At 32.3% G+C, this 57,671-nt stretch carries 50 protein-coding genes, 2 pseudogenes and 1 riboswitch (1 of these 53 running past the window's edge); of the genes and pseudogenes, 7 read left to right on the top strand and 45 right to left on the bottom strand.

All coding sequences use genetic code 11. The annotated features are described in order from the left end of the window. From DW1_RS03295 to DW1_RS03225, 15 genes are all read right to left on the bottom strand, one after another. A protein-coding gene (locus DW1_RS03295) for a hypothetical protein (protein WP_074349211.1) crosses the window boundary here: on the bottom strand, window positions 1-759 show its 5' portion. 150 nt of this gene lie to the left of the window's left edge; 759 of the gene's 909 nt are visible here — the first part of the coding sequence; it begins with the start codon at window positions 757-759; its stop codon lies off the left edge, out of view. 195 nt (window positions 760-954) lie between these two features. Next, entirely contained in the window at window positions 955-2,571 is a 1,617-nt protein-coding gene (ggt, locus tag DW1_RS03290) for a gamma-glutamyltransferase (protein ID WP_074349210.1), read from the bottom strand. A gap of 11 nt (window positions 2,572-2,582) precedes the next feature. Beyond that, window positions 2,583-3,107 (bottom strand): chromate transporter, encoded by a 525-nt coding sequence (locus DW1_RS03285; protein WP_074349209.1) that lies wholly within the window; start codon window positions 3,105-3,107, stop codon window positions 2,583-2,585. Then, entirely contained in the window at window positions 3,107-3,649 is a 543-nt protein-coding gene (locus tag DW1_RS03280; RefSeq protein ID WP_074349208.1) for a chromate transporter, read from the bottom strand. The genes DW1_RS03285 and DW1_RS03280 overlap by 1 nt, the downstream gene beginning before the upstream one ends. Before the next feature lie 618 nt (window positions 3,650-4,267). After that, window positions 4,268-5,056 carry an arsenite methyltransferase gene (locus DW1_RS03275; RefSeq protein ID WP_242942426.1) on the bottom strand — a complete coding sequence of 263 codons (789 nt, stop codon included), beginning with the start codon at window positions 5,054-5,056 and terminating at the stop codon, window positions 4,268-4,270. Window positions 5,057-5,181: 125 nt separating this feature from the next. Further along, entirely contained in the window at window positions 5,182-5,583 is a 402-nt protein-coding gene (locus DW1_RS03270) for an arsenate reductase ArsC (protein ID WP_074349206.1), read from the bottom strand. Window positions 5,584-5,597: 14 nt separating this feature from the next. After that, on the bottom strand, window positions 5,598-6,656 hold the full coding sequence (arsB, locus tag DW1_RS03265) for an ACR3 family arsenite efflux transporter (RefSeq protein WP_074349205.1): 1,059 nt from the start codon (window positions 6,654-6,656) through the stop codon (window positions 5,598-5,600). Window positions 6,657-6,702: 46 nt separating this feature from the next. Further along, on the bottom strand, window positions 6,703-8,451 hold the full coding sequence (gene arsA, locus DW1_RS03260) for an arsenical pump-driving ATPase (protein WP_074349303.1): 1,749 nt from the start codon (window positions 8,449-8,451) through the stop codon (window positions 6,703-6,705). A gap of 45 nt (window positions 8,452-8,496) precedes the next feature. Further along, the gene (arsD, locus tag DW1_RS03255) at window positions 8,497-8,847 is read right to left on the bottom strand and encodes an arsenite efflux transporter metallochaperone ArsD (protein WP_074349204.1); all 351 of its coding nucleotides are present in this window, start codon (window positions 8,845-8,847) and stop codon (window positions 8,497-8,499) included. Window positions 8,848-8,863: 16 nt separating this feature from the next. Then, window positions 8,864-9,187, bottom strand: coding sequence for an ArsR/SmtB family transcription factor (locus DW1_RS03250; RefSeq protein ID WP_074349203.1), 324 nt, complete (start codon window positions 9,185-9,187; stop codon window positions 8,864-8,866). A 280-nt stretch (window positions 9,188-9,467) separates the two neighbouring features. Beyond that, complete coding sequence (locus tag DW1_RS03245; RefSeq protein WP_074349202.1) at window positions 9,468-9,935, bottom strand: hypothetical protein; 468 nt, start codon at window positions 9,933-9,935, stop codon at window positions 9,468-9,470. Between the two features lies 1 nt (window position 9,936). After that, complete coding sequence (locus DW1_RS03240; protein ID WP_347499698.1) at window positions 9,937-11,340, bottom strand: rhodanese-like domain-containing protein; 1,404 nt, start codon at window positions 11,338-11,340, stop codon at window positions 9,937-9,939. A 297-nt stretch (window positions 11,341-11,637) separates the two neighbouring features. Beyond that, entirely contained in the window at window positions 11,638-12,762 is a 1,125-nt protein-coding gene (locus tag DW1_RS03235) for a (Fe-S)-binding protein (protein WP_074349201.1), read from the bottom strand. A gap of 182 nt (window positions 12,763-12,944) precedes the next feature. Next, complete coding sequence (locus DW1_RS03230; RefSeq protein ID WP_347499700.1) at window positions 12,945-13,589, bottom strand: TVP38/TMEM64 family protein; 645 nt, start codon at window positions 13,587-13,589, stop codon at window positions 12,945-12,947. 101 nt (window positions 13,590-13,690) lie between these two features. Continuing rightward, entirely contained in the window at window positions 13,691-14,638 is a 948-nt protein-coding gene (locus DW1_RS03225; RefSeq protein WP_074349200.1) for a sulfurtransferase, read from the bottom strand. Between the two features lie 348 nt (window positions 14,639-14,986). Between DW1_RS03225 and DW1_RS03220 the strand changes: the two genes are divergently transcribed. Next, complete coding sequence (locus DW1_RS03220) at window positions 14,987-15,427, top strand: GNAT family N-acetyltransferase (protein ID WP_074349199.1); 441 nt, start codon at window positions 14,987-14,989, stop codon at window positions 15,425-15,427. A 64-nt stretch (window positions 15,428-15,491) separates the two neighbouring features. On the opposite strand, the gene DW1_RS03215 is transcribed toward DW1_RS03220, so the two are convergent. Then, window positions 15,492-16,982, bottom strand: a complete 1,491-nt coding sequence (locus DW1_RS03215) for a leucyl aminopeptidase (RefSeq protein ID WP_074349198.1) — start codon at window positions 16,980-16,982, stop codon at window positions 15,492-15,494. Window positions 16,983-17,161: 179 nt separating this feature from the next. Here DW1_RS03215 and DW1_RS03210 point away from each other — a divergent pair, with 179 nt between their 5' ends. Beyond that, complete coding sequence (locus DW1_RS03210; RefSeq protein ID WP_074349197.1) at window positions 17,162-18,112, top strand: calcium/sodium antiporter; 951 nt, start codon at window positions 17,162-17,164, stop codon at window positions 18,110-18,112. Between the two features lie 130 nt (window positions 18,113-18,242). Here the strand turns inward: DW1_RS03210 and DW1_RS03205 are convergent, their stop codons facing one another. From DW1_RS03205 to DW1_RS03165, 9 genes are all read right to left on the bottom strand, one after another. Further along, window positions 18,243-18,731 carry an ECF transporter S component gene (locus DW1_RS03205; protein WP_074349196.1) on the bottom strand — a complete coding sequence of 163 codons (489 nt, stop codon included), beginning with the start codon at window positions 18,729-18,731 and terminating at the stop codon, window positions 18,243-18,245. Window positions 18,732-18,740: 9 nt separating this feature from the next. Then, window positions 18,741-20,477, bottom strand: a complete 1,737-nt coding sequence (locus tag DW1_RS03200) for an NADH-dependent [FeFe] hydrogenase, group A6 (protein WP_074349195.1) — start codon at window positions 20,475-20,477, stop codon at window positions 18,741-18,743. 95 nt (window positions 20,478-20,572) lie between these two features. After that, window positions 20,573-20,692, bottom strand: a riboswitch (molybdenum cofactor riboswitch). Between the two features lie 130 nt (window positions 20,693-20,822). Then, window positions 20,823-22,646: a translational GTPase TypA gene (gene typA / locus DW1_RS03195; RefSeq protein WP_074349194.1), complete on the bottom strand. Its 1,824-nt coding sequence runs from the start codon at window positions 22,644-22,646 to the stop codon at window positions 20,823-20,825. Window positions 22,647-22,833: 187 nt separating this feature from the next. Beyond that, on the bottom strand, window positions 22,834-24,777 hold the full coding sequence (locus DW1_RS03190) for a YgiQ family radical SAM protein (RefSeq protein ID WP_074349193.1): 1,944 nt from the start codon (window positions 24,775-24,777) through the stop codon (window positions 22,834-22,836). 24 nt (window positions 24,778-24,801) lie between these two features. Further along, window positions 24,802-25,251, bottom strand: coding sequence for an NUDIX hydrolase (locus DW1_RS03185; protein WP_074349192.1), 450 nt, complete (start codon window positions 25,249-25,251; stop codon window positions 24,802-24,804). A 159-nt stretch (window positions 25,252-25,410) separates the two neighbouring features. Beyond that, on the bottom strand, window positions 25,411-26,055 hold the full coding sequence (locus DW1_RS03180) for a hypothetical protein (RefSeq protein WP_074349191.1): 645 nt from the start codon (window positions 26,053-26,055) through the stop codon (window positions 25,411-25,413). A gap of 122 nt (window positions 26,056-26,177) precedes the next feature. Continuing rightward, window positions 26,178-26,687, bottom strand: coding sequence for a flavin reductase family protein (locus DW1_RS03175; RefSeq protein WP_074349190.1), 510 nt, complete (start codon window positions 26,685-26,687; stop codon window positions 26,178-26,180). A 16-nt stretch (window positions 26,688-26,703) separates the two neighbouring features. Beyond that, entirely contained in the window at window positions 26,704-28,986 is a 2,283-nt protein-coding gene (locus DW1_RS03170) for a DUF3160 domain-containing protein (RefSeq protein ID WP_074349189.1), read from the bottom strand. Window positions 28,987-29,003: 17 nt separating this feature from the next. Further along, window positions 29,004-29,723: a hypothetical protein gene (locus DW1_RS03165; protein WP_143474346.1), complete on the bottom strand. Its 720-nt coding sequence runs from the start codon at window positions 29,721-29,723 to the stop codon at window positions 29,004-29,006. Window positions 29,724-29,986: 263 nt separating this feature from the next. Here DW1_RS03165 and DW1_RS03160 point away from each other — a divergent pair, with 263 nt between their 5' ends. Genes DW1_RS03160 through DW1_RS03145 form a run of 4 tightly spaced genes read left to right on the top strand, consistent with a single transcriptional unit; the run spans window position 29,987 to window position 33,984 of the window. Then, complete coding sequence (locus DW1_RS03160; RefSeq protein ID WP_074349187.1) at window positions 29,987-31,255, top strand: ABC transporter substrate-binding protein; 1,269 nt, start codon at window positions 29,987-29,989, stop codon at window positions 31,253-31,255. A 38-nt stretch (window positions 31,256-31,293) separates the two neighbouring features. Beyond that, a complete protein-coding gene (locus DW1_RS03155) occupies window positions 31,294-32,166 on the top strand; it encodes an ABC transporter permease (protein ID WP_074349186.1) in 873 nt (290 codons plus the stop codon). Next, the gene (locus DW1_RS03150; protein WP_074349185.1) at window positions 32,153-32,950 is read left to right on the top strand and encodes an ABC transporter permease; all 798 of its coding nucleotides are present in this window, start codon (window positions 32,153-32,155) and stop codon (window positions 32,948-32,950) included. Before DW1_RS03155 ends, DW1_RS03150 begins: the two co-directional genes overlap by 14 nt. A 14-nt stretch (window positions 32,951-32,964) precedes the next feature. Then, the gene (locus DW1_RS03145) at window positions 32,965-33,984 is read left to right on the top strand and encodes an ABC transporter ATP-binding protein (RefSeq protein ID WP_074349184.1); all 1,020 of its coding nucleotides are present in this window, start codon (window positions 32,965-32,967) and stop codon (window positions 33,982-33,984) included. Here the strand turns inward: DW1_RS03145 and DW1_RS03140 are convergent. The 14 genes and pseudogenes from DW1_RS03140 to DW1_RS03075 all read right to left on the bottom strand — a co-directional run bounded on the left by DW1_RS03140 (window position 33,968) and on the right by DW1_RS03075 (window position 49,292). Beyond that, window positions 33,968-34,855 (bottom strand): nucleoside hydrolase, encoded by an 888-nt coding sequence (locus DW1_RS03140; RefSeq protein WP_083605507.1) that lies wholly within the window; start codon window positions 34,853-34,855, stop codon window positions 33,968-33,970. The two genes, DW1_RS03145 and DW1_RS03140, sit on opposite strands and share 17 nt — an antisense overlap. A 331-nt stretch (window positions 34,856-35,186) precedes the next feature. Beyond that, on the bottom strand, window positions 35,187-35,876 hold the full coding sequence (locus DW1_RS03135) for a TIGR04283 family arsenosugar biosynthesis glycosyltransferase (RefSeq protein WP_074349183.1): 690 nt from the start codon (window positions 35,874-35,876) through the stop codon (window positions 35,187-35,189). After that, on the bottom strand, window positions 35,866-36,864 hold the full coding sequence (locus DW1_RS03130; protein ID WP_074349182.1) for an aminoglycoside phosphotransferase family protein: 999 nt from the start codon (window positions 36,862-36,864) through the stop codon (window positions 35,866-35,868). Before DW1_RS03130 ends, DW1_RS03135 begins: the two co-directional genes overlap by 11 nt. After that, window positions 36,851-37,531, bottom strand: a complete 681-nt coding sequence (locus DW1_RS03125) for a TIGR04282 family arsenosugar biosynthesis glycosyltransferase (RefSeq protein ID WP_074349181.1) — start codon at window positions 37,529-37,531, stop codon at window positions 36,851-36,853. Before DW1_RS03125 ends, DW1_RS03130 begins: the two co-directional genes overlap by 14 nt. Beyond that, window positions 37,521-38,213 (bottom strand): TVP38/TMEM64 family protein, encoded by a 693-nt coding sequence (locus tag DW1_RS03120; protein WP_074349180.1) that lies wholly within the window; start codon window positions 38,211-38,213, stop codon window positions 37,521-37,523. The genes DW1_RS03125 and DW1_RS03120 overlap by 11 nt, the downstream gene beginning before the upstream one ends. Beyond that, window positions 38,200-38,925 (bottom strand): TVP38/TMEM64 family protein, encoded by a 726-nt coding sequence (locus tag DW1_RS03115; protein WP_074349179.1) that lies wholly within the window; start codon window positions 38,923-38,925, stop codon window positions 38,200-38,202. The genes DW1_RS03120 and DW1_RS03115 overlap by 14 nt, the downstream gene beginning before the upstream one ends. Before the next feature lie 82 nt (window positions 38,926-39,007). Further along, entirely contained in the window at window positions 39,008-39,505 is a 498-nt protein-coding gene (locus DW1_RS03110; RefSeq protein WP_074349178.1) for a rhodanese-like domain-containing protein, read from the bottom strand. A gap of 253 nt (window positions 39,506-39,758) precedes the next feature. Beyond that, on the bottom strand, window positions 39,759-44,405 hold the full coding sequence (locus DW1_RS03105; protein WP_074349177.1) for a leucine-rich repeat protein: 4,647 nt from the start codon (window positions 44,403-44,405) through the stop codon (window positions 39,759-39,761). A gap of 313 nt (window positions 44,406-44,718) precedes the next feature. Further along, window positions 44,719-44,979: pseudogene (locus DW1_RS03100) on the bottom strand (undecaprenyl-diphosphate phosphatase); the annotation flags it as partial. 75 nt (window positions 44,980-45,054) lie between these two features. After that, entirely contained in the window at window positions 45,055-45,783 is a 729-nt protein-coding gene (locus tag DW1_RS03095; RefSeq protein ID WP_074349176.1) for a hypothetical protein, read from the bottom strand. An 18-nt stretch (window positions 45,784-45,801) separates the two neighbouring features. Then, window positions 45,802-47,115: a M56 family metallopeptidase gene (locus DW1_RS03090; protein WP_074349175.1), complete on the bottom strand. Its 1,314-nt coding sequence runs from the start codon at window positions 47,113-47,115 to the stop codon at window positions 45,802-45,804. Between the two features lie 9 nt (window positions 47,116-47,124). Beyond that, a complete protein-coding gene (locus tag DW1_RS03085) occupies window positions 47,125-47,484 on the bottom strand; it encodes a BlaI/MecI/CopY family transcriptional regulator (protein WP_074349174.1) in 360 nt (119 codons plus the stop codon). Window positions 47,485-47,805: 321 nt separating this feature from the next. Continuing rightward, window positions 47,806-48,621, bottom strand: a pseudogene (locus DW1_RS03080) (undecaprenyl-diphosphate phosphatase). 338 nt (window positions 48,622-48,959) lie between these two features. Beyond that, a complete protein-coding gene (locus DW1_RS03075; RefSeq protein WP_074349173.1) occupies window positions 48,960-49,292 on the bottom strand; it encodes a hypothetical protein in 333 nt (110 codons plus the stop codon). Between the two features lie 116 nt (window positions 49,293-49,408). Between DW1_RS03075 and DW1_RS03070 the strand changes: the two genes are divergently transcribed. Beyond that, complete coding sequence (locus DW1_RS03070) at window positions 49,409-51,442, top strand: M28 family peptidase (RefSeq protein WP_074349172.1); 2,034 nt, start codon at window positions 49,409-49,411, stop codon at window positions 51,440-51,442. A gap of 79 nt (window positions 51,443-51,521) precedes the next feature. On the opposite strand, the gene DW1_RS03065 is transcribed toward DW1_RS03070, so the two are convergent. The 6 genes from DW1_RS03065 to hflK all read right to left on the bottom strand — a co-directional run bounded on the left by DW1_RS03065 (window position 51,522) and on the right by hflK (window position 57,605). Beyond that, entirely contained in the window at window positions 51,522-52,337 is an 816-nt protein-coding gene (locus DW1_RS03065; protein WP_074349171.1) for an undecaprenyl-diphosphate phosphatase, read from the bottom strand. Window positions 52,338-52,613: 276 nt separating this feature from the next. Continuing rightward, the gene (locus DW1_RS03060) at window positions 52,614-53,405 is read right to left on the bottom strand and encodes an ABC transporter permease (RefSeq protein WP_242942425.1); all 792 of its coding nucleotides are present in this window, start codon (window positions 53,403-53,405) and stop codon (window positions 52,614-52,616) included. Then, on the bottom strand, window positions 53,395-54,192 hold the full coding sequence (locus tag DW1_RS03055; RefSeq protein ID WP_083605504.1) for an ABC transporter permease: 798 nt from the start codon (window positions 54,190-54,192) through the stop codon (window positions 53,395-53,397). The genes DW1_RS03060 and DW1_RS03055 overlap by 11 nt, the downstream gene beginning before the upstream one ends. Next, window positions 54,176-55,183, bottom strand: a complete 1,008-nt coding sequence (locus tag DW1_RS03050) for an ABC transporter ATP-binding protein (RefSeq protein ID WP_074349169.1) — start codon at window positions 55,181-55,183, stop codon at window positions 54,176-54,178. The genes DW1_RS03055 and DW1_RS03050 overlap by 17 nt, the downstream gene beginning before the upstream one ends. A gap of 472 nt (window positions 55,184-55,655) precedes the next feature. After that, complete coding sequence (locus DW1_RS03045; RefSeq protein WP_074349168.1) at window positions 55,656-56,549, bottom strand: protease modulator HflC; 894 nt, start codon at window positions 56,547-56,549, stop codon at window positions 55,656-55,658. Then, entirely contained in the window at window positions 56,550-57,605 is a 1,056-nt protein-coding gene (gene hflK / locus DW1_RS03040; protein WP_083605503.1) for an FtsH protease activity modulator HflK, read from the bottom strand. Between the last annotated feature and the right edge of the window lie 66 nt (window positions 57,606-57,671).

Genomic DNA, 57,671 nt, shown 5'->3' with positions numbered 1-57,671 from the left:
TTTTATCTTTGCTCTTGCAGTATTCATAGATTCCTCTGCCTGAGTTATGGTCTCTTCGCTTTTATCCCATTCGCCTTGCATTCCATATAAAAGAACCTGTCTAATAAAATATCTTAATCTCATTAGTTCCCCTTCATGATTTCCCTTATATAAATCAAAGAAAGGAGCCATATCATAGGTAATATCATTTGAATATACTAGAGACTCTTCAATCTTCTTTTTATCTATTGATATTGTTAGCTTGTTTATCGTTTCTTCAAATTTTGTTAACTCTTGTTTCTTAATGCCATTCTCTATAGCCAGTATTTCATAATCTCCCCAAGAATTATGAATCTCCTCAGAAGTTTTCTTTACTTTAGTCCACATTTCTTCTATTTTCTGTTCCTTTGTTTTTTGTTTTTCCTGTTCATCAGATTTTTCAGAAGTTTTTGGTTGACTTCCTCCTTCTGAACCACCTTTTTTATTTCCTCCATCTTCACTACCTTGTTGAGAGCTTTGGCCTTGCTGTTGTTGCTCTTTTTGTTCTAATTTCTTTGGCTCTTCTGGTTTTTTCATTTCTTCAAGTATTTTTTCTATTTGTTCTATTATATCTTCGTTTTTCTCCTGCATATTTTTAAGCTTTTCAGGAATCTTCTCTTCCTCAGTTTGTAGTTTGGGTTTTTCTTGCTTTTTGGTACATGACGATGGTATGAAAATAACTACAGCTAACACTAAAATAAACAAAAGCCTTAAGGCTATATTTTTCTTGAAATTAAACAAAGCAATCACCTCAGATTTAGTATATCCAAGATAATTGCTTTTAATTTATTTACTCATTTGTATTTTTAATTTTAAAATAGAATTTTATTCAATAACTTCTTGCTCTTGAATAGCTACATTTCCCTCATTTTTTTCTGTTTCTTTTATAGATGATGATAAATGTTTAGGTAATTCCATGCCTGACATTTTAATAATTTACCAAACTGCTACCTGTCCATCTGTTCTTGGTTCTGTAGCTCCGCATAATACTCCATCATCATTTCTCCAAATTATCTGACCTCTACCAAATCCTACACTATTAGCCTTAACTACAATATCATGTCCTGCTCTCGCAAGCTCTAAAGCCAACCTATTGTCAAAACTCTGTTCTACTTCTATAGTTTTTCCTCCAACCCACTGCCATCTAGGTCTGTCTAATGCTTCTTGTGGGTTCATATTGTAATCTATTGTATTTATCATAACTTGAAGATGAGCCTGTGGTTGCATAAATCCACCCATAATTCCAAAAGGTCCCACTGGCTTTCCATCTTTAGTTAAGAAACCTGGAATAATTGTATGGTAGGATCTTTTACCACCAGCAATACAGTTATCTGAGTTTTCATCTAGGTTAAAATTAGCTCCCCTATTATGAAGGGAAATCCCTGTATTTGGTACTACTAACCCAGAGCCAAAGCCCATATAATTACTCTGGATGTATGAAACCATGTTTCCTTCCTCATCAGCTGTACATAGATAAACTGTTCCTCCTTTTGAAGGCTGTCCTGCCTCGGGCATTATAGCTTTATCTGATATTAGCTTTCTTCTTTCTCTAGCATATTCCTTTGAAAGCAATTCCTCTGTTTTTACCTTCATAGTCTTTGGGTCTGCTACATATTTTTGAGCATCTACAAAGGCTAACTTTAGAGCTTCTATTTGCAAATGTGTACTGTTAAAGGAATCCCTAGGCCCTAATTCCATTTCTTTCAATATGTTTAATGCCATAAGCACAGTTATTCCATGACCATTAGGAGGGATTTCATACACTTCATAACCTTTGTAATCAGTGCTTATTGGCTCTACCCATTCTGGATAATATTCAGCTAAATCCTCTTTGGTAATATATCCACCATATTTTTTAGAAAATGCATCTATCTTTTCTGCTAACTCTCCACGATAAAAGCTTTCTGCCATGGTCTTGGATATTTCTCTTAAAGTTCTTCCATGATCTTTTAATGTAATATAGTCTCCAATCTTTGGACAATTGTCATTTGGTGCAAAGGTATCAAACCAAGTCTGAAGTTCTTCCTTCTTTTCTCTTTCTTTAGCATAGTTTTTAAATGCCGCTGCCCATCCTGCTCCTACTTGTGGCTGAATAGTGAAGCCTTCTTCTGCATATTTAATTGCTGGCTCTAAAACCTCCTCGAATGGTAACCTCCCAAATTTCTTTGACAGCTCTGCCCATGCAGCTGGTGCACCTGGCACATTAACTGGTATTAATCCGTATTTAGGCATCTCAGTATACCCCAACTCCCTTAAGACTTTTACACTTATGGATTTTGGAGAAGGACCACTACTGTTTAAACCATGTAGCTTGTTTCCAACCCAGACTAGAGCAAAAGCATCTCCTCCTATTCCATTAGCTGTAGGTTCTACTACAGTTAGTGTAGCAGCAGTTGCAATAGCTGCATCTATTGCATTTCCACCTTTTTTCAGTATTTCAATCCCAACCTGTGCTGCTAAAGGATTACCTGTAGCTACCATTCCCTTTTTTCCATAAACCACATTTCTCCTAGATGGATAGTTGTAAGCAAGTGGATCAAATTTGAATTGCATAAAAAACCTCCTTAGTATATGAAATATCCTAGAACTCCTGCTATCAATGTAAGTAGTATTGGATGCATCTTGTATTTATATGTTGCAAAAAAAGCCAATGCAAAAAGTATAACACTTTTAAAATCTATAAAGGTTTCTTTATTGATAAGAAGTAGTGTAGCAGATAATACAAGCCCCACTACTACAGGTCTAAGTCCTACAAAGGCATTTTCCACATATTTATTATTCTTAAACTTAAAAAAGAAATTACAAATTATGAGCATTATAATTACTGATGGCAGTACAACTCCTAATGTAGCACAAACAGAGCCTAAAACACTATTTGTAACTGTATATCCTATATATGTAGCACTATTTACTGCAATAGGTCCGGGTGTAACCTGTGATATAGCAACTATGTCTGTGAACTCACTAACTCCTAACCATTTGTTTACATCTACCACCTCTGTCTGTATAAGAGGAAGCATAGCATATCCTCCACCAAAGCTAAAAAGTCCTATTTTAAAAAATGTAATAAAGAGTCTTAAATAAATCATTATTTCTTTCCTCCCTTTTTAGCCATGTAAAGATTGCCCCCAACAGCTGCCAGTATTATAAATATAATAGGGGTTATTTTTAAGAAAGTAACACATGCTGCAACAGCTATAGGTATAATAAAAGCCTTTCCTTTTAGTTTGGAGTTTTTAGACAAACTAATAACAGATGTGGCTATTAGAGCTACTACAGCTGGTCTAATGGCTTTAAATGCGCTTTCTACTGCTTCTAGGTCTTTTATTTCTCTAAAAAACATTGCAATGGCTAAGATAATTAAGAATGATGGTAGTACCGCACCTAATGTAGTAAAAAAAGCACCCTTATATCTATCCATCTTAAAGCCTACAAATACAGCTGTATTTACAGCTATAGGGCCAGGAGATGATTGAGCTAGTGCAAGAGTATCTACGAATTCATCCTTTTCAATCCATTTTTTCTTATCTACTACTTCAGCCTCAATAAGTGGCACCATAGCATAGCCTCCACCTATTGTAAAGGCTCCTATCTTGAAAAAAACTGAAAACATTTCTAAATATTTTTTCATCACATCACCTCTTCCTTTAGTTTGAGTCCCTAATGATTACTTTATCAGATAATGAGTAAAAAGTGTAGAGAAACCTAGAAAATAGTTGTGCAAAGTAATAATCTTGCGATCTCATATTAAATTAGTGTTATTGTTTTAAAATACTTATAATAAGCATAATATTGAATCACTTGAAAATTTAGATATAGCTGGAATTTCTTCTATTAAAAGGGTAAAACTGATTTAGTTAAGGTATAGCGATTTAGGTCAGGTTAAAATATTCAAGAATTAAAAAGTTCAAAAGTATCTTAAGGTTTCAAATCAATATAAAGATACTTTGATATCTATAATTAAATTTAATTATTTCATTAATCAAAAATTCCTTAGAAAAATTATCTTCAAATATTGCAAGATACATCTTAAGAACATTTAGGAGAATCAGATTCTATCACATTAGAATCAACTAGGATTGTTTAAACTTTTATCATACAAATAGAACAACTAATGTTTGTAATTACTATGTGGATAGTTTATATATAGATATGAGGATGCATAAAAATAAACTCCTCTGCTTTGATAATTGCAAAAAAGGAGTTTATTTGACTTACAAGATATAAATGAAGTTGTCAACTAAGGTTATTACTTTACTGCTTCTATCATATATGAAGTCACATAATCGTCAATATTCCTGTCTGGTACCCAAGATTTCACTATCTCTCTACCATTATCTTTTGGCATTAGTTTAATATCCTTGAAGCCTGCATTTTGCATCATCGCTCTGATGTTTTCGACATATTCAGCTCCTGCAATACAACCAGTCATCATTCTTAAATCCTGCTTTATTTGCTCTGGCAATTCTGCTGTAGCTACCACATCTGAAATAGATAGTCTTCCACCAGGTTTAAGGACTCTATAGGCCTCCTTGAATACCTTTTCTTTTTCAGGAGATAAATTAATTACGCAATTAGATATTATTACATCAACTGATGAATCCGCTACAGGCAAGTATTCAATTTCCCCAAGTCTAAAATCTACGTTTGTATATCCATCTTCTTTGGCATTTTTCCTTGCTAACTCTATCATGTCGGTAGTCATATCAACACCTATAACATATCCAGTTTCTCCTACCTGTCTTCTGGCAAGAAAGCAATCAAACCCACCTCCACATCCAAGATCAAGAACTGTTTCTCCTTCTTGTAGAGAAGCTATAGCAATAGGATTGCCACAACCTAATCCCATATTTGATCCTGCTGGTACGCTAGAAAGATCTTCTTCTGTATAACCTATTTTTATAGTTGCTTTATTTATGTCGATTGGAGTACCATTACAACTGCAACCTCCACTACAACACCCTCCCGTAGAACCTTTTATCGCTACATTTGCATAGTTTTTACGGATAATTTTCTTTAATTCATCTTTGCTCTTCACAATAATACCTCCCGAAATATTTGCTTAGATAGCTATTCAAAAATAAGTACGCAGAAAAGCAAAAAATAATATTACCCCAAAAATAGTAAACTGATATAGTTCTCACCCCATTATTTTCAGTAACACTATATTTCATTATTCTTTACTCTTTTAATCAAATATTCTACCTTTTCTTTTATTAAGTCTCTCGTAATTCTATAATTTTCTATTGGACCACCAGATGGATCTTCTAGTCCCCAGTCCTCACTATGTTTACATGGAACATAAGGACAAACTACATTGCATCCCATGGTAATAAGATAATCCACTTCTTCTGGAATGTCACTTAACAGTTTAGGATAATGAGAACTCATATCCACACCTGCTTCCTCCATTACTTTAACCGCTAATGGTTTCACTTCATGATAGTTTTCTGTTCCTGCAGAATATACCTCTAAAATATCGCTACCTAACTTCTTTGCCCATCCTTCTGCCATTTGAGAACGACATGAATTATGAACACACACAAAAGCAACTTTCTTTTTCATCTTTCACATCTCCTTTAATTGGCGTCAGTACTGAACCAACCTCTTGTTTTATTAGCAATTCTAACTAGGGTGAGCATTACTGGTACTTCAGTAAGGACACCTACAACTGTTGCTAGAGCCGCACCTGAATCCAATCCAAACAAGGATATAGCTACTGCCACAGCAAGCTCAAAGAAGTTAGATGCTCCAATCATACCTGCAGGGGCTGCTATACTATGAGGTAGCTTCCAAGCCTTTGCCCACAAATAAGCAACAAAGAATATTACAAATGTTTGTATAATCAATGGGACAGCAATCAATATAATATCTTGAGGATTATCTATTATAATCTGTCCTTGGAATGAAAACAAAATTATTAATGTCAATAAAAGTCCTATTATAGTAACATTAGCAAACTTAGGTATATATTGTTTTTCAAAATACTCTAATCCTCTGTTTTTAGTAATCATATTTCTTGAAATAACACCAGCTGATAATGGTACTACTACAAATAAAACTACTGATAAGAATAATGTGCCCCAAGGTATTGAAATATTACTTAATCCTAGTAAAAATGCTACTATAGGTACAAATCCGACTAAAATTATAAGGTCATTTGTAGCAACTTGAACTAGTGTATATGCAGGATTACCTTTTGTTAAATGACTCCAGACAAATACCATGGCTGTACATGGTGCTGCTCCTAAAAGTACTGCTCCTGCTAAATAATCCTTTGCGAGATCAGGAGATATATAGTTTTTAAATACTACGTTGAAGAAAAATATTGCTAATCCATACATTGTAAACGGTTTAATTAGCCAGTTTGTAACCCATGTAACTATAAGTCCTTTAGGGTTTTCTCTAACTTTTTTGACACTGTTAAAGTCAACCTTTAACATCATTGGATAAATCATTAACCATATTAAAATTGCAACTGGTATTGATACATTATAGTATTCAAATTTACTTAGAAACTCTGGTACTCCTGGAAGATATACTCCTATTAGTACTCCTATTACCATACATATTGCTACCCATAATGTAAGGTATTTTTCGAAAAAGCTAATTCCTCCGATATGCTTTTGTTTTGTCATTATAATCCACCTTTCATTTGTGTATATCATATTATCTAAGCAAGCTCTATTTTAAGAGCTTACTTAGATTTTCACCTTTTAGTTCCATTTGAGTCCACTTTACTAATGCTAGGTTTCCTTTAGAAATTTCGTTTATAGCATTAATCCATTGAATCTCATTTGAAGCCTTAGCCTTCAAAATTTTATTAGTCGTACTAGTTGCATAAAAGCTAGAATTAATTATCCACCATTTGCTAAATATACCTGCTCTATTTAAATCCTCTTGTAATCTTCTAGCCTCATAATAAGGGGTAGCTTCAGCTAATGTAACTAATAGTACTTCTGTTAACTTACTATCTTTTAGTTTTGGTAGCAGTTTTTTTACTGATTCAGGTGTATCCCCTTGAGTTCTTTGAATTTCCTTGTTATAGCTTTGTGTAGACTCCAATAATAATAAAGTATGTCCTGTAGGAGCAGTATCAATAACTACAACCTCATTCTCTGAACGTTCTACTATTTCAGCAAAAGTTCTGAATACTGCAATTTCCTGAGTACAAGGAGATCTTAAGTCTTCCTCAATATATGCAATATCATCCTCACTCATATTTTCTTTTCCAGCTTTACTTAATACTTCTTCTCTGTATTTCTCTAGCTCTTTTTTTTCATCAATGTGGCTTATAGTTATGCCATAGCTTTCATCTATTACAAACTTTAGATGATCTGCAGGATCAGTAGTAGTTAAATGAACTTTCTTCCCTTTTTTAGCCAGTTCCATTGCAATAGTAGCAGCTATGGTAGTTTTACCAACTCCACCTTTGCCCATTGTAAATATCACTTTTTTATCAGATTCATATAAATCATCTATTACTGTACTTAAAGTAGGTATATTATCTATTTCTAATTTTTCATCTATATTTCTTACATCTCCATCTTTTAAGAATGCTCTAATATTATCAATTCCAGTTACGTTATATGGTCTGAGTGGTATCTCAAAAGTTTCTAATGCTCTAAGACCTTCAGGTATATCTTTAAGTACATCCTGTTGTTGTATAAATATTTCATTAGATAGTTCGTCATCATGCTCTTTTAGTACTCCGTTAATGATTAGAAGCTGATTACTTACATCTAATTCCTTTAACTCATTAGAGGCTCTTTCTGCTTCCTTTAGAGCTGATGATTCAGGACGAGACACAAGTATAAGTGTTGTCTTTTCTTTATCAGCAAGAGTATCTACCGCATTTTTATATATTTCCTTTTTATCCTCTAAGCCTGCAAGTTGCCCTAAACAAGATGCGCCATGAGTGCTTTCGCTTATGAAATTAGTCCAAGCTGAAGGTAGCTGCAGCATTCTTAATGTATGTCCTGTAGGCGCAGTATCAAATATTATATGGTCATACTTTTCAGAGGCTTCTTTATCAGTAAGAAACCCTGTAAATTCATTGAAAGCTGCTATTTCAACGGTACATGAACCTGATAATTGCTCTTCCATATTTTGAATAACAACCTCAGGAAGTTTGCCCCTATAGGGTGCTATTACACTTTCTCTATATTCTGCTGCTGCAGCTTCTGGCTCAAAATTAGCTACAACCAAATTAGGAACCTCTTTAATCCGAACACCTTTATTATCTAATTCTGTATTAAAAACATCTTGTAGATTTGAAGCAGGATCTGTACTTACGAGCATGATTTTTTTACCTTCATCTGCTAATGCAACTGCTATAGAGCAAGCTGTAGAAGTCTTCCCTACTCCACCTTTTCCTGTAAAGAATAAATATTTTGTTAAGTCTATGTCTTTCAAGTTGAAGTCTTTAAACATTAGTGCACCACCTTTAATTATTTTTGCAGCAAGCATCACACACTCTTAATCTTTTTTAGAATTTTGCTTAATTGTCAACTTTAGATAATCCTCTGGTATGTCTAGAAATTTAATAAATTCTTCATCTGTTGGGTAAGACCTAGTCTTTACTATTTCGCCACCTACCATTGTAACCGGTAATACTTCTACTCCTTCTTTAGTTAAAATTTCATTTATAACTTTGTTATTAACAAATATCATAGGGTTATTAGTTAGATTATGCCTTTCAACAATTACGTCGTTTCTCTTTAATCTATTTATTACTCTAGATACTCTTAATAATTCTGGGTCTACGGATGGTCCACAAATTCCAGTAGGACAACACATTGCAGGATCAAAAATTATCATTTTTTTCATTTTTTCAACTCCTTTTTTATTTGCATTCACAATTAATTTTGTCTTTACATATACAATCATCAGTATCTGTAATAATATTCATTAAAAATAGTATAATCTTATTGCATTTACTAATATTTAGTGAATAATAACTCCACAATCCATCTTTTCTTACATTTACTATTTCCAAATCCGTTAATACCTTCATATGATGCGACAATGTAGGCTGTGAGAAATCAAAATGATCTAATATTTCACATGCGCATCTTTCTCCACATGATAAAATATCAATTATCTGCAGCCTTTTTGGATCCGATAATGCTTTGATTAACTTTGAATTCTCTTCATAATTTAGTTCCATATGCCCACCCTCCTATATAGATATATATCTATATAATGATTATAGGCTTTCATCTATCTAATGTCAATATAGCATTGTTTTTTAATATAATATATTTCTATAGAGATATATATGTCTATATAACATTCTCGTACATTGATAATTTATCAGCTTCAACTTATAATTAAATTTTACTAAATGGATACTTTAATAAATAGTAGATAAAAAGTATAAAAAATTAAGCACAAAAAAACTGCTATATTACCAGTGTGATAATTTAGCAGTCATCTAAGGTGGGAATTTAATATCTCTTATTATATTGGTAGACTTGCAATATTACTATTATTATAATAATAGTCTGAATCAACAACGCAAGTTCAAATGCTATAATAAAGTAAGGATATGCTAGGATATCTATGAAATATTTACTATTAATAACAATAATCGTCAGCAAACTCATCATAATTCCTATTGCTATCTGAATCCCTGTAAATATTTTTTGTCTTCTCTTAATAGCATAGAATAATAGAACAGCAAATAGAATACATAGTGCAATCAGAATAATATTATGTTTTGTCAAGTTTACTTGAGTAAATATGCCTTGTTCATATTGTAGTCTCTTAGTATAAACATGTCTCATTACTCCTGCTCTTTTTGCAGTTAGATTGTTTATTACGAATACAGTAACTATTAAGGCTACTTGTAGAAGCAGCGCTATGGCATATATTATCCCCTTAATTATACCTCTTGAATTCTTTTTTCTATACATTTTAGTTTGTAGGCTCTCCTGTTTCCACAGGATTTTCTGGATTGTTACTCCAGCCAATCCAACCATCACTGTATAGAGATGTGTTTTCAAGCCCCATTACTTGAGCGTAGTATAGCACTTCTGCTGCACGCCATCCACTTCCACACATAAATGAAAGATGTTTGTTTGTATCTATTCCATACTCTTTCCACATGGCTATTATTTCATCAGCATTACGCATAGTATTATCTATATTACGGTAGTAGTCTAGTGAATTTGCATCAGTCTTTCCAGCATATCCGAATACAGAACCTGGAATACGTCCTTTTTTATCGTGATAAGAATACCCAGAGCTTTCTCCGATATGTTCTTCCCAAGTACGATTATCTACTAAAGTAAATTCGTCAGTTTTTGCTAAACTTACTTTTAGCTCCTCCTGTGTATCAATTAAATCTGGATTAGCTGGTATTTTAGCTCCAAAATCAGTAACTGGAGTTGGTTTATGACTTTCAGTTTCAACTTCATATCCTGCTGATATCCAAGCTCCTAAACCTCCATTTAAAACCCTTACATCCTTAACTCCAATATATCTTAGTACAGTAGCTACACGATAAGCTGCCATTTGAGCTTCGCCAGTTACTATTACAGTATCATCCTTTGTAAAGCCATTGTTTAACGCAAATTCTGTCAGTGTTGCATCATCAGCTAACATCCAAGCTGGTGGTGGTTCTATCCAATCAGTATTTATATGGAAACTTGTAGGTACATGACCATTTGCATATGATGTATCTTCTTCCCCCCAGCTTGCTTCAATTATCTTTATTTGTGTAGCATCTTCAAATGTTTCTGGTTTTTTCCCATCAATTATATCCTTAACTATGCTGGCAGGTACTATCAACTTATAATTTTCATAGAATTCCATAGGAAGACTTTCGTCTTCAGCCCATTCTTTTACATCATAAGTGTATAGATTTTCATACCCCTTGCCTTTTAAGTATTCTGCTACTTTTAAGGCATCCTTTCCATTAGCATCATATAGTACTATATTTTTAGCTGGTTCAATACCTTTAACATTTATTGTTTCACTTAAAATACTCTCTTTATTATCTACTTCTACATCTAACCATTTAGCAGAAAAATCTACTGCACCTTTTATATGTCCACCTCTTTTTACCCCTTCTAGTTTCCAACCATTGTAAGCATCATTAATTCGAGTGTCAACAATTACCCAAGAATCATCATTTAGTTTTTCCTTCAAGTCTTCTGTCGAAATTGATTGAATTCCCTGTTCATCTTTTTTACTTTCTTGTTCAGTAATCTGTTTATCGTCTTTTTCTACTGGATTACTTGAACAAGCAGATAAGCTTAATGATATTAATAACAATAAAATTACTGGCAAAGCCATTCTTCTCAAGTTCATTAGCATTTTATCTCTCCTTTTACTTATATAGTTAACGTAGAACCTAAAATAGATTAACACAAATAAAGTGTAAATAAAATAATTATTGAAAAAAGCAATAGAAGACTATAGTTTTATAGAATTTTAAAATACTTATCTATCTAAAACTTAGATTCAATCAAATAATTGACATATCTGAAACATACTAAGAGAGCTTTTATCATTTTTCTTTTGTGAAGCACTCTTTTAATATTAATAAAATGCAAGCAACAACATTACTAATCCAATGGAAATATGGAATTCTGTAGTTCCTAATTTTGTCACCTAACGTGGCTGAGTAGATATATCCTTTATCTTTTTGCCCTTATACCTATTTAACCATTTCCCTAATGTAGAATTGTTTTTTTGCTCCATGTCCTTAAAGTTATCATTGAAAAGCAAATCAAGTATATGAAATGAGCTCTTCCCACCTCTTCTCATTGACTCTACACATTCTTGACAATATGTTATTATATAATCTGTGCTTGCCTCATTAGCTCTTCTCTCAGTATGTGCCTTTGCTATATGACCTTGGGTTACAGAGACCATACCTCCAGAGCCACAACAAAGAGTTTTTCCTCGGTTAAATTTCATTTCTTTAACTTTAACTCCTAGTTGGGTAGTTATGTCTCTCACAGATTCATGAATTAAGTCTACATCTCTGGTAGGACAGGGATCATGGATAGTAAACTCAAGTTCAATACTTCCCCCTATGCCTTTCCTATTTTCTGGTATACCTACAGAAGATATTATCTCCCATAGAGATACTACTTCTACTATATTACTGTTATTAGATATTGTCATAAAACAATTTTGACATCCTGTTATGACTTTCTTAACCTTTTTACTTAAAAACTCATTTTCTAGTATTGAGAAATATTCCTTAAATTTCTCTTCCTTGCCCATAAAGCTTGTGGGCTTACCGCAGCATTTATTATATATTCCTATACCAGGGATTTTTTCTCCAAGGTAACTGTAAGTTTTCTGCACTATTTCAGGACTATATGACATAAGTGCACAGCCTGGAAAAAATATAGTACCAGATTGGAGGTTTTGTATATCTGATGTAAATAAATTTGAAAAGCTAAACTTTTGATGAAAATTTACCGCACTTGCTCCAAGATCCTTAGGAAGTTTACCATTTGTTTGATCAACTGCATCTCTTCTAAGCTCTAAAAATAAGCTCTTTAGGTCTACCCCCTTAGGACATACTTTAGTACAGTAGCCACAAAGCATACAGGAGTATGGTAGTTTGTAGTCAAAGGTCCCAGATTCTAACAACTCCTTAAGCAGTACTTTGGGTGAGTCACAAAACTTATGAAGCATTGGACATCCCTTCATACAGGCATTACATCCAATACATTTTTGCTCTTCCTTAATTATTCTCATTGTATTGTCACTTGTCTTCATTATTAAACACCTTCTTTAATTAACTTATATCTTAACTTTCAAAATATAAAATATTTTACTTTGATATATTCCTAACTGAATAAACACGGACTAAGCTAATAGGTCATTAATCTCCAAATGTCAGCTAGTACGTATACATAGATTAAAAGGGATTGTTCTCTTAAACAATCCCCAGTATATTTTTATTTATTATCCTTGTTACTTTTCTCGTTCCATACCTTCTTAATTAAAAATACTAATATACTCAATGAAAAGAGTATAAATAATGCAGTTACAAAAGTCTTGACTCCGCCTGTTAACATTCCTCCCACATATGAATATACAATAGTTGCTGGAAGTTGGCCGAGTCCCGTTGCCCATAAGAATGACCATAGACTCATAGAAGTCAGTCCAGCAGCATAACTGACAATATCAAAGGATATAAAAGGAAGCAATCTGGCAATCAGAATAGCATAGTTACCATATTTATCAAAGAACTTATCAACCTCTTGTAGGGCAAACCTATTTGTAAGCTTTTCAACAGTTGTTCTACCGTATACTCTAGCAATATAGAAACATAGAACTGCCCCCACCATAGAAGATGTCCATGAAAGGATTGCTCCCTTTACCCAGCCAAATAAAGCTGCATTAGCAAATGTTATCAAAAATGCAGGTAATGGTGCTGCTATAGATTGAAATACCATTAATAAGAAAGATATTACTGGTGCCCATATTCCAAAGGATAAAATATACCCCTTTATTGCCTCTACGTCTAACATACTTAAAATAAATATAACTCTATTTATTGCGACCTTTACTGGAGTAACAAATGAATAAATGCAAATCAAAGCTATTATTACTCCTAGTTTAATCCAAGTTGACTTTTTAGTTTTTTTCAAAGTATCAAATACTTTATTCAATATATTTCGCACCTTTAGAATTTACCTTCTTATTTTTGTAGTTCTAAATCTGGATTTCCTGACCAAGCGTAAAAGCTAGCATCATAGTTTCTTACATTTTCATATCCCATCATAGTCAAAACTATTTGCATGTGAGCAGAACGAATACCTGCAGTACAATATGTTACTATTTCATCATCTTTTTCAATTCCATTTTCATCAAGAATAGTTTTTATTTCTTTTGCACTTTTTAGTGTACCATCATCTTTTAAAAATTGGTTGAAAGTTATATTTATAGCTCCTGGTAAATGTCCTCCTCTTGCTTCACCAAAATTTTGCGCACCTTCATACTCATTTTTTTCTCTAACATCTATAATAACTAATTCGTCTATTTTACTTGCTAATTCGTCAGTATCAATATTAGTTGAATTATCTAATTCTGTCACTTCAACAGTTGCAGGAGTTGGCTCTACTATATCCTTAGAGATTTCATAATTATTAGCTTTCCAATATTCAAATCCACCATCTAGCATCTTTACATTATCAAAACCTGCTCTTTTAAGCATCCAAACTATTCTTCCCTCTTCACCCCAGCCACCTTTTGTGCTAGTATACACTACAATTTCTTTATCTTTACTTATTCCAAATGCAGATAACTTTTCTGACAAAATCTTTGGTTCAAGCACAGTTCCCCAATCAGGATTTTCTCCTGGTGCTCCTGACATATCCGCAAAATTTTGCCACATTACAGCAATTGAACCTGGTATATGTCCTTTTGCATAAGTATCCGCTCCTCTGGCGTCTAGAATAAGTAGATTTTCTTTGCCTAAGTTTTCCTTTAGCCAATTAGCATCAACAATATAGCTAGAATCTACGAATTCTACTGCATCTCCTGTAGATTTATTTGGCTCATTAGATGTGTTTGTATCATTTGAACATCCAGTAAAAACAAACGCCAATGATAGTATCACCAATAATATTAACAGAGATTTTTTCATTGTAATCCCCCCAGCTTTTTTTATATAATATTAACACCCATATGATTTTAACATACAAGCTTTGAGAATTATAATCGCATTTATCTATGCTTTTGTTATTAATTATAGAAATAATTAATATCAATAGGCTACAATATGTTAAGAAGCAAATATATAAAAGAAAAATATCTATAAAATTGACAAAATATTAAATCCATAAACTATAAATAATTTCTTCATAAAATTAAAATCTAGATATTATATCTGCTACATATACTTTCCATAAAATTAATAAAGAATGAGAAGGATAATAAGAACAATAATAGAAGTATATATTTTAAATATAATTTGGCTATATAGGGGGACAAAATGCTAGAAATAAAAGAAATCAAACCAGAGTTAACTTACAATATTAGGCATACTATTTTACGCCCATTACAACCAATTGAAGATTCTATGTTTGATACAGACCATGCAGAAAATTCATTTCATATTGGAGCATTTTATCAAGAAAGGTTAATAAGTGTCGCATCCTTTATTACTGAAAAAAATCCAAATTTTCTTAGTGAAAAGCAATACCGCTTAAGACAGATGGCAACTCTTGAAGAATTCCGAAAGTTAGGTGCTGGAAGGTCCATTGTAAATTTTGCAGAAAACATTATTAAGGAACGTGGTTTTGATTTTTTATGGTGTAAAGGAAGAGTCTCAGTACAAGAATATTATAAAAAATTAGGTTTTAAGTCATATGGTGAAGTTTTTGACTATCCTCCCATCGGTCTTCACATTATAATGTATAAAGAGCTCCTATAACAAAATATAAAATCAAGGGGACATGTACACTGATTTAATCAATGTACATGTCCCTCTGTTTGCCCTATTTAGATATTTCCTTTACCATTTCATAAATAGTCCTTACTCCTACTCCTGTACCGCCTTCTGCAATATATTCACTGCTCTTGCTTGTAAAGGCAGTACCTGCTATATCCATGTGTATCCAAGGCTTATCCTGAACAAATTCTCCTACGAAAAGTGCAGCTGTAATTGCTTGTGGATTTCCAGCTGAATTTGTTAAGTCTGCTACTTTAGATTTTAGAAGCTCCTTATATTCATCAAAAATAGGCATTCTCCAAATCTTTTCTCCTGTTATCCTTGATGCACTCTCTAAAGCCTTATAAAATTCATCATCATTAGACACTACTACTGTAGCTGTTGAGCCTAATGTAACTATAGCACCTCCAGTTAGTGTTGCTATATCTAAAATTTTTGTAGCATTTTCCTTTTCAATTATATAATGTATGGCATCCGCTAATGTAAGCCTACCTTCTGCATCTGTGCTACCTATGAATATCGTTTTTCCTGCCATAGAGCCAATTATATCTCCAGTTCTATACGAATACCCGCTAATTAGATTTTCACATGCTGCCACTACTGCTATTACATTTACCTTTAGCTTTTTCCTTGCTATTGCCTCCATAGCCCCTATAACAGAAGCTGCTCCACCCATATCGCTTTTCATATTTACCATACCATCTTTTGATTTAATGCAAAGTCCACCACTGTCATAGGTGAGTCCTTTTCCTACTAGACCTATTATCTCCTTCTTATTTTTCTTGTCTCCAAAATATCTCATAACTATTAGTCTTGGTCTATTTTCTGAAGCTCTGCCAACAGCCATAAATGCTTCCATTTCTAACTCTTGTATCTTATCTTCCTTTAATATCTCTACTTCAAAACCACTTTCTTTTCCTGTCTTTTCAGCAATGGCAGCTAATTTAGCAGGTGTCAATACATTTGCAGGCTCATTTACCATATCTCTAGCTAATATAGTAGCTTTGCTAAGTATATTGCCTTCTACTACTCCTTTATCTATATCTACTATTTCATCAGGATTAGCCCCAACAACGCATATGCTCTTAACTGGATTTTCTTTTTTATCTTTAATATATTTATCAAATTTATAGCTTCCTAATATTAGTCCTTCTGTCATAGCCCTTGTAACTTGACTTAAGGATAATTCGCTGGTTGTATTTATGGGATATACATCTACAGCTTTTGTCTTTAGATTAATTGCTTCTTTTATACCTTTAGCAAAAATCCTTCTAACTTTTTCTATATCTACTTCTTCTTTTTTCCCTAGTCCTAATAATATTACCTTCTTAGGGTTATCCTTTCTTGTTAATTTAAAGCTTTGAATCTCATTATATTTTCCCGAAAACTCTTCTTCATTTAATAAGTGTTTTATCATATCGGCAGCTTCTTTGACTGGTACACTTATATCTGCCTCTGTAAAACCCTCGTAATATGATAGTACAATTGTCTCGGAATATTTATCATCCATCTTTTTTGTTAGCACCTCAAATACCATAGTGATATCCTCCTTATATATTATTAATTGCAAATAGCTTAATACTCAACTTAAAATTGATTATATATTACATTTCTATAAATAAGTTTATTTTCCTTCAATACAAACTCACAAGTATACTTTTATTTATTAAAAAATACATATTAACTATACGGTACTATTATAAAGGAGGTATTCATTTGATATATGCTATCTTGCTTTTTTCTATAGGACTATTGTTGATTATTAAAGGCGGTGATTGGTTTACTGATTCTGCAATTACCCTAGCTAGGGCTTCAGGACTTCCAGAGGTGCTTATTGGAGCCACTATTGTAAGCTTAGCTACTACATTGCCTGAATCTATTGTTTCTATATCAGCAGCCAAAGATGGATTTACAACTATGAGTATTGGCAATGCAGTAGGTTCAATTATTTGCAATACTGGATTAATACTTGCACTTATCTGTGTTATAAGCCCAAGTAAAATAACTAGCAACTTCTTTAGGTTAAAATCAATTCTTTTGTCGCTATATTTAATTATAATGTCATACCTAGCACTGGATAGAGTAATAGATAAGTCAGATTCATTAGTTCTTATTGCCATGCTAATTATCTATGTAATTTTAGATTTTTTTATTCTAAAAAATAGAATAGAAAAAAAAACTACTAGCCATAAGCTTGATTTAGAGCCTAAAATGAAATTAAGAATTGGAGTACTTTTTGTAGTTGGTGCATTGACTATATTTGGAGGTGCAGAACTATTGGTACATAGTGGTGTAGTAATTGCAAGGAGCATAGGTGTTCCTGAATCAGTTATAGCCCTGTCAATAATTGCACTAGGCACATCTTTGCCTGAATTGGCGACGGCAATAACCACTATTAAAAAAGGTCATACTAATATGGCAATAGGCAATATAGTAGGATCAAACATCATGAACATCACTATGGTCATTGGAGTATCTGCTTTTGTAGCACCACTTAAGGTTTTAAAACAAAATATATTATTGGATTTTCCTGCTGCTCTTATAATAGTGTCAATTTTAATAATCCCCTCATTTATTAAAAAGAAGACTTATAGAGTCCAAGGTATAGTTTTATTAGTAATCTATGTTATATATTTAGTGTTTTTATATGGTTTTTATTTAGGTTAAAAACTTCTACCAAAATATTAGTTTTACTTGAATAAAAGGTTAGTAAAAGCCTTCATGCTCAATAATTAAATAAGATTAGCTATACATCCGAGTAGATGCAAAGCTAATCCTATTAATCAAGTTAATTATATTAAGTTGGCTGATGGTTTTTTATTCGTTCTATAACCTGTATAATAACAAGTGCTAACGTACCACCTACTAAAGCAGTTATAAGCTGTGGAAAGCTTAGCGCGGCTTTTATTGGAGGCTTTACTGTCAAAATAAAATTCACAGCAGAGTATAATAGTCCAAACTTTATAAGAGCTGCAACTATGATTCCTATTATCTTACTTCTTTTTCTTATTAGACCGTATGCCGTAGCATAAATAATATTTCCTGCTACAATAAATGGGACAACTATAATCATTGCAGGAGGTTGAACTCCTAATACTACAGCCATAAATGGAGTGGTAAATCCAATAGCTATAGCCCAAGGTAATCCACATATGTGAGCTGCTAAAATTAGTACTGCGTTTATTCCTGAGCCAGTTATTAACTGTCCCATTTTAACGAACTGAAATACTAAAGCAATTGCAAGCAATAAAGCCGCTTTTGTTAGGGTTCTAACTTTTACATCCACTTTTCCCACCTAAATCTTTGCTCTTTTTATATAGTGAGTATGTAATAGCTTATGAGCCTTATGTCCATTAGCTTCTCCAAGGTATTCTTCATATAATGCTTTTATTTCTGGATTAGTATGAGACTTTCTTAAAGGCATTTCTTTATCAATATTATATAGGCCTTGTGCTCTTAGCTTACATACTTCTTCAGTTTTATCCTTATCCATTATAATTGGCTGTCCTCCACCATTTATACATCCACCTTGACATCCCATTACTTCAATAAAATGATAATCAGCTTCACCTTTTCTCACCTTACCTAAAAGTTTGCTTGCATTCCCTGTGCCATGTGCAACAGCTACTTTCACATCAAGGTTTCCTATTCTAACAGTAGCTTCTTTGATTCCTTCTAATCCTCTAACAGGCGTATAGTCTATCTCTTTTAAGTCTTGATTAGATAATATATCTGCAACAGTCCTTAGAGCTGCTTCCATAACACCTCCAGTGGTTCCAAATATCACAGCTGCTCCAGTAGATTCTCCCATAACCTTATCAAACTGTTGTTCTTCTAAGGATGCAAAATCTATTCTGGCTTCCTTTATCATCTTAGCTAATTCTCTAGTTGTAATAACTGCATCTACATCTCTGAGTCCATCTACAGATAGCTCTTCACGTGCAGATTCATACTTTTTAGCTGTACAAGGCATTACAGATACTACAAAAATTTTCTTCGGATCTATTCCCATTTTTTCTGCATAATATGACTTAGTTAATGCCCCTAGCATTTGATGGGGTGATTTACAGCTAGATAAATTATCTAAAAAATCATTATGAAAATGTTCACAATATTTAATCCATCCAGGCGAACAGGAAGTAATCATAGGAAGTTTTCCACCATTCTTTAATCTTCCTATAAGTTCTGTACCTTCCTCAATAATTGTCAAATCTGCTGCAAAATCTGTATCAAACACTCTATCAAATCCCAATCTTCTAAGAGCTGTCACCATTTTGCCTTCTACATTGGTTCCAATAGGCATACCAAATTCCTCACCTAAAGCAACTCTCACTGCTGGAGCAGTTTGAACAATAACGTATTTTTCATTATCTTCAAGAGCTTCCCACACTCTATCTCTATCGTCTTTTTCTCTTAATGCACCAACTGGACAAACCTTTATACACTGTCCACAATTAATACATGCTAACTCTGATAAACTTTTTTCAAAAGGAGTAGTTACTACTGTTCTAACTCCTCTTCCCCCAAAATCTATAACTCCTGTTCCTTGCACATTCTTGCATACACTTACACATCTTCCACAAAGTATACATTTGTTTTGGTCCCTAACTATTGCTGGTGAGGCCTGATCTACAGTATGTGTCTTGTTATTATTTTGATAACTTATCTCACCTATACCCATTTCTTCTGAAAGCTTTTGAAGTTCACAGTTTAGATTTCGTGAACAAGTAAGGCATTCTCTATCATGACGTGCCAAAATAAGTTCAAGAATAGTTGCTCTGGCCTCTCTCACCTTCTTTGAAGCAGTCCATACTTCCATACCTTCTTGAACTTGAAGAAGACATGATGCCTGTAGAGCTCTAGCCCCCTTTACCTCTACAACGCACATTCTACAAGAGCCTACTTCGTTTATTTCTTTTAAAAAACATAGAGTAGGAATGTGAATATTCAATCCCCTAGCTGCTTCTAGGACTGTAATACCTTTTGGCACTTGAGTTTTTATGCCATTGATTGTTAAGTTAACCATTTCCACAATAACACTCCCCTTCATCATTTATATTAAAAAAACAGAAAACTCCTTATAAAATGAGTTTTTTTCGCATGGTAAAAAACCGATACGTCTATATGATGTCGGTAAAAAATCCTCCTTTCCAAACACGGGAGGCATGAACATTTCTATTCATACCCATAGGCTTATATCCATTGACTCTTGTCTTTAGGATTATAAACTCGGAGTTATTCTATTTCTAAAAAAATTCTATTTCAATGTTATTCTTTTGTCAACTTTATTTCTAAATTTTATCATTTTTCTTAAAAAATTAAAAAATCGAAAAATAAAAAAGCCATAGCTAGAATAATTTCAACTATGGCTTTCTATCTATTTTTTCTTAGATTTATACCTTAGATTATGGTCAAGTATACTTTTTCTTACTCTAATGTTTTCAGGAGTAATCTCTAGTAGTTCATCATCTTCTATGAATTCTAGTGCTTCTTCAAGACTCATAATCTTAGGTGGTGAAAGTCTTAGTGCATCATCTGAACCTGATGCTCTCGTATTTGTAAGCTGTTTTCTCTTACATACATTCACTTCTATATCCCCTGATTTTGCATTTTGCCCTACTACCATACCTTCATATACCTTGGTTCCTGGTGTAATGAATAGTATTCCTCTTTCTTGGGCTGCATACAACCCATATGTCACTGCTTCTCCAGATTCAAAGGCTACTAGTGAACCTTGTGGTCTTCTAGGTATATCTCCTTTATATGGCTGATATCCTTCAAATACTGAATTCAATATTCCATTACCTCTAGTATCTGTCATGAACTCTGAGCGATAACCAATTAAGCCTCTAGCTGGTATCATAAACTCTAATCTAGTATAGCCTCCACTAGGTTGAGTCATAGTAATCAGTTCACCTTTTCTCTGGCCTAGCTTTTCTATAACTGAACCTACGTATTCTTCAGGCACATCTATAATAACTTTTTCAATAGGTTCATGTTTTTTTCCATCTATAGTTTTAAATAAAACCTCTGGCTTTGAGACTTGAAATTCGTATCCTTCTCTTCTCATAGTCTCTATTAATATTGAGAGATGAAGTTCTCCTCTTCCTGATACCTTAAATGAATCTGTTGATTCAGTTTCTTCTACTCTTAAGCTTACATCTGTATTAAGCTCCTTAAAAAGTCTTTCTCTAACCTGTCTGGATGTCACGAATTTTCCTTCTTGACCAGCAAAAGGACTGTTATTAACTGAAAATGTCATTGCAATAGTTGGTTCAGATATCTTAACAAAAGGAAGTGGCTCTGGTCTTTCTGGTGCACATATAGTGTCCCCTATGTGTATTCCTTCTACACCAGATACTGCTATTATGCTTCCTATTTCAGCACTATCTACTTCTACTCTATTAAGTCCCTCGAACTCGTATATCTTGGTTATTTTTACTTTTTTCTGAACCTCTGGTTCTAAATAATTCACTATCACAGCTGGCTCATTTACTTTAATGCTTCCCCTTTCAACCTTTCCAATACCTATTCTACCCACATACTCGTTATAGTCTATTGTAGATATTAGAACTTGAAGAGGCTCATCTCTCTCTCCTTCTGGAGCTGGGATGTATTTTATTATGGTTTCAAATAAATCTTCCATATTGTCTTTTTGTTCATTCATATCTAATGAAGCAGTTCCACCTTTTGCAGATGCAAATACAAAGGGACAATCCAGTTGGCTCTCATCTGCGCCTAACTCTATGAATAAGTCCAGAACTTCATCTATTACTTCGTTTGGTCTTGCCTCTGGCCTATCTATCTTATTTATACATACTATTACAGGTAGATTTAATTCTAATGCATTTTTTAATACAAACTTTGTCTGTGGCATAGCACCTTCAAAAGCATCTACTACTAAAATCACTCCATTTACCATTTTAAGAACACGTTCTACTTCTCCCCCAAAGTCGGCATGACCAGGAGTATCTATAATATTTATTTTTATATCTTTATAATATACAGCTGTATTTTTGGATAGTATTGTGATACCACGTTCTCTTTCTAAGTCGTTTGAATCCATAACCCTTTCTGTAAGGACTTGATTTACCCTAAATGTACCACTTTGTCTTAAAAGCTGGTCAACTAGTGTAGTTTTGCCATGATCAACATGGGCGATTATAGCTAAGTTTCGTATATCATCTCTTTTTGTTTTCACTATTATTCCTCTTTCCAAATAAAATTCCAACAAAAGCTATTTTATCATACTATATATAAAAATCAATAAAAATTGATAAATGATACTCTTAAAAAACATATATTTAGTTTCTTCCAGTTCAAGTAGATATATTAATCCAAAAATACCCTCTAAATTAATGAGAGTAGCTATGCTCTAATTCTACTTTTTATTTTTTTCTTTCTTCTTTTCTTTTATTCTCTTTGCTGTTTCTACTATTTTTATCACTCTTGGATTTCTTACTAACTCTATTATTTTTATTACCTCTAATATCCTTGTTAGGACTTCCTTTAACTCTAGTGTTTTTTCTCTCATTTCCTTTTTTCCTAGGCCATATTAAACATTTTCCTCCAAAGCCTATTAAATCAGTTCTTCCAGCCTGTACAAGAGCTTCATATACTAAGTCATAATTCTTAGGGTTTCTGTATTGTATCAATGCCCTTTGCATTGCCTTTTCCCGAGAGTTTTTAGGTACATATACTTCTTCCATTGTTCTAGGGTCTAAGCCTGTATAATACATGCAGGTCGATAAAGTTCCTGGTGTTGGATAAAAGTCTTGTACCTGTTCAGGCATATAGCCTAAATCCCTAAGATATTCTGCTAGCTCTATAGCTTCTTTTAGTGTAGAGCCTGGATGACTGGACATTAAATATGGCACTATAAACTGAGTTAAGCCTAGATCTTCATTTATTTTTTTATATTTATTCACGAACTTTTCATATACTTCCTTCTTAGGTTTACCCATTTTCTCTAGTACATTTGGAGATATATGTTCAGGTGCAACCTTTAATTGACCACTTATATGATGCTGGCATAACTCGTTGAAGAATTCATCATCTTTGTCATGTATTAGATAGTCATATCTTATTCCAGAACGAACAAAAACCTTTTTTACATTTGGCAACTGTCTTAATTTTCTTAAAAGGCTTAAATAATCCTGATGATCTATATATAATTGACTACAAGGATTTGGAAAAAGACATTGTTTGTTTTTACATACTCCATACTTAACCTGCTTTTCACAGGCTCTGTGTCTAAAGTTAGCTGTAGGTCCTCCTACATCATGTATATATCCCTTAAAGTCTGGTTCCCAAACAATCTTATTAGCCTCTGTAATTATGGATATATGGCTCCTAGCTTGTACAACTCTTCCTTGATGAAAAGTAAGGGCACAAAAACTACAGCTTCCAAAGCAACCTCTGTTACTTATGATACTAAATTTAACCTCTTCTATGGCAGGAACCCCACCTGCTTCCTCATATATTGGATGGTAGTTTCTCATGTATTGCAAGGAGTATGTTTTATCTAGTTCAGACTGTTCCAATGGCTTTGCAGGTGGATTTTCTACTACATATACATCTCTATAGGGCTCTATTAAAGTCTTACCCCACATTGCGTCCATATTATTGTGCTGAACCATGAAGCTTTCAGCATATTTTTTCTTTGATTCAATTATTTCATCATATGATGGCAATATAATACCATCATGTATATGGCTTATTGTCTTAGTTTTATATACAGTTCCTTTTATGAAGTTTAGATATTGAATATCTATTCCATTATCAAGACCATGGGCAATATCAATTATTTGCTTTTCTCCCATACCGTACACTAATAAATCTGCTTTTGAATCTAATAGTATTGAACGTCTGACCTTATCATCCCAATAGTCATAGTGAGCTAATCTTCTAAGACTAGCCTCTATTCCCCCTAGTATAATAGGTACATCGCTATAGGCTTCCTTTGCTCTGTTTCCATAGACTATAGTTGCTCTATCTGGACGAAGTCCCATCTTTCCACCTGGGGAATATGCATCTGCTTTCCTTCTTCTCTTGGCAACTGTATAATGGTTTACCATTGAATCAATATTTCCACCAGTTATTAAAAATGCAAGTCTAGGCTTTCCAAGTTTTCTAAAGTCCTTAGTGCTTTGCCAAGAAGGTTGAGATATGACCCCTACTTTAAAGCCCTCATTTTCTAATAATCTTCCAATTATGGCAGCTCCAAAGGAAGGATGGTCTACATATGCATCTCCTGTAATCAGTATAAAGTCCGGCTGTTCCCAGCCTCTTTCCTTCATTTCTTCTTTATTTATAGGTAAAAATTGAAGCATAAAATCATTCCTTTAATTTTTAATTCAATTACCGTTTAAACTAAGTCTTACTTTGTCTGCATTACTAATGCACTTCTTCACCCACTGTGGAACTTTTTCATTTTCTGAAATTTCCTCTGTTGTCATCCAATAGACTTCTGCAACCTCACTAGGTGACGCTGGGTATGGCTCACCTTTTTCAAGCTTACAGAGAAATATCACATCTACAACTGGCCCCCACTTTTTAGAAATAAACCCTATGCTTTCGATATATATCAACTTCTCACTAAGTTCAATACCTACCTCTTCCATTACTTCTCTTCTTAAAGTATTTTCAAGAACATTGTATTCTTCTCCCTCATTCTCTACTTTACCACCTACCATAGCAATTATTCCAGGCGCATACTCTTCCTTCTCACTTCTTTTTATCATAAGCCATTTATCATCTCTATATATAGCTCCTACGACATTTATTACATTTTTTATAGTGTCCATGCCTGCCTCCTAAAGTACATTTTCCGACAGTTTTTACTGTTACATTATATCTTACCATTTAATAAGATGTAACGCTAGAAAAACTGATGATTTTAGAAGTAATTCTCAAAATAAAAAGGAACAAAAGATATAAACTTACTCTTGCTCCTTTAACTAATCCTACTTAATAATTTCAAGCTTTTTCTTAATATTATATACTTCTTTCTCTGTTTGATAATCCTTATAACCAAGAAACTCAATATCATCTGTTATTTTGTCAAGTTTAGTTAATGTAGATACATGATTTGCAGCATTTTTACCTTCTAAATCATTAATTTTATCTTCTAGACTGTCAAATCGCCCTAGAACTTCTTTATGATTGTTATCAACCTTGCTTTCGAGCTTGTTAAGCTTATCATCTATATTGCTAACATTTGTCTCAATCTTATCTAACCTATTTTCTTGACTATCAAGCTTATTTTCTAAGCCAACAAATCTGTTTTCCAGATTGTCAAACCTATTTTCCAAGCCAACAAATCTGTTTTCTAGATTGTCAAACCTATTTTCCAAGCCAACAAATTTGTTTTCTAGATTGTCAAACCTATTTTCCAAGCCAACAAATTTGTTTTCTAGATTGTCAAACCTATTTTCCAAGCCAACAAATCTGTTTTCTAGATTGTCAAACCTATTTTCCAAGCCAACAAATTTGTTTTCTAGATTGTCAAACCTATTTTCTAGATTATTAAGCCGATTGTTTATAGTTCTTACCTCTTGTTGTATGCCTTCCACCACACTAAGTAGTTTTTCAAACATTTCATTTGTCATAACTACACGCTCCTCAGTAACTAATTATTTATATTATATACTAACTCAGTGCTTTTTTCACTTATTTCCTCCTATATTTTACTAAAGATTAAGCGAGAGCATACCGATATTGTCGACAAACTTTATTTTTTTAAATAACAATCAACTATCTCTCCAAAATATAATACATGATAGTCATTGTTTGTATAGAACTTATCTTTGATTTCCTTAGCTACGGTAGCAGGCTCCATTGCCTGTTGGTAGACTACCTTACATTCATAGTGTAATTCACATTCGCCTATAACTGGTGCTAATACCTTCTGCCCATCTACCATAGTTAGATTACATTCTTTGAATTTATTTACATCTCTTCCTGAATATCTTCCACAGTAGGCTAGTTCCTTTTTTAAATCCTTATTTATAGGTATACTTACAGTAAACTCCTTTGAATTTTCTATAAGATTATATGTATATCTAGAATATCTTACTGCAACCATGAATATTGGCTTATTCCACACTATACCTATATTTCCCCATCCTATAGTCATGGTATTTACTTTATCACCATCCTTTACTGTAAGAAATGCTCCTTTGGTTATTTGCTCTAAGGCATCTTTTGAATATTCATTGAATTTTACTTTTTGGATTGTCATATATTATCCTCCTATTCTACTCATTTGAGTTATCCCAATCTACTTCCGGTGGCTCTATTTCTATATTGTTTGTTCTAGATTTAAATGTATTTACCCAGAAAGGTTGTGCTGGTAGTTTCTTAGACGGCTCTCCATACTCCAAATACTCAAAGTGCTCTTCCTTAATAGTCTTTAGCCCGTGGAGCTCCCACCATTCTTCATCTGTTAATCGCTTATCACTTGTAAATTCATAGTATGAGTATACTGCTCCTCTTGTTAGATATAGCTTGCCTTTTACAGGAACAACTACATAGATCTCATCAAAGTACCCAGTTCCCATACTAAGATAGTGTTCACCTGGTAATGTAGCTACATCCGATACTAACATAGAGCTTTGTTCAATGGAATATGCACCATTATATACATTCTCCTCAGATGCACTTCCAAACACATACCAATTCATTATCTCCTCAATATGTCCTCCAGTCCAAAAAAGACTGTTTTTCTCATCTTCTGTTAGAGGTTCATTATTCAGCTCTTTAATAGATACTGTTCTCAATAGTTCTAGAAATTTTATATGACTTTTAGTCCCTTCTAATAAGCCATCATTAAGCAAGTCCCTAGCCTTTAAATTCTCTACAGTATATTGCATTAGCCAAAGCATTGTATCATATAACTCGATATTTGGTTCAACATAATGCTGATCAGCAACTGCCATTGCCCCACCAGCCTCTGCTACTGGCTGCTTTCCATATAATATAGTATCATGCTTTAATTCTGCATAACTCGATAATGCAGCATTTAGTGATTTACTTCTCCAACCATCATTAGTCATGAAAATAGGCATTCCAGAGTTTTTGTCATATTCTGTTAACTGTTTTTGTATTGACCAAAGCCAACCATTATATAAATTGCTCTGCCAAAGCTCGTCTTTATAGCTAGTTACCTCTGATTTTAACTCTTTGTATTTTTCTTCATATTTTGGCCATGCTTTATGAGGTTCATAAACCTTGAATAGTAGTTCTTCTCCTCGCTTACTTCCTAATACTCCCATTACATCTAACCCATTAGGAACTGGTCTCTTGAGTGGCTCCATTAATTCTTGCATTATATACCCATCTAATATATATCTCTGACCCATGAACTTAAAGCTTTTGTTAACAGGCTTTTCTATGAATTTTCCTGTTATTTTAGGTTCCCTTAAGTCTTTTACTCCTTCATGAATTTTATCTTTATATGTGGAATCACTGAGGCTATTAACATCTATATCCTCTCCAAAAACTGAAACCAGCAGCTCTCTCATATCTAAAATATTTATATCATCTGATTGGCCAACATAAAAACCAGTTGGTTCATAAATATTATTCCACAATCTTACGTCATTAGAACCGTCATGCTCCATAAATGCTGTATAAGCTATTAAAAGTGCCTTTAAGGTTTCTTCATAGTACAATTCTTCTGTCTCCATATTCATCAGATTAATAGGTGTGAATCCATACCACATCATGGTCCTAAAGAAATTTTGAAGCCTTTCATTTCTGGAATAATGGCCTCTTACTGTAAACTGTGAATAATCTAGGTCTTGGTCCTCAAATAAGAAAGACTTATTAGTACCAGAAGCTTCTTTAATGAGTTCATATTCCTTTTTAGCTAATTCTAAAATATGATTATCTACAGTAACATTTACATTATCCTTACCCAATACTAGCATTTTAGCAACTAGAAAATATGCCACATTCTTCCCTTGAAGAACTTTTAATTTTTTATCTTCAATTTTTCCTAGCAGTGCAATAGACTTCTTTAACATGTTATCTGTTAATATTTCTAAGTCCTTGGATAAAATCTCTGATTCAACATAAATAAGTGATTTTCCAAAAAAATGATGATATAAATGGAGCACTACATCTGTAGTTACAAAATTAGGTATGTCTAAGTATTCGTTATACTCATATATATGGTGTAATTTAGTGTTTTGACTTGGTAGTACAATAAACCCATTTTTTGCAATCATCCTTTTCTGCTCATCAGTAAAACCAGTAAATCTATGGATATTTTCAATGTTTGAAAGGTCTTCATTAATGATATATGGCTTCACCCTTGCCTCGTAAGATGTAGGAGTAAAAGAAAATTGGATGTTTTTTATCTCCTCAGGTATATCCCAACACATATTAGATTTTTCTACATCTATGATATTACCTAAGTCTATCACTGTACTAGTTGGATTTTCGTCTATGTTACTAATTTCCTTGTCCTTTGTGCATCCAGCTAAAATACTGTTCAAAATAATTATTGTAACTAATAGTTTTGCTAATGATCTCAATTTTATCCCCTCCTCGACTAGTCGACCTCTATAATCCATCCATCTTTTACCATTACTCTTGAAGTAAATTTTTTACCCCATTTATTATATGTAAGCTCCAGTAGATTATTATCTAAGTATTTTACATCCTCTATTATATCATAAATTTCACTTTCAGCCAAAAGCTGGAATCCAAAATCCAACCAATAGTATATCAATAATCTCTCTTCTCCATTTTGGTTTTTGTCTATAACCACAAGTTCTTCTCCCTTTATACTTAAAAGGTCCATTATATAAAAATCTTTTAAATAATAGCCTAGTCTTGTACCAGTCCATTTCTTATAAAGCTTCTCTCCATCCCAGTTAAAAACAAAGAACCGATTATTTACTTCCTTATCAAAATAAGTAGATTTATTTACCCCCATAACTATTTGAGGACCATCTGTGTAGTCCAAATTTCCTAACTCAATCTTCCACGGCCAAACATATGTAAAGTCATATTCAGCAACTTTTAGCCAATTTACTTTATTTGAAAAATCATCTAATTTGTATATGTAAATATATCTTTCTTTATCGCTTAAGCTTTTTTCTTCAATAATAGCAAAAAGCCAATGTTCGTTTAATGCATAATCTACAAGCTTTTGATTTGGAGCTAACTCTAAATTATGTAAAACATGTTCTTCACTAGTTACTAAATAAATAACTATTATAATCATTATTATAATTATAGCTAGAACTACTCTCTTTTTATTAAGCACAAGCATCTTGCCTCTCTTTTAATATTGCCAACAAAAAATACCATTATAGTATGGACGTTTTTTTATAACTAATTGTTCCTTTTTTATCAGACTCATTATAACAATATAATTGTGTGAAAAAAATTGAAACTATAAAAATAACTGATACGTCATATATCAACTATAGATATTTATTATTCTAAGTTCAATAATTTATAGAATTCTTTATGTTATAATTGTTGTGAATAAAAATTCCCAAACATAAGAAACATAAGGAGGATAAAATGAAAAGCAAAGGATTAACGTCAATTCTAGTAATTATAATGGTCCTATTCTTAGTTACTGGATGTAGCGGAGAGAAAGACATAGCAGATTCACCTAAGGATAGTAGAAATGGAATAGTCTCTCAAGAATTTGACCCTAATGCAGATTTTGATACTATTATTGAACAAGCTAAAGGAAAAACTGTTAGATTCTATGGCTGGGGTGGAGATGAAAACAGAAATAGGTGGTTAAATCTAACTGTAGCGCCAATATTAAAAGAGAAATACGATATTACCCTAGAGGTAGTTGGCATGGATATTGACAATATATTGGCTAAATTAGCAGGTGAAAAGCAAGCTGGTTTAAAAGAAGGAACCATCGATATGATATGGATAAACGGAGAGAACTTCTATTCTGCTAAAGAAAATGGGTTATTGTTTGGACCTTTTGCAGAGCAACTGCCTAATTTTAAGAAATACATAGATGGTGACGATGAAGAAGTTAAGAATGATTTTGGATTTCCTATAGAAGGTTATGAAGCACCCTATGGCAAGGCACAAATGGTATTTATTAATGATAGTGCAATTACAGAAGAAACTCCTAGAAACACTGAAGAATTCATGGAATATTGTAAAAAATATGAAGGCAAAGTAACTTATCCTGCATTGCCTGATTTCACTGGGAGTGCTTTCGTAAGAACGTTAATTTATGATATAGTTGGTTATGAGCAGTTTTTAGATATGGAAGCAGATAAGGAAGTGGTTAAAGAAGCTATAGAACCAGCACTAGAGTATTTAAGAGAGTTAAATAAGTATTTATGGAATCAAGGAAAAACCTTCCCTGCAACCTCAGGAGAAGTTGACAACATGTTCCAAGATGGTGAATTGGTGATGACTATGAGTTATGGTCCTTACGCAGTTGCAGTAGGTATAGAAAATGGCACATATACTCATACTACACGAACATTCCTATTTGACAACGGAACAGTAGGTAATACTAATTATATTGCTATAGCTAATAATTCACCTAATAAAGCAGCTGCTATGGTTGCAATTAATGAAATTATATCAGCTGATATACAAGCAACTCAATTTGAAGAATTAAGGACCTTACCAGTAATTTCTTATGACAAATTGAGCACTGAGGAAAACGCTAGATTTGACAATGTAGATATAGGAGAGGGCGTCCTACCACAAGACGAGCTTCTTAATAAAAGGTTACCAGAGATGCCTGCTAATATCGTTCCTATAATAGAAGAAATCTGGCTAGAAGAAGTAGTAGGAAAATAGTATTAGAAAGCTTTACAAATTGTTAGGAGTGGCACATTATGAATAAAAAAACACCCTATATACTTATAATGCCCATAGTATTATTGGGTGTTCTTTTTATATATGGAGTTATAAATGGAATAATTCAAGGCTTTGGGTACATACCAGCTTTTAATCTAACAAATATAACTTTAGATTATTATATTGAAGTGCTTAATAGTTCTACTTTTCTCGATTCCTTAAAGGTGAGTCTGCAAATATCTATTATATCATCTATAATATCAGTGGTTTTAGGTACTATGCTTACTGCTGCACTAGTGTATACAGGGCATACAAAAGGTAAAATAATTCAAGTAATCAAGCTTGCCATTCTAATACCGCATACTATAGTAGCCCTGTTTTCAATAAGTATGCTTTCTCAGAATGGTTTGATAGCTAGACTTTTGTACCAATTAGGCTTAATAGACGGACAAGGAGATTTTCCATTGCTACTATACACAAGAAATAATATTGGTATTATCTTGGGATATATATGGAAGGAGGTTCCTTTTGTTGCTTACTTTAGTTTGGCCCTAATGTCTAGTATAAATAAGACCTTAGGAGAAGCATCAGAAAATTTAGGTGCATCTAAGTTAAAGACCTTTTTTCATATAACTTTGCCCTTAAGTATGCCTGCTATAAGAAAAGCTTTTTTGATTATTTTAACATTTTCCTTTGGAGCTTATGATTTGCCATTTTTATTGGGGGCAACTGTTCCAAAGGCACTGCCTGTACAAGCTCATATTGAATATATACATCCTGACTTGCGCCATAGACCTTATGCTATGGCCATAAATGGACTAATACTAATAATAACTTGGACAATGGCAGGAATATATTATTTAATAACAAAGAAGAAGAAAATAAATGGTGATATTCATGAAAGATACTAATTCAAATAAACTGTTGAAGCTTTTCTTATACCTTGTTATGTTTACAATATTAGCTCCTATGATAATACTTATACTTTGGGTTTTTGCCAGCAGATGGCCTTGGCCTAGGCTGCTTCCAGATACATATTCTCTTAGGGCTATTAAGGAGGTGTTCGCACCTCATACAAAAGTGCTACCAACATTGTTTTCAAGTATAATATTATCATTATCTGTAGCAGTTTTATCAGCAATAGTGGGTACCATGACTGCTAGGGCACTAGTTCTATACGAATTTAAAGGAAAAAACTTAATAGATTTCTTAGGCATTGCACCCAATATAGTGCCCGGAACTATATTTGCCATGGGAATACATGTAGTATTTATAAAGATTTCCTTAGCTGATACTGTATTAGGAGTGATAATAGTGCATTTAATATACACTCTGCCTTATTCTATAAATATTATGAGAGATTTAACAGCATCTATAGGAGAAAAAATGGAGTTACAGGCTTATGTATTAGGAGCGTCACCTTTGAAAGCATTTATGTATATTACGCTCCCCCTTCTTGCACCAGGAATAATGGCAAGTATTAGCATGGCTTATATCACTTCTTTTAGCCAGTATTTTATCACATTATTAATAGGTGGCGGAAAGGTTAGAACAATTAGTTTGCTTATGGTGCCATTTATAGCAAAAGGAGATCGTCATATAGGCTCTGCCTATGCATTAGTATTTGTTATATCTACACTTTCAGTTTTTATAATTATAGATAAAATTATTAAAAAAATCACCGTATCAAAGTAATGGGGGAAATTTAATTGAAGCTAGAACTAAAAAACTTATCTGTAACATTATCTGATAAAAAGATACTAAAATCCATAAATTTAACGGTTGAAGATGGAGAAATCATATCACTTTTAGGTGCTTCAGGATGCGGGAAAAGCACTATGTTAAAAACAATAGCAGGTTTAATAAATCAAAGTGAAGGCTCCATCATACTCGATGGAAATATAGCTGATAAAGTACCGGCTCATAAAAGAAGGACTGTCATTGTTTTTCAAGATTTTAGATTGTTTCCTAATATGACAGTCTGGGAAAATGTAGGCTTTCCACTGAAAATACTTGGTGTTGAAAAAAAACAACGTAGAGAAAAGGCATTAGAACTACTTAATAAAGTTAAACTGGAAGGTTATGAGAACAGGAGTGTCGATGAGTTATCTGGTGGTCAAATGCAAAGAGTTGCTTTAGCTCGTGCACTTGCAGCTGAACCAACAGTATTACTTTTAGACGAACCTTTTTCCAGTCTTGATATTAACTTGCGAAAAGATATGAGAGAGCTAGTCTTAGAGCTGCAAAAAGAATATAAAATAACCACTATACTAGTTACTCATGATCAGGAAGAAGCATTGACTATGTCTGATAGAATAGCTTTTATGCATAGTGGTCAAATAGAACAATATGATACACCAGAGAACATATTTAAAAATCCAGTGAACACCATAGTAGCTAATTATTTTTCAAAAGGAACATATGTTGACGGCGAAATAATAAATAATAAATTTGTTAGTGAATTATTTACTAGTAATATAAGTAAACACAATGGAAAATACAAATGTCTTATAAGACCCTTGGCAGTAAAGGTAAATAAGTATAATAACAGTGATTTTAAAGTAGTGAGCAAAATATATCAAGGTGATAATTATTTACTTAAGATACATAATACTAAAAACAATTTAAGATTAGAAAGTATTATCTCAGACTCTGTAGATATTGCAGAAGGAGATAGAGTCAATATAGAATTAGACAAAGATAGGCTTATTTTCATACCTGAAAATTAAGGCTATTTTTGTGTTGCTCTCCAAAAATCTTATATTGCTGGTATACATGTTCTATATATTTATCTATGTCTTTTATTTTGGGGATAATAACCTTTCTCGTCTTTCCTTTTCCAAATAATAGCCCTTTCTTCATGCTTTCCTCATCTGGAGAAATATCAAGAGTATTTTTAATAAACAAATCAGGATTCAGAAGAGCTGCTACTGATAATATATCCCATATATATATTCCGTTATTTTCAAAGACATCTTTCTCCCTATCAAACCAGTATTGACTCTTAGCATAAAGCCATCTCTCAAAATCATTTCCTTCTTTTAGCTTCTCAAATCTTTCCCTTGTAAAAAATCCATCCAAGCAAGTATTTCCTGTTGCTATAATAATAGTTCTTCCATACTCTAATACATTTAGAGACGCTTTAACGTTACAAGAAAAATTTAGTTCATTTAGTATCTTCTTGTTTATTATTAATGGCTCAGTTATTCCACCCATTAGAGAAATATCCTTTATTTTTTCATAGAAATTGTTATCTATCTGCCAAGCATGGTACAAGTTAGTTAAAGAGCCTGTTGCAAGTATAGATAATTCTCCATTATACTTGTCTGCCATCTCCACTAGAAATTTTGCAGCTTCATTGGCTTTATAGGAATCTTCTGAGCCTTTAAATACAGGAATTTCTGAATATCCAATACTCTTCATAAAAGAAATAGTATTTGGATATACAATCTCCAATTTGTTGTTTCCAAATGTTGTGCTTATTCCTAAGACCTCTGTATTCTCCTGAGCTAAAGTATATATAATAGCAAGACCATCATCTATATCACAACCATCTATTGAAAAAGTATTGTCACAATCTATTATTAATTTTCTAATCATGATACCATCCCTGCCTTTTTTAAAAAATAATGTTCTGTTTTTTAATGAGCTAATTCCTGTTGATACTTTCTCATTGGTGTTAAAAAGTTTACATAGGATATATTAAACGCTAGTATTGGATTTTTTTATTATATATGAATAAGTAGTACAGTAAACATATATTTTTATGAGCTTTAAACCTATCTTGTAAATCTTTAGTCAGTCGTTCCCCTTTTAAAGGTATACAGCCATGTTTGCTAGCGTACTGTATGAAAGTTTTTTAACAAATTCTGTTCAGTAGATTTCCTACAATCAATGCATTTTTCATAATCCACGTCAAATCTCTCATCCTCTATTTATATAGACTTGCAATCACTTCAATATCTTTTCCCCTTCTATACATATATTGAAGTCTTTGCATCCTTGCCATTGTCTTAAGCCTGCCATTTTCTACAAATCGCCTTTCTGAAGTCTCTATTTTAGCATTTGCTAGACCTATTTTTTCTCCATCAGCTTTTATGTCCATTGACAACTGATAGTCTTCCATAAGTGGAATCTCTACAAATCCTCCCAGTTTATAAAAATAATCTCTACTTATAAATATACCTTGATCGCCAAAGGCTATATTTCTTAACCTCACTCTTAAATTAGACATAAAGCCGCATATTTTCATAAGAGTACTTCTGCTATTAAATCTTATTTTAAAACACCCTGCTTTATAGCCTTGGCAAATAATGTTATGAATTTGAGCAAGGGCATCACTAGGCAGAAAACTATCTGCATGTAAAAACAGAAGTATATCTCCTTTTGATAGTGAAGCTCCATAGTTCATTTGATGGGCCCTGCCCTTTTTAGGAGAGAATTCAAGCCTGTATTTTTCAGCTATTATTCTATTGGTTCCATCACTACTGCCGCCATCTATAAATATAATTTCACAGCGAGACTTAAATTGTTCTAAATTATCCATTATTTTGTGTATTATTAACGCTTCATTGTATACTGGAATAATAATTGAAATCTTTTTATCTTGTTTAATATTCATTCAAATACTCATCCTTTATCATACTTAAAAAGTCCCTAGACAAATAGGATTTAATCTTTTGATAGGTATAATCATTAGATATAAGCTTGTCTTTATCCTGATATTCTACATAGGCCATAGCACACCAGGTTATGCCTCTTAGGCAGTTCATCGATAGATAATTCTTTACAGAGGCCCAAAGCTCTTCTTCATCTTTGTATTGATTAGAGTTTTTACAATACTCTTTTATAAAAAAAGATATTTCTTCTCTGGTTAGAATCACATCTGTTTTCCAAAATGTTGTTGTAGGTGTTAAAAAATGCCCTAGATCCTGTGCAGGATATCCATATAGAGGCTTCTCCCAATCTACTATATAGTTATTAGCACCTTCTCCATTTATAAGGAAATTTCCTGAGTTTAGCTCCGTATTTATTATAGTTCTATTTCCTATATCTACAGTCTTTATATTCTTTCCTTTTTCAAGCAAGTATTCTATACTCTTTCTAGTATCTATGTCCATATATTCCGATAGTCTATATTTCTCAAACATCCTTAAGCATTCTTCATATATGGCTTCTATTGGATTTTCTGGTTTTATTAAATAATTTGCTTTTGAAATAGGTTCGTTGTGAATATATGCCAAAGCTTCAGCTGCTAATTTCAAATCTGTTTTGTAATCTAAATGCCTTCCTGGTAGATACTCCATAACTAGAAAGCCATAAGGTATCAGTTCTTTTCTGTCATCATAATATATAGGCTTAGGAGTTCTATTAGTCTTATTTAATAACTCTAAAGCTTCATACTCATATTTTATTTGGTTTTCTAAATTCATCTGACTTTCTGTTGCTATCCTCAATACTAACTTTTCACTATAAGCTTTTGAATAAAAAATATAGTTAATATTATATTCTCCCTGACCTAACATAGAAAACTCTTCACTATCATCTATGCCAAATCTCTCCATAAAGTCTTTGTTTTTTCTTATATTATCTAAATTAATTCGATTCATTCTTATCACACTTTCCCATTATTTCATTTACTAGCTTCCTTGTATTGTCGCAGGAAATGCTTTTATCTTCCTTTAATATTTTATATAGCATTAGAAAATCACTTTTGTCATCTATATCTAATTGTATATTTCCTACCCCATAGGATTTCCCTGAACTTTTTATTCTATCTAAAGTCTCTTCAAATACAGAACTTGTACTATATTTTATATTGAATATATCTTTGTTTTCTTCCTTCATTCCGATTAAATAATATCCTCCATCATAGGTTGGGGAAATGACTATATCTTTTGTTTCTAATAACTTAAAAGCTATTTCTATATCCTTTTTATTTAATAAAGGAAGATCACTTCCAATAAGCACTACACTCCTATATTTTTTCAAAGAAAAAGCTATGGAATTATGCATCTTCTCTCCTAAGTTTTTCCCTTCTTGCTTCAAAAATAACTCATCGTTATGAGTAATGCCTTTTAAAACTTCCAGCTCTCCATCTTCTGAATAATTAATGATTATGTCTATTCCCATATTTTTTATGTTGTTATATATGTCTTTAATAAATACTGTCTGAAGCTTTACACACATATCTTTGCCTAAAAATGGTTCTAATCTTGTTTTAGTTTTACCTAATGTAGGTATTCGCGTAAAAAAAATAATTGCTTTATCTTTCATTATGCTCCTTCTTTGTTAACATTTTGTATTTTTTATATAAGTGTACTCCTATAATTACCATCAGCACTACTATTAATACTGCTATAAATAGCATATTAGCTCTATCCCCTCTATTTATAATTCCTTCTGTACCAATGCTAAAAAGAATTATTCCTGGAATCATAAACAAAAAAGTTCCTATAGTATATTTCACTATAGAGATATTTGTTATACCATAGGCAAAGTTTTGAAGATTAAATGGAAATATAGGCAGTATTCTAGTTATCATAAGAATTAACATTTCTTTCTCAGAATCGACTTGAAAAATTATACTATATAATCTTTTGTTTTTCTTAACTAGCTCTTCTATAGAATCCTTCAACAGGTATCTACTTAAAACAAATGATAGGACTGCTCCTATAGTTGCTCCTATTAAGCAAAGAAAGCTTCCTATCCAAGGTCCAAATAATCCGCTTGCCACTACAGCAAAAGTGACCCCTGGCAAAGCTAAAATAGAAGAGCCTATTATTGTAAAGACTAAATACAAGAACATTGCTAATATATAATTGTCATGAACAAAGCTAATAATTGTTTTTAAATTATTAGAGTCTTTTAAATAAGAACTCCACTGTAGTTCTCTATTTAAAAACAGTCCTACTGCTATTATCAGAATAAAAATAAAAACCTTTCTATACTTTTTCATTTCTCTTTTCCTTAGATATATTACCTTTTTTTGAATAAAATATGTTTTTTACTAAGACTATTAATATTGATAGTGCAAATAAAATAAGTAGTGCAGTTACCAATAGCTGTGCTCCACCTGTGAGCATACCTCCAACATATGAATAAATAATAGTTGCTGGCAATTGACCTATACCAGTTGCTATAAAAAAGGGTATGAACTTCATAGAAGTAAGACCTGCTGCATAGCTTACAAGGTCAAAAGAAATAAAAGGAAGCAATCGTGCAATTATTATTGAATGTTTCCCATACTTTTCAAAAAAATCATCAATACTATCTAATCCTGTCTTACTAGTCAATTTTTCTACTATATCTCTACCTAAAATACGGGATATATAGAAACATACTGAAGCTCCTAGCATAGCACTTGACCAGGATAATATAGCTCCTTGCCACCATCCAAATAAATTTGCATTAGCAAATGTAATTAAAAATGCTGGCAACGGTGCCATTATTGATTGGAAGACCATTAAAGCTGCCGACACTAGCATTGCATATGTTCCATATTCATCAATAAAATCTCTAACTACTTCAAAATCTCCTGTTGCAAACATTGCTGATATAGTATTCACTAGTTCATTTACACTAGGATTAAAAAAATACAACAAAGTAAAAAGTATGATAATACCTAAAAGTATTATTTTTGACTTATGCTTTAATAATATATTTTTCATAACTCACCTCAACTTAAAATTTCTTATCATACAAATGGCTATTCACTTAAATCACTTCAAATGAATAGCCATCTACATTAATTTATTCCAGAAGATCCTTGTAATCATCTCCAGCTTCTGTCCAAGCTTTCATGCCGCCTTCTAGTGTATAGATTTGTTCTGCTGAGATTCCCATTTGTATCATTAAATCTGTTGCTTTCTGTGCATATGATTTACCAGAATAACAAACTAATGCATATTTTTCTCCAGGATTTCCAACTTCACTACCTGTTGCTTCTTTAAGTGCTTTTTTTAGATTTGCTATGCCTGTTGCATCGTCTCCTTCTTTATTAGCAGCGTCTTGATCTGCTCCATAAGAACCAACTATATGACTTGTACTATAATCTTCTGCTTTTCTTACGTCTAGAATAATATATTCATTTGATTCTGATACTATGGAATCTTTTAAAGCTTCAGCTGTAACATATTGCATTGGGTTAGATACTGCTTCTTTAGATTCGTTAGCTGATGTACATGCAACTAATAATAGCGATAACACAATTAAAACAGGTATAAATTTAAGTGCTTTGTTTTTTATCATATTAACTCCTCCATTAAATATTTATTTACCACATCCAATTTTACAATAAAGCATGTCAGATAACAAATTGATATTATTTATAGTGTTTTATCGTTTCATTGAAATTTTTAATAATGACTATAATATCAAAATCCAACTTCCAGCAAATATATATGACAACTAGAACAGCATCTCTATAACTGGTGCAATATAATATAATAAGATAAAATAGCCCTTAAAAATACGAGAAGTTCGTTTTTTTAAGGGCTTAATGTTATGCTACTTGCTTCTTCACTACATGTTCAACAACCACTTCTTCAGAAAACTCGAAGTCTGTCTTACCTTCTGCCAGTATAGCTTCTATAGCACTATTGATGTTGCTAATAGCTATACTAACTTCTTCCAATGTAGCTACTGGTTTTTCATTTATTAGCTTTGCTGCTTCAATGGCTTCATTTAATACATTTATCGCTTCTTCTGACTTGCCTGCTGTATCTATTTCTTCTGCATTAGATATAGCTTCTGTTAAGGCTATAAATACAAGCTTTATGTCAGTATTTCCAGAAAAAGCCTTGTTACCTATAAAAGTTATATTTTTAGGAATGATTACCTCGCTAAGGTTGTTATTCTCAAATGCACTTGTTCCTATATCATTTATTGTAGTCGGAATTATAATGCTTTCCAATTTATTATCTTTAAAAGCTTGATTTGCTATGCTTGTAATACCTTCTGGTAATTCTACAGTTGTTAATTCATTGCCACTAAATGCTGCTGTAGGTATGACACTTACTCCATCTGGTATCTTTATAGATGTTAGTTTGTTCTTAAAAAATGCCATATTACCAATTGTAGTAAGCTCTTCTGGCAAATCTACAGATTCTAAATTATTCATTGCAAATGCATACATTCCAATTTCTTTTACTGTATTAGGAATTGTAACTGATGTCAGGTTTTTCTGTCTAAATGCACCCATTCCTATGCCTATAACTATTTCTCCATTAATCTCATCTGGAATTATTATTTCTTTTTCTTCTCCTATATATTTAGTAATTATTCCATCAGAAAATTCGAAGTCTGTTTTTGCCTTAACTTTAACTTCAGCAGTGATCTTAGGCTTTTCTTCTGTCATTACTATAGGTAAATCATATCTTCCTGTAAATATATACATCCCTGGCTGATTAGGATCATAGTCTTCACATGACCATGCAATATTTACACTAATGCTATCACCATTATTAAATTTCAATGATACTTTTGAAGGTAAAACACTATTTATTTCTGTTCCAAAACTAACTTCTTTTGGCTCTATTCCATCCACCGATTCTACAGCTAACGGAATGATTTTATGATAATTTGAGTTTTCAAATAGACCGTTATTTTCGGGATCTACTATAGCCAAATATATGTTTACCTTACCTCCATACCCCGTATTATTTTTAAATGCATCTTGCTGAATTTTTTTAACATCTTTAAAAATAGTTACAGATGTTAACTTATTTTCATAAAACGACAAACTGTCTAAACATAGTCTTTCCACACCATCTGGAATTGTTAAAGAAATCAAGTTGTTATAGGCAAATGCCTGATTTCCTACTTCCTTTAGAGTTGTAGGAAAGTCTACATATACTAATTTATTTTTATAAAATGCAAAGGTTTCAATTTTTTTTATGCCGTCTGGAAGAATTACTCTGCTTATATTATTTTCTCTAAAAGCTCCTGCTCCAATTACTACTCCTTCTAAACCTTCTGGAATTACTACACTAGTTAACCCTTTGTTTGCAAATGCTAATGGTTTAATATATCCTATTTTTTTACCTTCTAAATTAGTCTTAGGAATAACTAAGTCTTTATTAGCTTTTAACTTCTCTAATCCACTTTCACTAAATCCTGTAACTGCTGTTACTTCAATAACACTACCTTCAGTATAGGTGCCATATGGAAAAAAGTCATCTAATGTTTCTTCTGTTGTTTCATAAGTAAAATCTTCAACTGTCCAAACTCCCTCTTGCCCAGTATCAGATTTTTCTTTAACTATTATGCTTGCTATGACTTCTAATTTTGTTTCTGGCTCTGATTGAACTACTCCAGGTGGAAGTTCAAATATACCTCTTGCTATATATTCTCCAGCCATTCCTCCATCATAGTCTTCAAGAGTCCATTTTATATTTACTGTATATCTTGTGTCATTTGAATCGATTATGTATGTGCTTTTATCCAATTTATTTAATGCCTCTTCCTTAGATGTTCCAGTATCAACTACAATTGAAGAAACATTTCCTATGGATTTGATATATACTTCCTCTACTAAATCCCTTTTCTTGCATTCAAAAATTACAATATTATCTTTCTTGTTTAAGTCTATAATCTTTGAGCTTAAATCTTTCAATTCATATTCATTGTGCTTATATTCGGGAAGAATTTCTATACCTAAATCTCCTATGTGTAAATATTCTTTAGTTATAGGATTAATGTATATTGTCTCCTCCTTTAGTAGATTATCTTCAAATACGTACCTAATAGTTATACTAGCTGGATTAATCACATGATATTTAGATTCTATTAAGTTATTAAGATTTTTGAAGTCAGGTGTAAATAAATGAGCAACACCATCGTAACCTAAATTTTTATAAAAGCTGCTCTCGTGAAGTTCCTTTATGCTTCTTGGAAGCTCAACATCTTTTATTTGATTATTAGAGAAGGCATACTTTTCAATCTTTTCAACACCTTCTTCAATGATCACAGAATTTAAAAACTGGTCATGCCAAGTATTGTTAAATGCTCTCTCACCAATAATTTTTACATTTCCTGGAATAGTAACTGATGTCATCTTATTACTAGCAAATGCCTTAAAGCCTAATTCTTCAACACTTTCAGGAATTGTTATTGTTTTAAACTCATTATTATTAAATCCAGATAGATATTTTAAAGTACTAGGCATTTTTACTTCGGTTAATTCATTGTCACTAAATGCTAAGTCATCTATTCTAGTTATACCTTCAGGAATAGTCAAAGTTTTTAACTTATTAAAAGCAAAAGCAGGAGTTATTGTTGATAATCCGTTAGATAGCTTTAAAGATGATATTTCATTTAGAGTAAATGCTCCCCCTTCTAAGGTTGTTACACTATCAGGTAAAACTAAAGATTTTAACAAGTTTCCATTAAATGCAGACATCTTTATTGTTGTTACACCTTCTGGAATATCTATTGAAGTTAAAGCATTATAGCGAAATGCTTCCTTTCCAATAACTTTAATGGTGTCTGGTAGCTTAACAGAATTTATTCCTATTAAGGGATTTTGTTTAGTGCTATAATCAGCTAATAAAAATGCTCCATCCCCTATTTCTGTTATGGCATCTCCATCTGTATTAACCGAGGGTAAAACCACGTCTTTGTTGGTTTTAAATTTTTCTTTACCTTCTTCAGAAAAACCAATTATAGTAGTCCCCTCATATTGAAAATCTTTTACAGTCCATTCTTTATCTTTCGGTTGTTCTGGCTCTTCTGGTTGTTCTGGTTGTTCTGGCTGTTCTGGCTCTTCTGGTTGTTCTGGCTCTTCTGGTTGCTCTGGTTGTTCTGGCTCTTCTGGTTGCTCTGGTTGTTCTGGCTCTTCTGGTTGCTCTGGTTGTTCTGGTTGTTCTGGCTCTTCTGGTTGCTCTGGTTGTTCTGGCTCTTCTGGTTGCTCTGGTTGTTCTGGCTCTTCTGGTTGCTTCGGTTGCTCTGGTTCTTCTGTGTCATCAGCTCCTACTGTTCCATCACTGTCACTATCTTTTTTTTGCACTGGTTCACTTTTCTTATGTACTGATACTATTTTGTCCTCCACACTAAATTCTGTATTTGCTACAAGCTTTTTGTTGTTAATAGTTATATCTATTTTAGTACTTGCAAACTTTATGTCACCAGCAGAGTCTATTTTTACATCACCATCGTTAACATTTAAGTTTACAATAGTTGAGCCTTTATCTACTAAAATTGTCACTTTACCATTTAATTTTGCTGTGTTAATTTCTGTTCCATCTATTATTTCAATTCTTGAATAATTTTCAGTTAATATTTCATCAACTTTTGTATTTCCTAATACTACTCTTACAGTCCCTCGTTGTTTATTTATAGAAATGGTGTTTATCTTAGAGTTTGTAATTATTATACTGTTTTGCCCACCTCCATTAATAAACAACTCTCCATTTATCACTACATTATCAAGGTTTATAGAACCATTTCCTACACCCTCAGTCAAATATACATCCCCATCTATATTCATATCCTTTAGTGTAGCACCAGACCTATTAACAACTATATTTGTTGTTATATCTTGACTTATAGTTGACGGTTCATTAATTATTACACCAGATATATTGGAAATCAATTTTACAACCTCAGCTCTTGTAATACTATCCTGAGGCCTAAAACTTCCATCTGTATAACCTGTTATGTAACCTCTTTTATTTAAACCACCAATAATATCTATATTTCCATCTGTAAAAAGGTTTTTGTCAGTAAACCTATCTGCTCCAGTAATATCCTTTTTAATATTAAATACAGTTCCTAATATCCTTGCAACTTCTTCTCTCGTAATATTCTCATTTGCATTAGTATATGAATCATTAGGTATATAATTAGCACCCAAAGCCTTCTGAACTTCTTCATAATACCAATCTGTAGTATTTACATCATATAGCATAGCGTTTTCACTATAAGTAAATCCCATTAATTGATTGATTATCCTGTAAAATTCAGCTTTGCTTATAAAATTATTAGGTCTAAAACTACCATCAGGATAGCCAGATACTATTCCTTTTTCATATAGATAGTTTATTTCATTCTTTGCCCAACTACCTTCAATGTCATTAGATTGTGCTATTGCCATAGCTCCATTTGGTATTAATATCATTAATACAAGAAAAATCAATAATAACTTCTTCATACATTTGCCTCCTTTGGCATTTAATATTTCCATTATCAGATTATAGTATAGTTGTTTTTAAAAATGAAATAGAAGTTTTCTATACTATGAACAAGTTTTTAAAAATTAAGTAATAATACTACAATCATTAGCTACAAAAAAGTTCTTTTATAAAAACACCTAAATGGCTAATATTTCTTATATTTATTCTTCTAAAAGCATAAAAATAGTCCCTATAAAGCAGACTCAGTTAAAAATGTACTTTGTACTTTTTTAAACTGTCTACTTTATAGGGATTATTGTGTTTTTTATAAAAAATCTATTTTCTTAAGATTTAAGATATTAAAGTAAAATACCCAATTACTAATAATCCTAGAACAATACGATACCAGCCAAAGGCTTTGAAATCATTGTTTTTAATATATCCTATAAGGAATTTAATAGCTAAGATTGAAACAACAAAAGCTACAGCCATGCCTGTAAGTAGGATACTGATTTCTGTTCCAGTAAAATCAAGCCCGAATTTAACAAGCTTTAATGCACTTGCACCGAACATTATTGGAATAGCCATGAAAAATGAGTATTCTGCTGCAACATGTCGTAATGTACTGTGCAAAGAAAAGCTCATTTTTTATTGATAATACTACGCTATAGCATTATTATTCTTTTATCATTCAATAGTTTCTATATTTTCATAGCTAACTACGAATGTATCTATTACAGTTATGCCATCACTAGCATATAATGGAATTACACGTTCGTTTGGTAAACTATTCTGATAATCAATTGCTGCAGATGGAGAAGAAGGTACATAATCATCTCCAATATCCTCTGCTTTGATATAACCTAGAACTCCACTTTGACCTTGTGCTTGAATTAAGTCAGGCTCTACTCCCATTATATTTAAAAAATATTCTGAACCATAAATCTGCCCATTACTATTTACTGAATATGTAATAGTTTCATTAATTGACATTACCTGCGTATATGGAGTTGAATAAGTTGTGTATGTATTATATCCATCTCCATTATACATACGAACTTGGCCTTTCCCATAAAATGTGCCCTTCCCATAGTAACTATCAGTAAGATTAGAAAGACCCGCTAATTCTTCATCATTATAATACCAACCTGATGATTTTAAAAGCGTTCCTGATGAATCATAAAGACGAGCATTTGCCCCAAAATATCCTGCTGTAGCATTACCTTCTGTTAAAAGTATAAAAGTGCCTGACCAAGCGGACTCACTATCTGAACTTACTGATGAACGATATTTATATTCATAGCCAAAAACTGTTGCATATTGATATGGCGATGGCGACGTTGCTGCATATACGTTTATTGCTGCTAATAGAAAACAACCTATTATAAATGCAATTACCATTTTTCTAAATTTCATAAAGACCCCCCATAAAATTTAATCAGAAATATAAAACTCACCAATAACTGTTTTTCCATCCTGCATGTATAGTGGAATTGAATACCCTCCTTTCTTTTTTTTATTAAAGGCTAAAGCTTCTTCAATAGAGTTAACTACGGTGCTTAAGTCAGATTCCTTTACGTATCCTATTACTCCATTAGCACCTTCTGCAAGTATCAAATCAGGTTCAGACAGTATATTGTCATATATACTAGGTCCATATGCTTCTCCTGATTCATTTACTGGATATCCATTAATGATTATTTCTTCAATTGAAGGAATATCCAACTTAGTATAAATTATACTAGTTAAATCCGTATCTATTGACTTTGAAGATTTATGTGTATCTAATGTGGGCACTGCAAAAACAATGCTAGATGCTAATACTAGAAAAATTGCACATCCAAAACCTATGGTCGTTGTTTTTTTATATTTCATAATTGACACGATCCTTTCCTTAATAGCATTCTTTCCGAATCCATTACAGAGTAAAGAAATACTTGCCGTTTTCTCAGCTAAATTAATAAGAGCTAATGCATATACTTCTTTATCGTTTTCGCCATGAATAGACAAAACTTCTTCATCACATGATATTTCTAAATCTCGGTTAAATAATATATACATTATCCATACCGATGGATTAAACCAATGTACGCATATTGCTATTATAGATACTATTTTCCATAAGTTGTGAAACCTTCTGATATGAATAAACTCGTGACTCATAACATATTCCATCTGCTTATTGTCAGTAAAATCCATTGTCTTTGGTAATACAATTTGGGGTGAAAATATTCCGCATGTAATAGGTGTAAAAATTCTATCAGATATTCTTAGCTTTATAGTACGTCTTAATTGATTTTCATGCAGCCATGTATTAAGAAATACATTGTCCTGCATTGGTAAAGCTTCCTGCAAACTCATATAGCTTCTTATATATTTTACAAGGAATAGTAATAATAGTATTATCGTACCAGTGGCCCAGATGATATATAATGTAGAAAAAATGTTAGCAGCCCAGGCAGATGTTTCTACTTGTCCTTGCATTTGACCAGAAACAGCATAATTCAAATATAAAGTATTAGCTATATTATCTAAGTTTTCTACTACTCCTCTTCCATATAATGTATCCCATATTAACCCAATATTAACCTTTACGGGAATTGTAATGGGAATCAGTAATCGCATCAACACTATACCCCATAACACAACAAATGTCTTCTTTGGAAGCCTATTTAAGGCTAAAAAACGAATAACAAAAATCACCGATATAAGCACTCCAGCAGAAAAACTCATTTGAAAAATTTTCATGAGTCCACCTCATTTCAATTTGTCCACTAATTTCTTCAATTGCTCTACTTCCTCTTTTAAAAGATTCTTATCATCCAAGAATGCAGCAAAGAATTTTTCTTTCGAACCATCAAACATCTTATTAATTAACTCTACAGTTTCATAGTTTTGTACCTGCTCCTTGCTAATAATTGTCCTACACATGAAATTTGGCTCATAACGTTCAATAGCACCTTTGTCGATACATTTTTTAATAACAGTATAAGTAGTATTTCTATTCCATCCTGTATCAGCTTTTAAAATCTTTATAAGCTGTCCAGCAGATAAATCTCCTTCTTTCCATAGTATGTTCATTACCTTTAGCTCTGAATCAAATAATTTTACACCCATAATAACACACTCCTCTATGACTATCGTAATAGTCATTGTTATGTATATATTACCATAATATACATTCTGTGTCAACGACTATTCTAGTAGTCAGGTTTTTTAAATAAACAGCTTAATCGGGACGATAAACCCGAAAGTCTTTATTCCTATCCATACGAGATAGAAAAAACGTGGTTGTCAATCTTACTAACCTTACTTTCATAAATATTTACTCTTTATTTTCTATCTTTTAAAATGAGCCATCAAGAATGGTAATGACAAAATAAAAGCAGGTATATTAGCTTATTCTATAAACCAATATACCTGCTACTTAATTTTTTCCTAAACTATAAAAGTAAAATATCCGATTACCAATAAACCTAAAACTATACGATACCAGCCAAAGGCTTTAAAGTCATTGTTTTTAATATATCCTACAAGGAACTTAATAGCTAAAATTGAAACTACAAAAGCTACGGCCATGCCTGTAAGTAAAATACTGATTTCTGTTCCAGTAAAGTTAAGACCAAATTTAACTAGTTTTAATGCACTTGCTCCAAACATTATTGGAATAGCCATAAAAAATGAATATTCTGCTGCAATATAACGTGATGTACTTAGTAAAATCGCCCCTAAAATAGTAGCTCCAGATCATGAAGTTCCTGGTATTAAAGACAAAACTTGAAATATTCCAATTAAAAAGGCAGTTCCATAACTTAAATCCTCAAAGGAATTGATTCTGCTTCTACGTTTCTTATTTCTATTCTCAATAATGATAAATAAAATTCCATAAACAACTAACGTTATAGCAACTGTTTGATAATTATATAAATGTTCATCTAACCAGTCATCAAATAAAGTACCTAGTATACCTGCTGGAATAACGCCAATTATTACTTTGTACCATATTGACATTGTATCTCTCTTTTCCTTAACAGATTTTCTAGGTGAAAAAGGATTTAGCTTTCTAAAATAAAGAAATACTACTGCTAAGATAGCTCCTAGCTGAATGACCACACGAAACATTTCCATGAAGCTTTCCGAAACATTCAAACGAACAAATTGTTCAACTAAAATCATATGACCAGTACTACTTATAGGAAGCCATTCAGTTATCCCTTCAACGATTCCTAAAATGACCGCTTTCAATAATTCCATAAAAATTACCTCCAAAGTATTAAGTTTTACTGCATCTCCTATTAAATTTATGAATAGTAAATGTTATTAATTACTTCATACCTACATACCTACTATATTATTCCTCATGGGATAATATAGAAAAATAAATAATAATCAATAATGAAAATCACCTGAAACCATAATTCCAATTTGGGGTCATGGCATAGGAAATTTAATGTCTTCCTCTCATATTATCTGGTGTTTCTCTTTGCAAAATCACTTCAATAGGAAGAGTTTTACTACATTAGCTAGTAAAATGCATCCTTTCTTACTCTAGAATAAAGATAACCACAACATATGTTGTGGTTATCTTTATTCTAGTCACGATAATGCAATTCATATAATTTAGTTCTTTTAACCTTACTTTCGCCACAAGGACATCTTTGTTCAGTATACTTGTACGTTGTTATTATAGTACATAATACATAAATATATCCACCATAGCCATCTGATATTTTGTGCCAATGTGTGGTTTCTTCATCATCTTGCCATTCATGACCATCTACGTAAATATGTTGTCCACCTGTATAGTCACAGGGTACGTAGTTAGGTGAAATGATACTATAGTCATCTCTATAAGCATAAGAAGCTGAAACAAATGTAAAAACAAGCACTAATGTCATAAAAAGACTTATCATTTTCTTTTTCATCCACAATCCCCCCTTTCTTGTTTTATGAGGAAATTATACCATAATATTGAAACATATGCAATATTATGGTATAATTATTTTGTCCACAAAAAGCTACTATATAGGAGGAAAAACAGATGAAAATAGTAAAATTGATTGCTGCATGTCTAGTTATGCTTTTACAAATATCTTGCTCTACTAATAAAGTACTAGAAACCCATAGTTCAAGTATCCAAGATAATATATCTATTCTCGCATCCAAAGACCTAGAAGGGAGATTAACTGGAACTGAAGGCAACAAAACAGCTCAAGAATTTATAGTTACTACCTTTAAAGATATAGGACTAAAGCCTTTTATGAACGATAGCTTCCTCCACGAATACAAACATATATACTTACCACCAGAAAAGCAAAATTACCATGTAAAAATAGAATTCTCAAAAGAAAGTATTAAGGAGCTAAAGTATGGTGAAGATTTCTTGGAGCAAAATAATATAATGAATATAAATATGGCTTATCCAGTAGTATTCAATCTTTATGACGAAAAGATAAATGAATCTATTTTAGTTATAGATGACATAGGTCGGTTATCAGAATACTATAAAAATGAAAATAAAATTGTTGAGCCCAAAGCTATTTTAGTCAAAACACAAATCTTTAAAAAATTATTAAGTATGCAGGAAAAGGGAATACCAATTATTCAAATTACCCCAAAAATCTATGATGAATTATTAAATAATCCTAACTCTAAAGTTCATATATTTCAAAAATTAAATACTGAAGAAATCCAGGCTAATAATGTCATAGGAATGATAGAAGGATACAATAATGAAAAAGCCATTATTATCTCGGCTCACTTCGATCATGTGGGCAAGCTAGATAATAACAAAGTTTTCTGTGGGGCCATTGATAACGCTTCGGGAGTATCTGCTCTAATAAAGCTAGGGAAAAAATTGCAATTATACTATAATGATAACAAGCCTAATTACGATATACTATTTTGTGCTTTTAACGGCGAAGAATCTAATAGACAAGGAAGCAAAGCATTTGCTAAGGATATTCAGAAAAAGTATTCTGAGATTGTAAATATCAATATAGATTCTATTGGAATAAAAGGAGATAATGTCTTAGCTATAGCTGGAGACGAAGAAGTAAGTGGTTTATTGATAACTGATATATTGAATTTCTTCAAACAAAATCAGATTAATTCAATAATGGAAAATACCGATTTAGTGTCAGATCATATATCATTTTCTGAAGCCCAAATTCCCTCTGTAAATTTAGGTAATTTAAAGACTGACAATATACACACTACTAATGATACTATAGCAGAATTAGATGTTGATTACATTATTAAATTAACAAATGTTCTTCATGATTTTATAGTAAATAGTCAGTCTAGTATTTTTTCTAAAGAAGATATAAATCAACACGCAGTAAATAAAAATGAAGAAATAGAATACGTAGAAGATGAGCATATAATGAATTTACATTCAGAAGCAAAAGAAGGTTTGCCTTTTGGCAGTTATAAAATCATTATGCTAGAAAATAAGCCTTTTCCAGTAATCCAAAAAAGTGGTGAGTTTAATAATTTACAATCAATTAAAGATATATACACAGATATGAAGTTGCCAGAAGAATACAATGGATATAGCTTTTGGAAAGTAATTATATCTGATAATACACATGTAAAAATATACGATGGTATTATAGAAATTGGTACCTTATTAATAGATAAGAAATCTTATGAAATTGGGAAAGAATATAAAATGGTTTTGGATAGAAAAAATATTAATAGAGTATCTCTTACATATAGGATGAATAGTATAGAAGATAAAGGTGCTTTTGTAATAGATATTACTCAAAGTTTTCAGTTCAACAGCGAATATCCTGAAGAACTTGAAACTAAAACTATGACCTTAAATGATCTTAAATACACTCTAGTATATGATAAAAATACAAAAATAGTTTGGGATATAAATACGGAAAAAGAAGTTGGTAGCAATATTTATAGTGTATCATTATTAAAGGGAGGTATTATTACAGTAGATCATGACAATTCTCAGATTCAAGTTATAAAATCTGATCTCAGCATTGATGAGCTTAATAGTATTGAAGACTTCATAAAATCCATAGATATTGAATATTTTATTAATGCTATATGGGGATAATGCAGAATCGATAGGAATAGATTAAATAGGGTAGGTACATTGGTAAATAGATAAGCAATGCACCTACCCCTATTCTTTTCTAGCATATAAAAGTAAAATACCCAATTACTAATAAACCTAGAACAATACGATACCAGCCAAAAGCTTTGAAATCGTTGTTCTTAATATATCCTATAAGGAATTTAATAGCTAAGATTGAAACAAAAAATGCTACGGCCATACCTGTAAGTAGAATACCAATTTCTGTTCCAGTAAAGTTAAGACCAAATTTCACAAGCTTTAATGCACTTGCTCCAAACATTATTGGAATAGCCATAAAAAATGAGTATTCTGCCGCAATATAGCGTGATGTACCTAGTAAAATAGCTCCAAGAATAGTAGCTCCAGAACGTGATGTTCCCGGAATTAAAGATAAAACCTGAAATATTCCGATTAAAAAGGCAGTTCCATAGCTTAACTCATTAAAGGAATTAACTCTGCTTCTACGTTTCTTGTTTCTGTTCTCAATGATAATAAACAGAATTCCATAAACAACTAACATTATAGCAACTGTTTGGTAATTATATAGATGCTCATCTAGCCAGTCATCAAATAAAGTGCCTAGTATGCCTGCTGGAATAACACCAATAACTACTTTATACCATATTGACATTGTGTCTCTCTTTTCCTTAGCAGTTTTTCTAGGTGAAAAAGGGTTTAGCTTTCTAAAATAAAGAAATACTACTGCTAAGATGGCTCCTAGCTGAATTACTACACGAAACATTTCCATGAAGCTTTCCGAAACATTCAAACGAACGAACTGTTCAACTAAAATCATATGACCAGTACTACTTATAGGAAGCCATTCAGTTATCCCTTCAACGATTCCTAAAATGACCGCTTTCAATAATTCCATAAAAATTACCTCCAAAGTATTATGTTTTACTGCATCTTCTATTAAATTTATGACTAGTAAATGTTATTAATTACTTCGCTTCTATAAATAATACCACCTTGAGTAGGTAATTTGCAATATAAAATCATTAGAATAAGTAAAGTCTGTTTTGTCATCCTGAACAAATGTGAAGGATCTCCTAGGTCAATCAGAGCACGGGATCCTTCGACTGCATCTCAGGATGACAAATAAGAAACTAATAGTTAATCAACGGTATGGAATATGACCTGGACCAGTTTACAACTTGCTTATTATCAAGTTACCAGATTCATATTTTCGAAGCCCTCTATAGAAAAACCAATATGAAAATGTGGTCCACACTACCACTGCTAATATTAATATAGCAAACCATTTCCACGAAAATGCTGTTAATATTTTCACTGGAACAAATGAAATAAATGCCGCTGGTATAAAAGTGTATACTATGAATTTCACGGCCCCCTTATATACTCCTTCTGGATAGATACTAAAGGATATCATAAACTCCATAACAAGGTTGCTTATTCCCTGTGAATTCCCCATATAAAAGGTCAATGAATTCGCAAAAATTATGAGGCTAGAAAAAATTAGTGATGCCGTTATACAAAATAGTAAAAACAACATAAATTCCCCAAGATGAAAGCCACTTACTCCAATGAATAAGATGATTCCGTAAAAAAAGTCCCCCCAGGCAGATACTACTGTACTAGATGAAATGATATTTAAAAGAACATCCTTAGGTTGAAGTAGATATGAATCTAGTTCTCCATTGATTATCATTCGAGATATATTTCTTACATTTCCAAATAGTATGAATGCAATTCCATATGATGAAGATGAAATAGCCCATAGTATCATTACCTGCTTGAAGCCATAGCCCCCAATGCTTCCGACATTCTCAAAAAGTATCCACCAGAAAAATATGAATGAAGCATTGTTTATTATCATTCCAAAGGTTTGTGTCAAAAAGCTTGCTCGATATTCCATAGATGCAGAAAGATTGAATTTGAAATACATTGCTATGAGTTTTAAGTTTCTTTTAACCTCCATTAACATTTAATGCTCTAGCCCCCTTTCTGAATATTACCATAGAAATCATGAAGAAGATTCCTAAATATACTAGTTGAAAAGCTATAGTATATAAAAATCTATCAAAAGAAAAATTAACTGCTAGCTTAGCTGGTGCATAAGTCACATATGCAAAGGGAAGATTTACAGCAATATTCCTAAGCCACTCTGGAAATAACTCTAATGGTATTAGCATACCACCTAAAGTAAATACCAGCTTACTATATATCCAGAAAAAAGCACTGTTTTCCTCAAGCCAAAATGAGGTAAGGGATAGTGAAATATGAGTAAAAAAGTTAATAAATATCCCTAACAATATAGAAATAATAATAAAGGGCAAATGCATAGTATTAAAACTATTGAGAGGTCCAACACATAAAATACCTATAACAAGTCCAACTAGTGCATTAGTTAATAGCTTAACTCCCATCTCTCCCAAGGAATTTGAAAAACAGTAGAGAATATAGTTATAAGGCTTATTTAACATATATGCAATGTTGCCGTTCTTAACATCCTGGTTTACTTCATTAAATACATTAGAACGAGATAGAGTAACTATTTCTGTCACCACTAGATACCATATCATTTGGTTTAAACTAAATCCGCCAATGTTGTCACCCTTGCTTCCATAAATATTAGTCCATAGCATCATGTAAATATAAATAATAAACACAAAGAAGAAGTTACGTGCTAGGAAGTCTCCAAAATATACAAGATTATTTGACAAACTGATTTTAGTAATATAAGAGTATTTAGTTATTTTCTTCAACTATACCACCTACCTTTGCTTTTTGCTGATAGATGTGTGAAATAATATCTTCCATTGGAGGTTCTGAAATAGTAATATCAGCTACTTTACCAATCTTCATTAATTCTGCTATTACATTATCTATATCACAAATAGAACTATCTACCTCTACCTTAGCAGCATACCCCTTATGCTTCAATACTTTTATATTTGGGATATTGATTTCAATAGGCTCCATATACTTTATATCAATTATCTTTTGATTTAGATAGTTATATTTAAGGCTTTTAACTGATTCATCAAGGACTACCTCTCCATGATTAATAATCATTACCCTCTTGCACATCTGCTCAATGTCACCAGCATCGTGGGAAGTAAGAAATATAGTTGTTTTCTCTTCTTTGTTTAGTTTTGTTATAAGCTCCCTTATCTTATGCTTTACTACAACATCTAATCCAATAGTAGGCTCATCTAAGAATATTATCTCTGGGTTGTGTATAATAGATGCAGCTATTTCACAGCGTATTCTTTGTCCAAGTGAAAGCTTACGCACAGGAGTTTCTAATAAGTCTCCTATCTCAAACATATCTGTAAGATATGAAATTCTTTTTTTCAAGTAGTCATCCCCTAGCTCATATATCCTTCCCAGTAAATTAAAACTATCTATAGGCGGAAGATGAAACCATAGCTGCGACTTCTGTCCAAAGACTGTACCTATTCTATAAGACAATTGCTTTCTGTCCTTAGAAGGATTTAAGCCAAGTACACTTAATTCTCCTGATGTAGGGTATAGTATTCCAGTAAGCATCTTAATGGTTGTAGATTTACCTGCACCATTGGGACCAATAAATGCAAGAATTTCTCCCCTTTCTACATTAAAGGAAATACCCCTGACTGCTTCCACCTCCTTGTATTCAGGAGAAAACATTGACCTAATACTCCCCTTTAATCCTGCACTCTTGATTTTTACCTTAAAAGTCTTTTGTAAGTTAGATGCCTGTATTATACCCATTTTTTTCCCCTCCCCTTTTTATAGATATCGCAGTTTTGAAACACAAATTTGATCACTCCTATTCTGTAGTAAAAATTTAGTTCTCATTGAGTTTTAGCCTTGCTATATGTATGCTTTGGAATAATTGTAGTGTTCAAAAACTTGCTTCTGAGCTTCATTAAGTTCCTGATAAAAGCTTTTGGTCAGTCTAGTTAACTAGTTAAACTATATAAAAAAGCCCGGAGACAAGTCATTTTGAGACTCGTCCTCCAGGCTTTTCTCCTAGAAGTGTAGATAAAAATCCTGTACCGCTTGGACCTGCCGCCTTTAGCCGGAACCCTAGGTACACTCTCAAATATTACTATATAATATACTTTAATTTCCCAAATATGTCAACATCTAATTTAAAAATTTGTCTAAATTTTATCTATTGAACTACACGGCAATAATTAGTCAAACATCAATAGCCTGCCTCTGTGATTTTACTTTGATTTTAATGCCCCATTAAATATTTTAGATACGGAGAATCTATAGGTATCATTATAACTGTTTCGCCATCTATTGAGGTCTTATATGAGTTTAGTGTAGTATATAATTTGAAAAACTCCACATCTTGTCCATATGCATCATTATATATCCTAGCTGCTTCCTTTTCTCCCTCTGCTACTATCTCCTTTGCCTGCGAGCTAGTCTTGGCAATTAGCTCTGCAACTTCTCTATCTGCCTCTGCCATAATTCTAGTTTTTTCTGCATCTCCTTGAGATAAATATTCTTGAGCTTTACTTGCTCTCTCAGATATCATTCTCTTATATACTGATTGTTCATTGCTTTCAGGCAAATCTATTCTTTTCATTTGAATATCTACTATTTCTATTCCATTTGAATTGCTTTTAAGTATATCATTAATATTCTGCTGAACTACTAAGTCTACATTTCCTCTTTTATTATCTGCCGGATTTATGATTTGACCATATTCTAGCTTTCCAAGCTCATTTCTAACTGATGAATACATAATATCACTAAGTCTAGCCTCTGCAGCATCTATTGTCTTTAATGTCTCCAGCATATCTACAGGATCTGTTATTCTCCATAGTGTATAATAGTCAACTAATATCCTTTTCTTATCAAAAGTATTTATTTCAGTAGCAGGTACATCATAGAAAAGTATGTGCTTAGGTAGTTTTGAGACTGATTGAATAAAAGGTATTTTTATCTTAAGACCTTCTTCATCAATTACCTTTACTACTTTTCCAAATTGTTTGATTATACCATATTCATTTGGTTTTATTACAAACAGGTTGCTTAATAAAAGGACAGCAATAATTAGAATTGGTACATAAACAAAAAATGTCTTCTTTATTATACTTTTAGCTTTTATAGCTTCCATTTAGTTGCCCCCCCTCTTTAGTAGTTCCTCTAAAGGTACATATTTTACTGTATTACCGCCATCATCTACAATTATAACTCTTGCATCCTTGAAAGCTATCTCTAATGCTTCTATTATCAATCTATGTCTAGTAGTATCTGGGTTGTTTTTATATTCTGAGTAAATAGCATTAAATTGAGCTACATCTCCCTTAGCTTTTTCTACTTTACTAATTTTTTCACCCTCTGCCTTACTAAGTATAGCAGCTTGCTCACCTTGTACTTGATTAATCTTCTCATTTCTATATTTATTTGCTTCGTTTATTTTTGTTATCCTCTCTTCTCTAGCATCTGTAACTGATTTAAAGGCAGCATCTACTTCTGCAGTTGGTAAATCTACGTCTTGCAGATTTACATTTATTATTGATATACCTAAGTTGTAATGATTTATAAGCTCAATTAGATTTTCTCTAATATCATTTATTATCTTAGTTCTACCGTCTGTTAGTGCATCATCTACTGTGGCACTTCCTACTACTGTTCTTAGAGATGAGGAAGTTGCATTTTTTAATATAGTTTCAGGATTACTTGTATTATATAAGAATGCTATAGGGTCAACTATTTTCCATTGAACCTCTAAATCTGCTAATACTATGTTCTCGTCACCAGTTATCATCTTAGATTCTGCTACGTTTGTCTGCATCTGTTCTCCTTTTTCTGTATATCCCAGTGTCAAAGAGAAGGTTTCCTTTGATAACTTATGTACCTTTTGTATAGGATAAGGTAATTTAAACTTAAGCCCAGAACCAACTATTTCATTGCTTGGTTTTCCAAAGGTTGTAAGCACTGCAAATTCAGTTTGATCAACAGTATAAACACTAGAAAGTGAAGCTAGTACTAATAAAGCTACTATGGCTATGGCCCAAATAACCTTGGTATTAATATTTAGATTCAATTTCTTTTTATTTGGTTCAATTTCAATCACATTTTCATCATATTTCTTTTTAATTTTTTGCTTTTTTACCTTATCGGCAGCTATTATAATTGCTACTACAGCTAAAATAACTAAAAATTGCATTTAAATCCCCCTTTCTTTAGATACCTTTATTATATACCCTAACTGATATTTTGTTAACAAATAATA

Source organism: Proteiniborus sp. DW1 (assembly GCF_900095305.1).
Classification (GTDB): domain Bacteria; phylum Bacillota; class Clostridia; order Tissierellales; family Proteiniboraceae; genus Proteiniborus.
The sequence above is the reverse complement of the archived record's forward strand: the minus strand, read 5'-3'. Positions and strand labels throughout refer to the sequence as shown.

Excerpts from the sequence above, each read along its gene's own strand:
- DW1_RS03285 (WP_074349209.1), bottom strand. The coding sequence starts at position 3,107 with ATGATTTATTTAAGACTCTTTATTACATTTTTTAAAATAGGACTTTTT.
- DW1_RS03070 (WP_074349172.1), top strand. The coding sequence starts at position 49,409 with ATGAAAATAGTAAAATTGATTGCTGCATGTCTAGTTATGCTTTTACAA.
- DW1_RS03085 (WP_074349174.1), bottom strand. The coding sequence starts at position 47,484 with ATGGGTGTAAAATTATTTGATTCAGAGCTAAAGGTAATGAACATACTA.
- DW1_RS03065 (WP_074349171.1), bottom strand. The coding sequence starts at position 52,337 with ATGGAATTATTGAAAGCGGTCATTTTAGGAATCGTTGAAGGGATAACT.
- ggt (WP_074349210.1), bottom strand. The coding sequence starts at position 2,571 with ATGCAATTCAAATTTGATCCACTTGCTTACAACTATCCATCTAGGAGA.
- DW1_RS03060 (WP_242942425.1), bottom strand. The coding sequence starts at position 53,405 with ATGGAGGTTAAAAGAAACTTAAAACTCATAGCAATGTATTTCAAATTC.
- DW1_RS03125 (WP_074349181.1), bottom strand. The coding sequence starts at position 37,531 with ATGAAAGATAAAGCAATTATTTTTTTTACGCGAATACCTACATTAGGT.
- DW1_RS03155 (WP_074349186.1), top strand. The coding sequence starts at position 31,294 with ATGAATAAAAAAACACCCTATATACTTATAATGCCCATAGTATTATTG.
- DW1_RS03245 (WP_074349202.1), bottom strand. The coding sequence starts at position 9,935 with ATGTATAGAAAAAAGAATTCAAGAGGTATAATTAAGGGGATAATATAT.
- DW1_RS03220 (WP_074349199.1), top strand. The coding sequence starts at position 14,987 with ATGCTAGAAATAAAAGAAATCAAACCAGAGTTAACTTACAATATTAGG.
- DW1_RS03250 (WP_074349203.1), bottom strand. The coding sequence starts at position 9,187 with ATGGAACTAAATTATGAAGAGAATTCAAAGTTAATCAAAGCATTATCG.
- DW1_RS03225 (WP_074349200.1), bottom strand. The coding sequence starts at position 14,638 with ATGAAAAAATCTCTGTTAATATTATTGGTGATACTATCATTGGCGTTT.
- DW1_RS03105 (WP_074349177.1), bottom strand. The coding sequence starts at position 44,405 with ATGAAGAAGTTATTATTGATTTTTCTTGTATTAATGATATTAATACCA.
- DW1_RS03270 (WP_074349206.1), bottom strand. The coding sequence starts at position 5,583 with ATGAAAAAGAAAGTTGCTTTTGTGTGTGTTCATAATTCATGTCGTTCT.
- DW1_RS03140 (WP_083605507.1), bottom strand. The coding sequence starts at position 34,855 with ATGATTAGAAAATTAATAATAGATTGTGACAATACTTTTTCAATAGAT.
- DW1_RS03180 (WP_074349191.1), bottom strand. The coding sequence starts at position 26,055 with ATGACAAATGAAATGTTTGAAAAACTACTTAGTGTGGTGGAAGGCATA.
- DW1_RS03280 (WP_074349208.1), bottom strand. The coding sequence starts at position 3,649 with ATGAAAAAATATTTAGAAATGTTTTCAGTTTTTTTCAAGATAGGAGCC.
- hflK (WP_083605503.1), bottom strand. The coding sequence starts at position 57,605 with ATGCAATTTTTAGTTATTTTAGCTGTAGTAGCAATTATAATAGCTGCC.
- DW1_RS03130 (WP_074349182.1), bottom strand. The coding sequence starts at position 36,864 with ATGAATCGAATTAATTTAGATAATATAAGAAAAAACAAAGACTTTATG.
- DW1_RS03215 (WP_074349198.1), bottom strand. The coding sequence starts at position 16,982 with ATGGTATTTGAGGTGCTAACAAAAAAGATGGATGATAAATATTCCGAG.
- DW1_RS03075 (WP_074349173.1), bottom strand. The coding sequence starts at position 49,292 with ATGAAAAAGAAAATGATAAGTCTTTTTATGACATTAGTGCTTGTTTTT.
- DW1_RS03050 (WP_074349169.1), bottom strand. The coding sequence starts at position 55,183 with ATGGGTATAATACAGGCATCTAACTTACAAAAGACTTTTAAGGTAAAA.
- DW1_RS03045 (WP_074349168.1), bottom strand. The coding sequence starts at position 56,549 with ATGGAAGCTATAAAAGCTAAAAGTATAATAAAGAAGACATTTTTTGTT.
- DW1_RS03175 (WP_074349190.1), bottom strand. The coding sequence starts at position 26,687 with ATGACAATCCAAAAAGTAAAATTCAATGAATATTCAAAAGATGCCTTA.
- DW1_RS03120 (WP_074349180.1), bottom strand. The coding sequence starts at position 38,213 with ATGAAAAAGTATAGAAAGGTTTTTATTTTTATTCTGATAATAGCAGTA.
- DW1_RS03115 (WP_074349179.1), bottom strand. The coding sequence starts at position 38,925 with ATGAAAAATATATTATTAAAGCATAAGTCAAAAATAATACTTTTAGGT.
- DW1_RS03095 (WP_074349176.1), bottom strand. The coding sequence starts at position 45,783 with ATGAAATTTAGAAAAATGGTAATTGCATTTATAATAGGTTGTTTTCTA.
- DW1_RS03160 (WP_074349187.1), top strand. The coding sequence starts at position 29,987 with ATGAAAAGCAAAGGATTAACGTCAATTCTAGTAATTATAATGGTCCTA.
- DW1_RS03090 (WP_074349175.1), bottom strand. The coding sequence starts at position 47,115 with ATGAAAATTTTTCAAATGAGTTTTTCTGCTGGAGTGCTTATATCGGTG.
- arsB (WP_074349205.1), bottom strand. The coding sequence starts at position 6,656 with ATGACAAAACAAAAGCATATCGGAGGAATTAGCTTTTTCGAAAAATAC.
- DW1_RS03190 (WP_074349193.1), bottom strand. The coding sequence starts at position 24,777 with ATGCTTCAATTTTTACCTATAAATAAAGAAGAAATGAAGGAAAGAGGC.
- DW1_RS03135 (WP_074349183.1), bottom strand. The coding sequence starts at position 35,876 with ATGAATATTAAACAAGATAAAAAGATTTCAATTATTATTCCAGTATAC.
- DW1_RS03110 (WP_074349178.1), bottom strand. The coding sequence starts at position 39,505 with ATGATAAAAAACAAAGCACTTAAATTTATACCTGTTTTAATTGTGTTA.
- arsA (WP_074349303.1), bottom strand. The coding sequence starts at position 8,451 with ATGTTTAAAGACTTCAACTTGAAAGACATAGACTTAACAAAATATTTA.
- DW1_RS03185 (WP_074349192.1), bottom strand. The coding sequence starts at position 25,251 with ATGGACACTATAAAAAATGTAATAAATGTCGTAGGAGCTATATATAGA.
- DW1_RS03150 (WP_074349185.1), top strand. The coding sequence starts at position 32,153 with ATGAAAGATACTAATTCAAATAAACTGTTGAAGCTTTTCTTATACCTT.
- DW1_RS03235 (WP_074349201.1), bottom strand. The coding sequence starts at position 12,762 with ATGAAGACAAGTGACAATACAATGAGAATAATTAAGGAAGAGCAAAAA.
- DW1_RS03240 (WP_347499698.1), bottom strand. The coding sequence starts at position 11,340 with ATGCTAATGAACTTGAGAAGAATGGCTTTGCCAGTAATTTTATTGTTA.
- arsD (WP_074349204.1), bottom strand. The coding sequence starts at position 8,847 with ATGAAAAAAATGATAATTTTTGATCCTGCAATGTGTTGTCCTACTGGA.